The organism is Actinomyces procaprae (genome assembly GCF_004798665.1).
Taxonomy (GTDB): domain Bacteria; phylum Actinomycetota; class Actinomycetes; order Actinomycetales; family Actinomycetaceae; genus Actinomyces; species Actinomyces procaprae.
The window spans coordinates 1324358-1382028 of sequence record NZ_CP039292.1; the positions used below are offsets into that span (position 1 = coordinate 1324358).

The following is a 57671-nucleotide window of genomic DNA, read 5'->3' on the forward strand; positions in this document are numbered from 1 at the left end:
TGCCGCTTTCCGACCTGCCCGGCGTCATCGGCCCCATTGCACCCGGGCATGTCGACCGGCTCGACTCCTACGAGTGGCGCCCGTCCTCCGGCGTCGATGAGGCCACAAGCCCGACGACGACGCCCCGCGGCCTGCGCGTGCTGGTCGCCCACGGCCGCACCCACCTGTATGAGGGGCGCGGGCCCGGCGCCGTCGTTGCCCTGGCTCGCGCCGCCGCCGCCACGGGCGTGCGCGCCGCCGTCCTGGTCAATGCCAACGGCTGCCTGCGGGACTGGAGGATAGGGGAGGTCATGACGATCACCGACCACCTCAACCTCTCCGGGGCCTCGCCCTTCAACGGCACCGTGTTCGTCGACCAGCGAGACCTGTGGGATCCGCAGCTGACCGCCATTGTGCGCAGGCACACCCAGCGTGCCGGCGTCTACGCGATGGTGCGCGGATCGGAGTACCAGACGCCGGCAGAATCCCGGATGCTGGCCGCGCTGGGGGCCGACTGCGTGGGCATGTCCACCGTCCTGGAGGCGATCGCCCTGCACCAGCTGGGCGTGCGCGTGACCGGGATGAGCGTCGTGTCCGACCTGTCCTTCGCGGCTGCTCCTACCGACCCGGAGGAGGTCGTGCGCCTGGTGGCCTCCGCCCACCTTACGCTCGCCACGGGCATCGAGGCGTTACTGGCTGCCCTTTAGAGCCGTGGGCGGGGTGCGCCCCGGCCCCGGGCGGGGGAGTGTCGCCTCCGTCCGCGTCCGGGGCGCACCGCTGTGCAACTCGCAGCCTGCAAGTGCGGACATAGGACGCCCGTCCCCGCCCGCACGCGGCCGCATCCGGCTAGCCTTGGACCATGGCACCTGAGAATTCCACCGGCGCGACGACGCGCACCGAATCAGACTCCATGGGCACCGTCGAGGTCGCCTCGGACCGTTACTGGGGCGCCCAGACCGAACGCTCCCTGCACAACTTCAACATCGGCCGCGAGACCTTCGTGCTCACGCGCCCGCTCATCCGGGCCCTGGGCGTACTCAAGAAGTCCGCCGCCCTGGCCAACGCCGAACTGGGCGAGCTTCCCGCCGACATTGCCGAGCTGATCGCCAAGGCCGGTGACGAGGTCATCTCCGGCGAGCTCGACTCCCACTTCCCGCTCGTGGTCTTCCAGACCGGTTCGGGCACCCAGTCCAACATGAACGCCAACGAGGTCATCTCCAACCGCGCCATTGAGCTGGCCGGCGGCCAGATGGGCTCCAAGACCCCCGTGCACCCCAATGACCACGTCAACCGCGGCCAGTCCTCCAACGACACCTTCCCCACGGCCATGCACATCGCCGTGGTCTCCGAGCTGGCGGCCATGTACCCGCGTGTGCAGCAGCTGCGCGACACCCTGGACGCCAAGGCCAAGGAGTTCGACGACGTCGTCATGGTTGGCCGCACCCACCTGCAGGACGCCACCCCGATCCGCCTGGGCCAGGTCATCTCCGGCTGGGTCGCCCAGATCGACTTCGCCCTGGACGGCATCCGCTACGCCGACTCCCGTGCCCGCGAGCTCGCCATTGGCGGAACCGCCGTCGGCACGGGCCTGAACGCACACCCGAAGTTCGGCGAGCTGACCGCGCAGAAGATCAGCGAGGAGACCGGCATCGACTTCAAGCAGGCCGACAACCTCTTCGCCGCCCTCGGCGCCCACGACGCCCTGGTGCTGGTCTCCGGTGCCCTGCGCGTACTGGCCGATGCGCTGATGAAGATCGCCAACGATGTGCGCTGGTACGCCTCCGGCCCCCGCAACGGCATCGGCGAGCTGATCATCCCCGAGAATGAGCCCGGCTCCTCCATCATGCCCGGCAAGGTCAACCCCACGCAGTGTGAGGCCATGACCATGGTCGCCACCAAGGTATTCGGCAACGACGCCACCGTGGGCTTCGCCGGCAGCCAGGGCAACTTCCAGCTGAACGTGTTCAAGCCGGTCATGGCATGGTGCGTGCTTGAGTCCATCCAGCTGCTGGGCGACACCTGCGTCTCCTTCGATGAGAACTGCGCCTACGGCATTGAGCCGAACCGGGAGAAGATTCAGGCCAACCTGGACTCCAACCTCATGCAGGTCACCGCGCTCAACCGCCACATCGGCTATGACAAGGCGTCCAAGATCGCCAAGAACGCGCACAAGAAGGGCCTGTCCCTGCGGGAGTCCGCCCTCGAGCTGGGCTTCGTCACCGAGGCGGAGTTCGACGCCTGGGTGGTCCCGGCCGACATGACCCACCCGTCTGCCGCGGACGAGTGATCCGGGCGGCTCTGCGCACAGCACGGAGTCGGTTGTTTAGGTAGACATCGTCCCCGGCGGTCCCGCGTGGTCCGCCGGGGACGAATCGTCTGGCAAACCAGTGACGGCTACTACAAGGCGGCTTCGCTCGATCCCGAGGGCAAGCGGGTGGAGATTGTGGTCGGTAGTTGGGCCCGGTTGTGTGAGTGCTTGGGTGGCGGGGCGCGCTTGGGTGTCTGTGTGTGGCCGTTGAGCCTGCCGGTTGGACCGCTGTGCCCCCGTTGGACCCCTGTGCCCCCGTTGGACCGCCGTAGCCGCCGTTTACAACGGTCCAACGGGGCGTGAGCGGTCCATCGGGGCGTGAGCGGTCCATCGGGGCGTGAGCGGTCCAACCAGGGGCGGGAGCGGTCCAACCAGGGGCGGGAGCGGTCCAACCAGGGGCGGGAGCGTGCACCCGAAGGCGCGAATGTGGTCCCGAAGTTGCGAGCGTGCTCCCGGGGGTGGCTCCGCGTCCTCCACGGGCACACGCAGCCCACTCAAACTACGGGCCCCGTAGCCACCAGCAGCGACCAACTCACCAGCCGCTATCAGACCACCACCGACATCGCCGGCACCGCCCCACCAGCACAAACGACTTGCGCGGCACGACCTAGGCGACGAGCTGCGCGGCGGCGGGAGGCCTGAGGCCCGCGTCTGAAGTCTGCAATCGCGGATCCCGGCGCATTCGCGCCTCAGCGGCCGGCCGTGGCAGGCTTCGGCCATGAAGCGATCGAGCGTTGTCGGCGTTGTCGTGGAGGCGGTTCTCGTCATTCTGGGCCTGGTGGCCGTATTCGGAGGAGAGAGTGAGCTGGCCGCGTACTGCTCGGCCGGTTGGGTCTTGGTTGCGCTGGTTTACGTTGTGATCGTGGCCTGGGCCGCTTGGCGACGTCGGGTGCTGGCGGACGACGATGAAATCCAGGAGCCTGCGCTCAGCCTTCCCCGCTGGCTGATTGCTCTTCTGGGAACATCCCCGGTAATAGCGGCGCTCGTGGGTCTGGTCAATGTGCTGACCGGAATCAACATTCCACAAGAACTGATCGACCAATTGGCCGTCATCAACGGTGCGGCGCAGGTGAGTGCCCTGGCTCGGGTTCTCCAAGTCGTCGCCACGGTGATTACGATACTCACCGCCATGCTCGGTTGGGCGCTTCTCCACCTGGGATATGCCCGGCATTACGAACGTCTGGACCACCTGTACGGGCCGGCCCTGCAGTTCCCTGGCACAGCGGACCCGGATCTCACCGATTACGTGTACTTCTCCCTGACTGTGGGAACCACCTTCGCCACCTCGGACGTCGCCGTGACGTCTCGCCGCCTGCGCTGGACAGTGGCGGTTCAGTCCGTCTTCGCCTTCTTCTACAACGCGATCGTGCTGGTGATCGCGTTTAAGTTCATCACGGGCTGACCGGGATTCGCGGAGCGGCTACATCGAATCGCCGCCAGGCCCGTGCCGCGGCATCACCAACCACCCCTTAAGCTTCGGCCCGTGAATGTACTCCACATTATTGGCCTGGTGGCCGCCGTCCTCGCCTCAGCCCTGCACGTGCTCATCTTCTGGATGGAGTCGATCGCCTGGGAGGGGCCGCTGGCCCGCAAGACCTTCGGCGGAACCCCCGAGGAAGCCAGGCCGCATGCCTTCTACGCCTACAATCAGGGCTTCTACAACCTGTTCCTCGCGGTGGAGGCCCTGGGCGGCGCCGCCCTCATGGCTCTGAGTTCCGGCGCGTGGCACACCGCGGGCAGCGCCCTGGCCCTGTACGGCACCGGTTCCATGCTTGCCGCCGCCCTGGTGCTTGCGCTGAAGTCCCCCGCACACCGCCCGGCTGCGGTCAAGCAGGGGGCGTTCCCACTGATCGCCATCGTGTTCCTGGTCGCGGGGCTATTGCGCTGAGTCTGGCTGCCTGAACGGTCGGCTGGGCCCGACGACGGCTTGCGTCCCGCGGCCGTCGGCTACGCGATGGCGGCCGACATCATCGCCGAAGCGGTCATCACCGAGCCCGCCACCTGACCGGAGTCCACGCCGCTCACGCCCAGGGCAGGCCGACCAGCTTGCCGGTGCGCGCGCCGGCGGCCATGTCCCGCTGCGCCTGAACGATCTCCTCAAGTGGGTAGGTGTGCATTGGTAGGAGGTCCAGGGCGCCGGTCTCGATTCGGTCCAGCACCCGCTGCAACTCCGCTTCCGGCAGGTCGGAGGCCTGACCGGAGTAGGTGGTCAACCGCACTCCGTTCGGGATCCAGTCCAGCGGATAGAAGTCCTTGATGGTCCAAGAGTCCGAGAGCATGCCGGTGAAGCACACCGTACCGTGCACCGCGGCGGCCTGCAGCGAGTCGCGCAGCGTGGGCACGCCCACCAGTTCCAGTACCGCGTCCACCCCCGCGGGCTCGTGCCGACGCACCTGCTGTGCCACCGCGCCGTCGTCGCGCAGCGCCGTCACGCCCCGGGTGGTGAGCAACTCCAGCCCCGCCTCCCGCCGGGAGGTGGCGTAGACCCGGCAGCCCATATCGAGCGCGAGGGCCGCCGTGGCCAGGCCCAGCGCCGAGGTGCCGCCGCGCACCAGCAGGCTCTGACCGGGTTGCAGACTCAGCCCGGTGGTCAGGGAGCCGTAGGCGGTCTGCAGTGTCTCGGGGACTGAGCCGATCACCTCCCACGACAGGCCCGAGTGGAAGGTGATGACCTGCTCGCGCGGCACCACCACGTACTGGGCGTAACCGCCGTCGAAGGCCCGGCCCATGTCGCCCATCATGGTGACCGCCTGGATCCCCGGAGCCAGGCGCCCCTGTGGATCAAGGTCCACGACGCCGGAGGCCTCGATCCCCAGCACGCGCGGATAGCTCATGCCGCCGGCCTGTCCGGTCACCGAGTGATACTCGCTGCGGTTCAACCCGAAGGCCATGACCTTCAGGCGCACCCAGCCGGGCCGCGGCTGCGGGACGGGCACGTCCATCACGTGCAGGTTCTCAATCCCCGGGGAGGTCAGCACGGCGGCGCGCATGCTCGCGGGCGTGGTGGTGACAGACGGTACGGCGGCGGTCATCGGGTAGTGCTCCTTTGTTCAGGGAAGTGGTTCGGGGTGCCGGGGCCGGCGCTCCGGCACCTGTGAGCCCGCGGTGGTGCGGTCCTCCTCGGCGGCGCCTGCCAACACCTGTTCCAACCAGTCGGTCTCCGCGCGTCGGGATGCGGCCGCAATACCGATCATGCCGCGCCGGTACGGATCGGGCTCGGTGCTGGAACGGCGCGGCGCGCCGTCGTCGTAGAAGAATGCGGGTGCCGGCTCGCGTAAGGCCTTCAGGCGGCGGCGCAGCACCGCGGTGCGTTCGGCGCTGTCAGGCAGGCGGGACAGGAATGCAAGCAGCACGAGGAACCGGGGCATGGAGGACACATCCGCATCGCTCGGGTGCCGCAGGAGCTCATGCAGGCGCTCGTGGCCGGCGGGGGTGAGCTCGAGGCGCCTGCGGGGCCGCCCCCGCGCCCCGGGCTCGTCGGTGCGGACGAGCAGCCCGGCCTGCTCCAGGCGCGCCAGGGCGGGGTAAAGGGACCCTTCTGAGAGGTGGCTGCCGGGCCCGTCCAACTCGTTGATCCGCCGGCGCAACTCGTAGCCGTGCAGCGGCCCCTCTGAGAGGAACCCCAGGATCTTCAACTCAAGCACACCCCGACACTACATCGAATCGACATATCTGCAAAGCGTTGTTACGGTAGGACGGCGCCGCCGCTCGGCGGAGGAGAGGAGACCGCCCTATGGGAATGCGAACCGGGACGCGGAAGGCCGGGCGCAACGCGTCGGTTGCGAGCGCTCCCGCAGCGGCAGTGCCGTCCGCCGGCGCAATCGAGTTCTCCGCAGTCACCAAGCGCTATCCGGCACCACAGGGCGCTGCCGGCCCGGCGTCGCGAGCCGCCGTCGACGACTTCTCCGCCACCCTCCCGGCCGGCTCCATCACCGTGCTGCTCGGTTCCTCCGGCTGTGGCAAGACCACCCTGCTGCGCATGGTCAACCGCATGGTTGAGCCGACTTCCGGCCGCATCCTCCTGAACGGCGAGGATGTTCAACACGGCGACCCTGTAGCCCTGCGCCGCTCCATCGGCTATGTCATGCAGAATGCGGGCCTGCTTCCACACCGGCGCGTGCTGGACAACATCACCCTGGTGCCGCGATTGAACGGCATCGGCCGGTCCGCGGCACGGGCGCGCGCTCGCGAGCTGATGGACATGCTGGGCCTGGCGGAGGACCTGGCCGACCGCTATCCGGGGCAGCTCTCCGGTGGCCAGGCCCAGCGCGTCGGCGTGGCCCGTGCACTTGCCGCCGACCCGGGCGTCCTGCTCATGGATGAGCCCTTCGGCGCCGTCGACCCGCTGGTGCGCCGTGATCTACAGCGCGAGTTGCTTCGCATCCAGGGTGAGCTGGCCAAGACGATCATCTTCGTGACCCACGACGTGGACGAGGCCCTGATGCTCGGTGACGAGATCATCCTCCTGCGCGAGGGCGCCCGCATCGCCCAGCGCGGCAGTGGAGCGCAGCTGCTCGCGGATCCGGCCGACGAGTTCGTGGCCCGCTTCCTCGGGCTCGACGACGCCGACCGCGCCCTGCGCCTGGCCGACGTCGCCGGCAGCCGGGTGGTCGTGGACCGCGCCGGTCGCGCTGTCGGCAGACTGGACGGTGGGGCGGAGGCGCGCCTATGAACTGGGTGCTGGCGAACCTCCCGGCGATCGGCTCCTACCTGGCTGCCCACGTGCTCCAGGCGGTGCCGGCCATCATAGCCACGCTGCTGCTGGCCATTCCCATCGCCCGGTTCGCGCAGCGCCTGGGGCCGTTGCGAGGCGTCCTCGTCTCGGGCGCCTCGCTGCTGTACGCCATCCCCTCGCTGGCGCTGTTCGTGATCCTGCCGGTCCTGCTCGGCACCGGTATCCGCGACACCATCAACGTCGTCGTGGCGTTGACGCTCTACGGCCTGGCACTGCTGGTGCCCGCCACGGTTGATGCGCTCGACGCCGTCGACCAGCGGGTGCTCGACGCCGCCACCGCCATGGGCATAGGGGCATTGCGGCGCTTCTTCACCGTGGAACTGCCCCTGGCCGGTCCGGCGATCGTGGCCGGCCTGCGCGTCGTAACCGTCTCCACCGTCTCGCTGACCACGGTCGGGGCGGTCCTGGGCGTGCGCAGCCTGGGGTGGCTGTTCACCGACGGTTTTCAGCGCGGCATCACTGCGGAGATCCTCGCCGGAATCCTGGCCACTGCTCTGCTTGCGGTTCTGCTCGACGGCCTGGTGGTGCTGGGTGGGCGCGCCCTGCTGCCGTGGGCGCGCCGCACCCGTGCGCCGGAGGCGACGCAGGAGCGGACGTCATGAACTACATCGGAGAAGCGATCGCCTACATTTTCGCCGCCGCCAACTGGTCGGGATCGCTCGGCATCGGGCGGCTGCTGTTGCAGCACATCGGGTACTCGCTGCTCGGGGTGGCCGTTGCCGCCGCCATCGGGGTGCCGTTGGGCTGGTGGATCGGACACACCGGGCGGGGTCGGGGTGCTGCCATCGCTCTGGCCGGCGCCGTGCGGGCCCTGCCCACTCTCGGCCTGATCACCCTGTTCGGGCTCATCCTCGGCGTGGGCCTGTCCGCCCCGATGCTCGCCTTCATCGTACTGGCCCTGCCCAGCGTACTGGCCGGTGCCTACACCGGCATTGAGGCCGCGGATCCCGTCGCCGTCGACGGCGCCCGTGCCAGTGGCATGAGCGAGTTCCAGCTACTCACCCGGGTGGAGATTCCGCTGGGCGCTCCGCTGCTGGTGGGCGGCCTGCGGTCGGCCGCCCTGCAGGTGATCGCGACCGCGACCCTGGCCGCCTACACCGGCGCCGGCGGGCTTGGGCGGCTGATGTTCCTCGGTCTCAAGACCCAGGACTACGGCATGATGCTGGCCTCCTCACTCATGGTCATCGCCCTGGCTCTGGCGTCCGAACTCTTCTTCATCCTCCTCCAGCGCGCCGTCACCCCGGTCGGCACGCGCAACCGAAAGGAATCCCCATGAATCCCAATGCTGACAAGCGCGCCGTGCTCACTCGCCGCGGTGTCCTGGCCGGCGGCGCTCTGCTCGCCGTGGCCTCCACGCTCGCCGCCTGCTCCAACTCCGACCCGCTGTCCTCGGGCACGGCCTCCGGCACGATCGTAGTGGGCAGCCAGCAGTACTACTCCAATGAGATCATTGCCGAGCTTTACGCCCAGGCGCTCGAGCAGGCCGGTTTCACCATCGACCGCCAGTATCAGATCGGGCAGCGCGAGGTCTACATCCCCGAGCTCGAATCGGGGGCGATCAGCGTGCTGCCAGAGTACGGCGGCAATCTGCTGCAGTACTACGACTCCGATACCGACGCCACGGACTCTGAGTCCATCCACGCCGCCCTGTCGGACGTGCTCCCGGACTCGTTGATGGTGCTCGACTATGCCGAGGCCACCGACCAGGACTCCTACACGGTAACCCGCGACCTCGCCGAGGAGTACGGCCTGGTCTCCATCGGCGACCTCGCCAAGCTCGACGGCACCGTGCTGGTGGCGGCGAACTCCGAGTTCAAGACTCGCCCTTACGGCCCGACGGGCATCAAGGAGGTCTACGGGGTGAAGGCCGACGTCTACCCCGTGGAGGACTCCGGCGGGTCGCTTACCGTCAGCGCGCTCGTGGACGGAACGGTGCAGGCGGCCGACATCTACACCTCCTCGCCCGCCATCGACGCCAACGACCTGGTGGTTCTGGAGGACCCGGAGGCGCTGATCCTGCCGCAGAATGTGATCCCGCTGGTCACGGCCGACCTGGATGAGGGCGCCATCACCGCGATCAACGCCGTCTCGGCGCTGCTGACCACCGAGGCGCTGCGCGTGCTCAACGCCCGTTCGGTGGACGAGCAGCTCGACTCCGCCACGATCGCCACCGACTGGCTCACCGAGCAGGGCATCCTGCCGGCCTGATCCGCACTGCGCGAGATCGGTAGATCTTACGTACCGAGGTCGGTAGATCTTACGTACCGAGGTCGGTAGTTGTTACCGCCGGTCACCCGGCGGCCTCGGATACTGGTCCGGTGGAGGCGCGTTCGATCAGCCGGGGAATCAGCACCTGCTCGCTGGGCAGGTAACGTTCCGCGGCACGCCCGATCGCCCGCTCCAGGGCGAGCTTCGCCATGAGGCCGGGATTCTGGTCAATGGTCGTCAGCGGCACCAGCCCGGACTCATAGCGTCTGGCGTTGTCGAAGCCGACGACGCTGATCCTGCCCGGAACGCCTACTCCGGCAGAGACGAGGCCCTGAATCACTCCGGAGGCAACCCGGTCGTTGAAGGCGGATACGGCCGTGGGCGGCTCCGGCGCTGCGAGCAGTTGTGCAGCTGCCCGAATCCCGTCCTCCTGCTCAAGCCCGCCGGGCAGGATCGTCGCCTCGGTGGACAACCCGTGCGCTGCCATGGCCTCCAGGTAACCTGCGCGCCGTTCCGGGCTCGACGGCGCCTTGCCACCGTCGACGTGCACGATACGGCGATGCCCGAGACCGACGAGGTGAGCGACTGCCGCCGCCACCCCGCCCCGGTCGTCGATTCGGATCACGTCTACTCCGGGGCATGACAATGGTCGCGCGACCGCCACTACGGGGACCTCGTCGGCGAGCATTCGCAGGCGGGCCGTCCCAAGTGACGGCCCGATCATGATCAGTGCCTCGCAGCGGTCGCGCAGTAGGGTCTCAGCGGCCCGACGATCGTCGACCGCGCCTACGACGGCGGAGAGTACGAGCTCGTGGTTCCCGCTCTCAGCGGCCGTGTACAACCCGTCGATGATCTCGGCGTGGAAGGGCTGGTGGCCGTCGAAAGTGACGCCGATCTGCCCTGATCGGGTTGATCTCAGGGCGCGGGCGCGTTGGTCGGGCCGGTAGCCCAGGCGTGCGGCCACCGCCTTGACCCGGCGCCTCGTCTCCTGTGATGCGCCGACGGCGTCGCGCATCACGATGGAGACGCACGAGACCGAGCAATTGGCCTCGCGCGCGACATCTGCGAGCGTGACCTGCTTGCGTGCCCGTTGCGCCATGTTCCCTCCGTGCGGGGGGGCATACGTGATTGCTCCCTGTGTGAGCTGGTTAGCCTGGAACATCTGTAATTATAGCCACTTGCGTCGAGAGATGCTCTGAACAAAACGTTGAAATATCAGTGATTACGTGATGTGTGGTTGCAGTTCAAGTGGCAGCAGCCGTGTCTGAGAGCTAGAACGTGCTAGCTTCTTTGTCATCACAAACACCGCGATGTTGCGGTTCTTGTGAGCAAGCGCCGCACCGCCCTGAGCACGCGCGGCACACGACGAAGGAGTCCACTCATGCCCAACAGTCCCACCCCGCCGGTTCGCATCGCCCTCATCGGGGCCGGTCGCATCGGCACGCACCACGCCACGGCCCTCGCCCACGACGTCCACACTGCGGAACTGGTCGCCGTCGTCGATCCGCGACTCGAGGCCGCGCAGGGCCTGGCCGCCTCACTGGGTGCCCGCGCCGAGGCCGAGGCCTCCGGAGTGCTGGCCGATCCCCAGGTAGACGCAGTGGTCGTCACCACCCCCGCCGCGCTGCACCGCGACCTGATCGTAGAAGCCGCCCGTGCGGGCAAGCACATATTCACCGAGAAGCCGATCACCACGGAGCTCGACGAGGCCGCCGAGTGCGTGGAGGCGGCCGAGCGCGCCGGCGTCGTCCTGCAAGTCGGCTTCAACCGCCGCTTCGCCCCCGGCTTCGTCGCCGCCCGGCGCGCGGTCGACGACGGCCGCGTCGGCACCCCGCAGCTGCTCCGGTCACTCACGCGCGACCCTGGCCCCTACGGCGGGGACCCCACGAGAACGCCGTTGTGGACGATCTTCCTGGAGACCCTCATCCACGACTTCGACACCTTGCGCTGGCTGAATCCTGGTGCCGAGGTGGACAGCGTAACGGCGCACGCCGACGCCCTGATCCGGCCGGATGCCCGCGCTGACGGCTTTCTCGACACCGCGCTGGTCACCCTGCGTTTCAACAACGGTGCCTTCGCCACCGCCGAGGCGAGCTTCTCCGCCAGCTACGGGTATGACGTGCGCGGAGAGGTCTTCGGCGATGGCGGCATGGTCACCGCCGGCAGCGGACGCACCACCGACATGGACTACTACGGCCCCGCCGGCGTCTCCTACGACACCTCACGGGCGGACACCGACCTACTGCACTCCGCCTACGTGGGGGAGTTCAAGGCCTTCGTGGAGGCCATCCGCGGCGGCGAGCCCGCCATTCCCACCGGCGACGACGGCGTCAAGGCCCTCCAGATCGCCCGCGCCGCCATTGTTTCAATCCAGCAGTCCCGCACCGTCAGCATTGAGGAGCTAACCCGATGACCGCCACTACCGTAGCCGCAGGCAACGCCTTCACCCTCGCCGCCTGCGCGGAGATGATCTTCACCGACCGGCCATTCCTTGAGCGCGTTGACGCCATCGCCGCGCGCGGCCTGAAGGTGGAGATGTGGGACTGGGGCGGCAAGGACCTCGATGCACTCGCGGCGCGCCGCGCCGACGGCGTCGAGATCGTCTCCATGACCGGGTATGTGGAGGGAGACCTGACCACCGACGACGGCGTGGCCCGGTTGCTGGCCACCGCCGAGCAGTCCCTGGCCGCCGCGGAGAGGATCGACTGCCCACGACTGAACGTGCACGGCACCGGCCTGGGGGAGGGCGGCATCCCCGTGGTCGCCAATGAGCACCCGAGTCCCGGGGACTGGCTGCGCGCCGCCGACACGCTGCGCCGCCTGGCCGCACTGGGGGAGCGTGAGGGGCGGGTGTTCACGCTGGAGAACCTGAACCTGCCCGTGGACCACCCCGGCTGCCCCTTCGCCCTGGCCAGGGACACGCGCACGCTCGTGGCGGCCGTCGACTCCCCGCACCTGCGCATGAACCTAGACCTCTACCACGCGCAGATCGGCGAGGGGAACCTCATCGAGCTCTGCCGCGCCTCGCAGCCGTGGATCGGTGAGATCCAGGTGGCGGACGTGCCCGGCCGCGCCCAGCCCGGCACTGGCGAGGTCAATTACCGTGCCGTCGCCCTAGCTCTGATGGACATGGGTTACCGGGGTACGGTGGCGATGGAGGCCTTTGCCTCGGGCGCCAGTGATGACGCCCTGGATGAGTTCATCAGCACCTTTACCGTGGAGATGGCGCAATGAGCCCCGCGCCGTCCCCGGTATCCCAGCCGACCGACCGGCGCAGGGTAGATCGGCGTCTGTTCACCATCCGGTCCATTGCCACCCTGGGTGGCCTATTGTTCGTCTATGACACAGGTGTCATCTCCGGCGCCCTGCCCTTCCTTAAGGGCCCGGTGTCCGAGGGCGGCCTGGACCTGAGTGCCTTCGACGAGTCGGTGGTGACCACCTCCCTGACCGTGGGGGCCGCCGTCGGGGCACTGGTAGGAGGCCGGCTGTCGGATCGCTACGGTCGCAAGAAGAACATCATGACGGTTGCCGTCATCTTCCTGATCGGCGCGCTCGGATGCGCACTGGCGCCGTCGTATCCGGCACTCGTGGCATTCCGCTTCATCCTCGGTCTGGCCGTCGGCGGTGCCTCCGCGACCGTTCCCGTCTACCTGTCGGAGATTTCACCCGTCGAGATCCGCGGCACCATGGTCTCCCGCAATGAGCTCATGATCGTCACCGGCCAGCTGCTGGCCTACACCTGCAACGCCATCATCGCCACCGCTTGGCCCGGGGCTCACGCCTGGCGGTGGATGCTGGTGCTCGCCACCCTGCCCGCGATCGGGTTGTGGATCGGAATCCACCTGCTACCCGAGTCCCCGCGCTGGCTGGCCCGCAAGGGACGCGTCAGTCAGATGTGGGAGGTGCTCAACCAGGTCCGCATGGCCGATGAGGTCGCGGGCGAGGGCGAGGACATCGTGCGCCGTGTCGAGGAGGAGGCCCGCATGGGCAAGGGCTCCTGGGCGGACCTGCGCACCCCGTGGATCCGTAAGATCACTCTTATCGGCATCGGCCTGGCCTTCCTGTCCCAACTCACCGGCGTCAACGGAATCATGTACTACGCCCCCACCATCCTGATCTCCACCGGGTTGGCTGCGCAGGCCTCGATCGTGGCGACCATCGCCAACGGTGTGGTGTCGGTGATATCGGTGTACATCGGCATCGCCTTCTTCCTCAAGCGGTTGCCACGACGTCGCATGATCCTGACCGGGCAGAGCGGTTGCGTGGCCTCGCTGATTGCGCTGGGGCTGGTGTTCCTGATGCCGGAGTCGACGGCGCGCAGCTACCTGGTGCTGGTTTTCATGCTGTCGTTCCTGTTCTTCATGCAGTGCTTCATCGGGGTGACCTTCTGGCTCATGCTCTCCGAGATCTTCCCGATGCGGGTGCGCGGCCTGGCCAACGGGGTGGCTGTGTTCTCCAACTGGGTGGGCAATGTGATCGTCGCCTTCGCCTTCCCAAACCTGATTGAACTGATCCAGGGCAATGCGTTCTTCGTCTTCGCCCTGATCAACCTGGGATCCCTGGCCTTCTATGCCAAGTTCCTACCCGAGACCAAGGGGCACTCCCTGGAGGATCTGGAGCGCATCTTCCAGGAGCGCTACTCCTGAGCAGCGGGCCGGCCCCTGCGAGTCCAGTGGCCGGAACAGGGGTGCATGCCGCCTTCAAGCGGCATGCACCCCCATCCGTGTCACTCGCGCCACCACTGGTCCACGCGCCATGCGGCATCACCGCAGACGGGACGCCAGGTGCCGGGGGAGTCGGAGGCGTCGGGATCGTGCCGCCACTCGCCGCCGAGCACCGGTGCCCTGATCACCGCCTCCGCTGTGAGCCCGAGTGCGTCGGCTCGCGCGGCGGCGTGGACATCAATGGTTGAGATGACCAGACGATCAACCGAGCGTGCCTCGAGGGCCTGGGCGTACACGTTGCCGCCGCCGATCACCCACACGCGTGGCAGCACGCGGTAACCGCCCTCACGCGGGTCCGGCGCGAGATCCGCAGCGGCCGCGTGCGCCGCAGCCATTGCGGTCCCCAGATCACGTGCCACTACCGCTCCCGGGGCGGACCACTGCGAGCGCCGCGTCAGCACCACGCTTGCGCGCCCGTCCAGCGCACGCCCGATGGATTCCCAAGTGGTACGGCCCATGACGACGACGCCTCCCAGGGTGGCTGCCCGGAAGTGGCGGAAGTCCGCCGGCACGCGCCACAGCATGCCGCCGTCGGCACCGATGACGCCGTCGCGGTCCTGCGCCCAGATCGCACCCACGTGCCGGGGCCCGGGGGGCTGAGTCGCGCGGTCGACGGCACTCATACCGCCACCGGCGCCTTGATCGTCGGATGGTGCTGGTAGCCGGCGGACGCGTCGATGTCATCCATCGTGTAGGCGTCAATCGAATCGGCCCGCTCCAGACGCAAGCGGGGGAACGGGTATGCCTGCGGGACTCGGGAGAGCTGCTCGCGTACCTGGGTGACGTGGTTGTCGTAGATATGGCAGTCGCCCCCGGACCAGATCAGCTCGCCGACCTCCAGGTCCGCCTGCTGCGCCAGCATGTGGGTCAGCAGCGCGTAGGAGGCGATATTGAAGGGCACCCCCAGGAACAGGTCCGCCGATCGCTGGTAGACCTGCAACGACAGCCTTCCGTCCGCCACGAAGCACTGGAACAGGACGTGGCACGGAGCCAGGGCCATTCGGTCCAGGTCGGAGACGTTCCAGGCGGACACCAGCATGCGCCGGGAGTCGGGATCGCGACGCAGCGTGTCTATGAGTCCGGTGATCTGGTCGATCGCCCCGCCGTCGCGCGCCGGCCAACTACGCCACTGGGCGCCGTAAACCGGTCCGAGTCCGCCGTCGGCGTCGGCCCACTCGTCCCATATGCTGATGCCGCGCTCCTGCAGCCAGCGGGCATTCATATCGCCGCGCAGGAACCACAGCAGCTCACCCTTCACCGCCTTCATCGCCACGAACTTGGTGGTGATGCGCGGAAAGCCGGCCGCAAGGTCGTAGCGCAGCTGCCTGGCGAACACCGCGCGCGTGCCGGTGCCGGTGCGGTCCCCCTTGTGGACGCCGTCGAGCAGGACCTCCGCGAGCAGCTCCTCATAGGAGACGTCGGTGTCGGTCGGCGGCGTCAGCCCCAGCCGGGCAAGGTGCGGGTATTGGACGGCCTCGTCGATGGCGTTGCTCATGGGTGCGTCTGCGTCCTATCAAGGGCTGCGGGTGTAATGCCACCACCTTAGCGTCTTGACCGGCGCCTCCCGTCAAGCGGGCGACGCCGGTCAAGATCGTATGCGGTTGGCCTGGACAGGAGCCGATCGCGTCACTCCGCGTCCGGGTCGTCCAGCAGGTGGAGACGCACGCCTGCCCCGTGCTCAATGGTGTGACCGACCGTGCAGCCGCGCTCGATGGCCCGTTCGACCCGCTCATTCAGAGTCTGCCGCTGCTCGGGGCTCAGGGAGGCGAAGTCGGCGATGATCTGTACGTCGAAGTCGCTGTAGCGCTCGTCCTCCTCGTGCTTGAGCGTGGCGACTACGACGTTGGCGTCGAAGTCCTCGCCGAGCGCCTTGGCCAGCCGATGGTCCGCCGACAGCGTGTTGCAGGTTCCCAGGGCGATCTTGATGAGCTCGCCCGGGGAGAATTCGCCCTCGCCCATGCCTACGCGCACCTCGGCGCCGCGTGAGTTGTGACCCAGGTACTGGCGGGTACCAGTGCGCTCCGCCCACACCGAGTTGGTTTCAGTGGGGGTGATGACGTCCTCGCGATCGTTCATGGCGCGATCGTGGCATGTCGACGACGGCGTTTCCAACGGCATGCGCGCTGGGCGGAATGGGAATAGCCGTCGGCGCCCCGGCCGCCGGCAGCCGGTCAGGCGGCGGTCAGCCAGGCGGTTCCCCGACGGCGCTCGTCGGCCACGATCCGATCGGTGCGTGCCAGCGCCTTCTCCTCCACGCTGCGTCCCACCAGCGGAACTGAGACCGACAGGTCCAGGTCAATGGTGATCTGGGTGGACTCGCCCTCACCGGGCTGCATGGACATGGCGGCGCCCGCCTTGACGGGGGCGCCCTTGACGGCAATGTCCAGGGTGCCGGTGCGGGATCCGTCGGCAGAGGGCTCGCCCCAGGACTCCGTGAGTCCGAATGATACGGCCGAGCGGACGAAGCGCGCGGCGGCGGAGGGCAGGCGCGAGGGCGGCACCGAGCCGGAGACGGTGGCCACAAAACCGTGCCCCCGGGCCGTGACGTCGGTACTCATGCCTTCGAGGTTGAACCGCTCGAAGCGGCCGCGCTGGTAGGCCGGGTCGGCAAGCATGGCGGCGACACGTGCCGGAGCTGCGGGGTAGGTGATCGTTATACGCTTCTTCATGGACGCGATCCTGCCATGTTTCACCCACGTCTCGCTTGATCCGAGTCTTGCTTCACCCGAATCTCACCTCATCGCTTCATAGGTCCGCCGCGCCTACATGGCGGGGCGCGCCCGCCTCGTCGTCGCCCGGTGGCGTACCCCGGTAGCATCGGGGCGTGTCGAGTCTTCTGCCCTCCTCCGTCCGCGGTGTCGTAAGTCTGCCTCCCGCCGACCTCGACTGGTTGCATCAGCTCATGGCGGACTGGCAGGTGATTGCCGACTTGTCCGTGTCCGACCTGGTTCTGTGGGTGCATACCGATTCCGGCCGCTTCGTCGCGGCCGCGCACTCACGTCCATCCACGGGTGCCACAGTCCACCTTGAGGACGTCCTCGGCCGACGCATGCCGGCGGCGCGTGAGGCGATGGCGCTCGAGGCGCTGGTCAGCGGGCAGATCGTGGTGGCGGCTGCCCCCGAGTGGACGGGCTCCTCGGCGGTGCGCGAGGAGTACGTACCGGTTATCCACAATTCCCGCGCGATCGCCGTCGTCACCCGTGAGACCGCTGTCGGCGTACTGCGCGGCGGACGCATCGTCGACAAGCCGCTGGAGGGGCTGGCAGATGCCCTGTGCCTGATGATCGCCCAGGGCGCCTTTCCGATTAATGGCGCTGCCACAGGCATGCGGCACGGCACGCCCCGGGTGGGCGACGGCGTCGTCAGCCTGGACGACGACGGCGTCGTCACCTATGCCTCGCCCAACGCCCAGTCGTGCTTCCACCGGCTCGGAGTGGCGGGTGATATCGAGGGTTGCCAGTTGGCCGAGGCGGTCACCGGCATCATTCCCGAACGCACCCCCGTGGACGAGACCATGGCCGTGGTGCTTATGGGACGCCAGGCCTGGCTGACCGAGGTGGAGGTCGGCGGCGTCTTCCTCTCGCTGCGCTCGATTCCCCTGCGTCGTGACGGTGCGCGTGCCGGGGCCCTGCTGCTGGTGCGCGATGTCTCCGAGATCCGGCGCCGGGAGCAGGTCCTGATGAACAAGGACGCGACCATTCGTGAAATACACCACCGCGTCAAGAACAACCTTCAGACTGTCTCCGCCCTGCTGCGTATGCAGGCTCGCCGCGCCACCAACGAGGAGACGCGTATCGCCCTGACCGAGGCCGAGCGCAGGGTGGGCACGATCGCCACCGTGCACGCGGCACTGAGCCAGAATGTGGATGAGAAGGTCGACTTCGACGAGGTCTTCTCCTCCGTGCTGCGCTCCGCCGCCGCCGTCGCCACTCCCACCGGCAAGGTGTCTACGCGCCTGGAGGGTGAGTTCGGGGTCGTCGATGCGGATTCGGCGCAGGCCCTGGCGACCGTCCTGGCGGAGCTGGTGACCAATGCGGTCGAGCACGGCTTGGAGGATCGCGACGGCACCGTGACGGTGCGTGCCGAGCGTGACGGCAATCGGCTTACCGTCCATGTGATCGACGACGGCGTGGGGCTGGTGCCGGGAACGGAGATGACCGGCCTCGGGACGCGCATCGTGAGCACGCTCGTGCGCGGGGAGCTGCGCGGTTCGATCGACTGGCAGCCCGCGCCGTGCGGGCACGGCACGGATGTGATCGTGCACGCCCAGCTGGGCGGCTCCTGACTACCGGCTCGTCGCGCTGGCGAGTGTGGTGGTCGGCGTCTTGCGGGGCCCGGTGGGTGTGCCGGTTCGCCGTGCCGGACTCGGATGTCGGCATTCCTGGTGCCTGGAAGCGGGATCGTCTGCTGCGCCGCTTCATCGTCTGCAACGCCACTTCGGGGTTAACAACGCCAGTTAACCGTCTGCTGAGGGGCTCTGGGGTATACAGCAGAGCGTTAAGTAGCGTTGTTAACGTCGAACCGGCGTAGCAGACGCCTGAGCCCACACATCCTCAAGCCGCACGAGCCCGTGAGCCGAGCACACATGCACGGTCCAACCCTGACGCCGCCCTGAGGACGTCCCCGCCGGTCCGGCGACATCCTCACAGTCCTCACGATGACCCCGCCCGGACACCCGAATACAGCCCTGGACGGGCGAAAAAGACCGCCCAAACCCGAACGCGACCCCCGGTGCGCCGGCTCGCGCCGAACAGGGCTCCGAACATGACCACCACATAACAACCCGGCCCGAACCGCCACACCCACAAACATGAAGAACCGCATGAGCCGCTTCAGCTAGGGGAGCGAGCAAGAGAGCGCGGCACAGCAGGCGGCCGCACAGGCGAGTGGGCGGCGAGCCGGACCGGTCGGTCCCGGGGCTCACCGCCCACCTGTGAAGGCGTTGTCGGCCTGCCTGCGCCGCTTCCCGGTCTGTGCGAAGCCGCCTGCGTGTGCCGCAGGGCCTCGTCGGAGTTGGGGAGGGTCTGTTGCTCCGCTGGCGGGGTCAGGAGGAACGGCGTGCGCGCGCGGCGCGGCGCTTGAGGGACCGCCGCTCGTCCTCGCTCATGCCGCCCCAGACTCCAGCGTCCTGTCCGTTTTCAAGCGCCCACTTGAGGCAGGTGTCCACCACCTCGCAACGGGCGCAGACTTCCTTGGCCTCGGCGATCTGAGCGATCGCGGGGCCGGTGTTGCCGACGGGGAAGAAGAGTTCCGGGTCAACCGTGAGACAAGCTGCCTGGCTCCGCCAGTCCATAGGGGCTCCCTTCGGGGACATGAGTGCTGCTGCGGTGCGCGTTACGTGCCGTCCCGAAATCGCCGAGGCGGGCGTTGGACCACCGCGTCCTGGGCCAACTTTCACACGCCGACCGGGCCGGGGCAAGACCTCGCAGGTGAGAGCTGCGCCGACGGCCTGTCGTGATGGTCACAATCAACTGCGCTGTTTCTGCAACGGATACAGGAGCGAAACCTCTGCTCGACATTGGGCGGCGATCAGCTTGCGGAACCGACCTGTATGCCTGTGTCCGGGCCGACTAAGGCGGCATGCGGGACGGGCCCGCCGTCTACGTCGGCAACCACCTGCAGCGGGGTCACGGAGCCGCGCCACACGAGCACGCCGCGTCCCGGCACGGTCGCTCCCCGGGGGTCGATGCTGCCGCGCAGCTGCTGGCCCGCGGCCTGCGCGGCAGGCCCCAGCCCCGGCCACAGCACCACTACCGCGCCCCGCTCGCGCAGCACGGCGAGCGGCCCCCGATAGCTGCCCGCGGCGCGGTCGGTGGTCGCCGAGGCGATTACGCGCCTGCCCTGAGCCACCGCCGCCTCCACCCGCGCCTGTACGGTCGGCTCGCTCAGATCCAGGTCGTCGATTATCAGTGGGGTGTCCTGGTCGGCCTGCGCCTGCGCGCAACGGGCCAGGGCCGCCACCGCATTGCTGCGCCCGGATCCCGGCGGGCCGACCACGAGCACGCTTCCTGCCGGCGTCGGCACCGGCGCGGCCCTGTCCCCGCCCACCGCCCACACCCCGGGGGCGCGGGGGGCCAGACGGGGTATCTCCTCCAGGCGACGCGGACCGGGACCAGGCGCGCGGTCCTCATCGGCATCGGGCAGGACCACCTGGCAGGGCGTCGCCTGCCCACCATCGAGCAGTACGCCCCGTCCCGGGCCCGTGCCCGTGACGACGCCGCGCGGCAGCCCCGCCAGGGAGGCCTGAGCCGGCTGCACGGCGCCGAGCACCAGCCGACGTCGCAGCGGGACGTTCCACCGTGCATTGGCGGCCGTCAGCGGTGCGGCCACCAGCACCCCGGTGCCGGTGGGCGCCGCCGCGCGCACGAGGGACTCAAGCAGGGCCCGTCCCTCACCCGGGCCGAGCGCCTCGTCGACGGCGGCCAGCATGACATCCACGTCGTCGATGACAAGCAGGTCGCCGCGCAGAGCGCCGGCAGCCGCCAGTGACCACAGCCGGGTCAGCCGACGTGGATCATCACCTCCCACCACTGTGCCCACCCCGGCCAACCCGGCCAGTCGCTCCGCGGGGGTGCGCGGCTGAGCGCATACGTGCACGCAGACTCCGCGGGACAGCGCGCCGACCGCCGCCGAGTACACGACTGTCGACCGTCCACAGCCCGGCGCCCCCATGACCAGTAGCGGATCTGCCGGGGACCATTCCCAGGTTCCCAGGCTCTGCTGCTCAGGCAGGTCGGTCAGCAGCAGGGTGAACCAGTTCCCGTCCGGTACCGGCCTCGACTCCGCCACGACCCGGTCCGGGGCGGCCGCCGCACAGTCCCGGGAGGCCGCCAGGGCCTGTGCCTGCGCCCGCCGCACCCGTGCCGGCAGCGGCGGCGCCCAGGGGCGCCAGGGCGCGGTGGTGCCTGCGGCGGCGGCCAGCTCGCCGACCAGTGCCTCCAGGTGCCGTTCCTCCCCGCACCACGGGGCCTGCAATACCTGCGGTCGCGTGTCCTGCCCGGCAGACACGAACACCCGGCCCGGATGTGCCGCCAGGCGCGCCGCCTCGTCGTGTCCCAGAACATCCCGGGAGTCGGCCGGATCCAGCACGCGCAGACAGACCCGCAGATTCGTGTTGGCGCGGATCGTGGGCGAGACTGCGCCACCGGGGCGCTGGGTGGCCAGGATGAGATGGATACCGAGGCTGCGGCCCTGAGCCGCCACCCGCACGAGTGCGTCAAGGACCTCCGGGTGCTCGGCCGCCAGCGTCGCGAACTCATCGACCACCAGCACCATCCGCGCGGGCGCGGAAGCCGGGTCCAGGAAGGAGATGTCCTTCGCGTGGTACTGGGCGAGCAGACGCTCACGGCGGCGCACCTCAGCCTCCAGGGACGCCAGTGCGCGGTGCGTGCCCGCGGGGTCCAGGTCGGTCAGGACGCCCGCCGTGTGCGGCAGCTCCGCCAGCGGCCCGAAGGCGGCGCCGCCCTTATAGTCCACCAGTACCAGGGTCAGCGCCGTCGGCGGCAGGGATGCCGCCAGCTGCAGCAGCCAGGAGATGAGCAGTTCCGACTTGCCCGAGCCGGTGGTGCCTGCCAGCAGTGCGTGCGGCCCGTCGCGCACCAGGTCCACCGACACCGGTCCGTGCGCGCCGACTCCCAGCACCGCGGGCAGGCTGACCGGTGACGCCTTCTGCCAGTGGCTGCGCACCAGAGACCGGTCTAGGTGCGGGCACACCTCCTCCACCCGCACCGTGTCGGGTAGCGCGTCGGCGGAGCCGGAGCCTGCGGCGTCCGGAAGGGGCAGTCCCGCGGCCACCACCAGCGCCTGCCACCAGCGCCGACTCAGGCCCGGCGCGCGGCCGCGCACGGGCAGCACACTGACGGCACGGGCAGCACCACCGCGGGCCCCGGACTGTGCCGCGCTCACCGCAACCTCCTGGCGTCTTCCCTCCGGGCCCCAGGAGACGTGCACGGCGTCGTCGTCGACCCGTACCTCGCCGAACCCGCGCGCGAGCACCTGCGCCCCCCACCAGCGCACCGCGCACAGTGCCCGCGGGCCAGTCAGGGCGATGCAGTCGCCCGCGGCCACACGCAGCAGCGTCCGCCTGCGGCGGGCACCGGTCCAGGCCCGGATGTCCTCCGTATCCCGGGACTGTGCTCCGGCGGCGGACCGCCCGCTCCCGCCCGGGTGTCGCACCGCCACCGCCAGCAGCATGCTCGCCGGGTCGGGGGTGCGGGAACGGCGTCCCCGCCAGCCCGCAGTACCCGAGCCGCCCCCGCCCCGGCGCCCGTTGAGCATGGGCAGTAGCCGCAGCACCATCATCATTCCCATGGGGGCGACCGCCAGTGCCCCAAGCGCCCCGCGGTTGCCGGTACGCACTGTGATCACGGCCAGTCCCGCCAGCAGCGCGACGGCCAGCAGTGAGCCGAGCAGCAGCCACCGGTTCTGGGCGGCCGTGGGCGGCTGCGGCGAATGCAGATCGGCGGGGCGAGGGCGCAACTCCATCACCGTGTCTCCCAGCCGCAGTCGCGTCCCGGCCCGGCAGCGCCGTGGACGCTTCCCCAGGGAGCGCCAGCACCAGCGCCTTCGCACCCGAACACCGTTGGCGGATCCGGCATCCGACACGAGTACGCCGCGGTGCGTCGACCTCACTCGCAGGTGCGACCTGGAGACGGCCTGATCGGTCAGCACTCCATCACGGCCCACGGTGCCCCGTTCCGGCAGTGGAATCACGAGACCCGCGTCGTCCCCGGAGAGGATGGCCAGGTGCCAGGAGGAGGCCAGCGCCGCGCGGGCGGCGGTCACTGCAAGGGCGGCCTCCCCGGTCGCGCCTGAGGCGGCACGGCCGCCCGACCGGGACAGCCGCACCGGGGTGGGTGGTACGGGAGAACTGGTGCGCATGTGCTGAGCGTGCCTGCCGGCCCCGCCCCCGCGCGCAGGCCCTGGGGACGGGCCGGCTCCAGGCTGTCGCGAACTCTGCCTGTGGATTCCGGCCTCCGCTGGTTGCGTCCTCGGCTCGCACCGCGCCCATGCTCCGCCCGCGGCCTCCGGCAGGCGGGAGGGGCATGGGGGAGGATGTCCCCATGAGCGAAGCCCGCCCCGCAACCACAGCCGCGTCCGCCGCCGATCTTGCAGACGTACCCGCTGCCGTGCGCTCCCGTTGGACCGAACTCGTTCGGGACATAGAACGCGCCCGCGACGCCTACTACAACGCCGTGGACGCCCAGAGCCCCTGGTCCGACGCCGAGTACGACGCGCTGTACCGCGAGTTGGAGTCCCTTGAGGAAGCCCATCCCGCACTGCGGCTGCCGTCCTCGCCCACCCGCTCCGTGGGCGGCCGCCCGACCACGGACTTCGCCGCGGCACCCCATCACGAGCGCATGTACTCCCTGCAAGACGTGTTCGACCTTGAGGAAGTGGAGCAGTGGGCCCAGCGCATGACGGCGGAGACCGGCCTGGCCGATGCCGAGCTGCCGATGACCGCCGAGGTCAAGATTGACGGCCTGGCGGTCGCCCTGACGTACGAGAATGGCGTCCTGACCCGCGCCGCCACCCGGGGCGACGGCGTCGTGGGGGAGGACGTCACCGGTAACGTCCGCACCATCGCCTCCGTGCCGCTGGTACTGGCTGGCGATTCCCATCCGGCACTGGTGGAGGTGCGCGGCGAGGTGTACTTCCCGGTGCAGGCCTTCAACGAGTTCAACGAGCGCCGTCGCACCGAGAACCTCCGCCGCGAGGCGGAAGGACGCCCACACCTGCAGGTATTCGCCAATCCCCGCAACGCCGCCGCCGGCTCCCTGCGCCAGAAGAACCCGGCGGTCACCGCCGCCCGTCCACTGGCCATGATCGCCCACGGCGTCGGCGCCATTACCCCGGCCCCCGGCCAGCAGCTGCCGACCGCCCAGCACGCCTGGTATGAGCTGCTGGCCGCCTGGGGACTGCCGGTGTCCCCCTATAACGAGGTCGTCCGCGGCCGTGCCCAGCGTGAGGCCTACATCGCCCGCTATGCCGACCACCGCCACGACCTGCTGCATGAGATCGACGGCATCGTGTTCAAGGTCGACTCCCGCCCGCTGCAGGATGAGCTGGGATACACCTCCCGGGTGCCGCGCTGGGCCACGGCCTACAAGTACCCGCCCGAGGAGGTGCACACCCGCCTGCTCGACATCGACGTCCAGGTCGGCCGCACGGGTCGCGTGACCCCCTTCGGGATCATGGAGCCCGTGCTCGTCGCGGGTTCGCGCGTCTCCCGGGCCACTCTTCACAACGCCACCGAGGTTGCGCGCAAGGCGGTCAAGATCGGCGACATGGTAGTGCTGCGCAAGGCCGGCGACGTCATCCCCGAGATCGTCGGCCCGGTTCTCGAACGGCGTGACGGCTCCGAGCGCGACTTCGTCATGCCACGCCACTGCCCGTCCTGCGGCACGGAACTGGCACCCGCCAAGGAGGGCGACGTCGACCTGCGCTGCCCCAATACCCGCTCCTGCCCCGCACAGCTGACCGAGCGCGTTGCCCACATCGGCTCCCGCGGCGCCCTGGACGTCGAGGGACTGGGCGACGAGGCGGCGTCAGCACTGACACAGCCCGACGCCGGACGCGTCGAGGCGCTGGCCGCACTCGCCGCCGGGCACCTGCTTGAGACCGAACGCGGACGCCTGCGGCTGCCCGCCGCCGAACTGGAGGCGCTGCACCCCTCCGAACGGGTCGGGGCCGCCGAGGACCTGCTCGCCGAGGCCGGGGTGGGCGAGCAGCGGCCGGTGCTGACGGGCGAGGCCGGCCTGTTCGACCTGACGGCCGATGACCTGCGTGAGGTGTCCGTCTACCGGCCCGTCATGCGCCGCGGCCAGCCCACCGGTGACTGGCGGCTGCTGCGCTTCTTCTGGTCCAAGCAGACCTACACCAAGGACGGCGCGGTCAAGAAGCCGACTGCCCCCGGCAAGAACGCCACGGCCATGCTCACACAGCTGGAGCAGGCCAGGAGCAGGCCCCTGTGGCGAGTGCTGGTGGCCCTGTCCGTGCGGCACGTGGGACCCACGGCCGCCCGGGCGCTGGCGACCCGCTTCGGCTCCATGAACGCGCTGCGGACAGCTTCAGCGGAGGACCTGGCGCAGGTGGACGGCGTCGGCCCCACCATCGCAGCCGCGTGGAAGGACTGGCTGGAGACCGACTGGCACCAGCGGATACTTGAGCGCTGGGAGGCCGCCGGAGTACGCATGGAGGACGACTCCGACCAGGAGGAGGCCACGCCACAGACGCTGGCCGGCCTCACCGTGGTTGTCACCGGCACTTTGCAGAACTTCACCAGGGACGGTGCCAAGGAGGCGATTGTCGCCCGGGGCGGCAAGGCCGCAGGGAGCGTTTCAAAGCGGACCAGCTACGTCGTCGTCGGCGAGAACGCCGGGTCCAAGGAGACCAGGGCGCGGGAGCTGGGGCTGCCCGTGCTGGACGAGTCCGGCTTCGAGGCCTTGCTGGCCGGCGGCCCCGCGGCGCTCGCGGCGGGCTCCTGAAGCGGGACGGCCCGCCCCCGGGCTGAGCCGGTGGGCGGGCCGTATGCCGACGGCGGTGAGTGGTCCGGGCGACCTGCGTCAGTAGTGGCTGACCACCGTGGTGCCGATCTCGGACCAGTCGTAGAACCACTTGGCCTCGTCCACCGGCATGTTCAGGCAGCCGTGCGACCCGGAGAATCCCCAGCTGGAGCGCCAGGGGGCGCCGTGCAGGGCATAGCCCTGGTAGAAGTAGGAGATCCAGGGGACGTTCTCGGTCTCGTATTCCGTGCCGTCGGCGTTCTGCCCGCGCATGGTCTGGGTCTCGTACTTCAGGTACACGTGGTAGGTGCCGGTGACGGTGGGAGTGGCGGCGGCGCCGTCGACCACGTACACCGGGCCGCGGACCACGGTTGCCCCCTCATAGGCGGTCACGGTCTTGGTCGACAGGTTGATGTCTACCCACTTCTCCCCGTCGGCGGCCTGGTACACGAGGTTCTCGGCGCCGTTGGCGATCTGGCGCTCCTCCCACTGCTCCTCACTCGTCGTCATCTCGAAACTGCCGGCGTATGCCCGGCTGCTGGAGAGCGACTCGGCGATCCCATTGGTGATCGCCTCGGCATTGTTGACCGTCTGGCCGGCGACCGCTTCAACACTGGTGGCGACGACGTCGCCGGCGGAGTTGACGTTCCGCTGCCCGACCACCGGCGTGACATTGGCGTCGGTCGCCTGCGCGTCAACCCACTGCGCCACCTTTGTGCTGTCGATCGACAGTGTCGGTGCGGCGTCGAGGCTCTCCGTTACGGAGATCCAGGAGGCCTTGGTCGCGGCGTCGGCCGTATAGGAGCCCGTCCCGTCCGCAGTGGTGATCGTGACGTCTTGCGTGATCCACTCGTTGGCGGTGTCCGCCACTTCCTGGGCGTCGTCGTCAGACACGGCGGGGAGGGTGTTCTCGTAGGTGACGTCCACGGATGCGGAGTCGAGAGACGCGGCCGCCGCGGCGGCCGCCTGGGCCAGGGCGCTCGTATCAATGCTCAGGCCCTCGCTGGAGGCGGTGACCTCGAAGGCGGTGGCTTCGGCGTCAAGGGCGATGGATGCGTTGCGGGCCTTGGACTGGTCGTCGGGGACGAGACCGTCTGCGTAGTCCTGAAGCACCGCGTCATCGACGGTGGTGACCACTGCGATGTCGGCGCTTCCCAGCAGGGCCTTGAAGCGGTCGATGACTCCGGCGCTGCGGGCCATGGCCGCGGTGGCGGTGGCCTCGGCGTCGACTGTGGTGCCCAAGTCGCTCAGCGTGGCGGTGGCCTCGGCGTCGCCCGTGATACTCACCGTGGCGGCGTCGGCCCTGGTCTTGATCGTCTTGGTGATCTCAGCGCGACTCATCCCGGACACGTCGGTCCCGGCCACCGTGGTTCCCGGCACTGCGACGTCGGCGTAGTGGTCGGCATAGGCGTAGCCGCCCGCACCCAGAAGCAGTGCCACTGCGGCCACGCCCGACAGGGCCCAGCGGCGGCGTCGCCGGGAGCGCCGGTCGGCGGTGGCGGGCGTCGCCGCGGCGGCCTCCGGCGCGGAGTCCGCGGTGCGGGGCGTCGGGGCGGACTCGGGGGCCTCCGGTGAGTCGGCGGTGGCGGGCGTCGCCGCCTCGGGGGCGTCCGGCACCGGCGCCAGGGGGGCGGTCTGCTCGGGCTGGTCTGCTGGAGGCGCCTGCACGGCGGCAGCTGCCGGAGTGCTCGCGCTGGGCGCGGAGCCCGCGGTTGCCATGATCGAGGTGCGGACGACTGCGGAGGACTCGCCGTAAGGGGTCCTCAGGACTGTCTCAGGAGCAGCATCGGTGTCAGCGGGTCCGCCGGCCGGTGTCGACGACTCGTCTGTCTCCTCCGGGACCCGCCCGGTGGGGAGCTTGTCGCTGTGCATAGGATCCTTATTCGTCGGTGACCCGGCGCACTGACGGGCCGCCCTGTTCTGCGTCTCCGCACCAACTGCGGAACCTTCGTGTTAATGACACCGGGCCGCGGCTGGAATGTCAATGTTGTCCGCCACCGTGTGCCTGTGACTTCTTGCATGGATGTTGGAAACACGCTCCTCACGGCCGGTTCGGCCGCTCACGCGGACTCCCTTGTGATGTCCTTGCGATCGGGGTGCGGTGAATGCGCGGCGGGCGTGCGGCGCCGCCCGGTCGGCACGCGGTGCCTGCGAGTGGATACACTCGGGCCCATGTCTGCCATTTCCAAGGATGAGGTCATCCGCGTCGCGGAGCTCGCGCGCGTGGCCCTGAGCAAGGAGGAGGTCGCGCGCCTGGCCGGCGAGCTGGACGCCGTCGCCTCCGCCTTCGCCCGGGTCACCAGCGTGGTCACCCCCGATCTGCCCGCCACTTCGCACCCAGTCCCGCTCACCAACGTGATGCGGGAGGACGTCCCCGGCCCGACCCTCGACGTCGAGGAGCTACTCGCCGGCGCTCCAGCCGCAGAGGACTCCGCGTTCCTCGTGCCCCGCATTCTTGGAGAGGACTCCGCATCGTGAACAGCTCAACCCGTCCGACGAGCCCTCTGCCGCCTGCCAGCGGTGCCGCAGCGGGCGCCCCCGACGAGCTGGTGCGGGCGACGGCGGCGCAGCAGGCCGCCGCGCTGGCTGCGGGGGAGCTCTCCTCCCGCGAGCTGACCCGTGCCCACCTGGACCGGATCGCCGCGGTTGACGGCGCGATCGGGGCCTTCCTCGATGTGGACGCCGACAAGGCCCTGGCCGATGCCGACGCCGCCGATGCCGCCCGCCGGGAGGCCGCCGCCGACGGTGCGTCCGTGCCCGAGCTGACCGGTGTGCCGACGGCGGTGAAGGACCTGATCGTCACGCGCGGGCAGGTCACCACCGCCGCCTCCAGGATCCTGGAGGGCTGGGTGCCGCCCTACGACGCGACCCTGGTGAAGAATCTGCGCGCCGCACACCTGCCGATCCTGGGCAAGACCAACCTGGATGAATTCGCCATGGGCGGCTCCACCGAGCACTCCGCCTTCGGCCGTACCGCCAATCCCTGGGACCTCGGCCGCATCCCCGGCGGCTCCTCCGGCGGTTCCGCCGCGGCGGTGGGTGCATTCGAGGCGCCCACCGCGGTCGGCACCGACACCGGTGGGTCAATTCGCCAGCCCGCCGCCGTCACCGGCACCGTGGGAGTCAAGCCGACCTATGGCACGGTTTCGCGCTTCGGTGTGATCGCCATGGCCTCCTCGCTGGATACTCCCGGTCCCATGGCCCGCACGGTGCTCGACGCCGCCCTCCTGCACGACGTAATCGCCTCCTACGACCCGCTCGACTCCACCTCCCTGCCGGACGCCCCGCGCGGCATGGCCGACGTGGTGCGTGCCGCGCAGGCCGGTGCGGACCTGACCGGGTTGCGTGTCGGTGTGATCGCCGAGCTCGACGGCGGGGAGGGCTACCACGCCGGCGTCGTCGACTCCTTCCACACCGCCCTGGAACTGCTTGAGGAGGCCGGCGCTGCGGTTGAGACCGTCTCCCTGCCGCACCTGGAGTACGCGCTCGACGCCTACTACCTGATCATGCCCGCAGAGGCGTCGTCGAACCTTGCCCGCTACGACGGCATGCGCTACGGCCTGCGGGTTGAGCCGGCCGAAGGACCGGTCACGGCAGAGACCGTCATGGCGGCCACACGCGGTGCCGGCTTCGGCGACGAGGTAAAGCGTCGCATCATTCTGGGCACGCATGTGCTGTCCGCCGGGTATTACGACGCCTACTACGGCTCGGCGCAGAAGGTGCGCACCCTGGTGCAGCGGGACTTCGCCGCGGCCTGGCAGCGGGCGGACGTGCTGGTGTCCCCGACGGCGCCGGTCACTGCCTACCGCTTCGGGGAGAAGGACGATCCGCTGGCCATGTACAAGCTGGACGTCACGACTATTCCTGCCAACCTCGCCGGGGTGCCGGCCATGAGCCTGCCCTCGGGCCTGAGCGACGACGGCCTGCCCGTCGGCTTCCAGGTCCTGGCGCCGCAGCGCGCCGATGACCGGCTGTATCGGGTCGGTGCGGTCCTGGAGGCGATGTTGGAGAAGAAGTGGGGCGGCCACCTGCTTGCGCAGGCCCCCGAACTGGAGGTGAAGTGACATGAGCGATGAGCTGATGGACTACGACGAGGCAGTGCGCCGCTACGACCCGGTTATCGGTTTGGAGGTGCACGTGGAGCTGGGCACCGCCACCAAGATGTTCGACGCCGCACCCAATGTCTTCGGCGCACAGCCCAACACCATGGTGACGCCGACCAGCGCGGGTCTGCCCGGATCCCTGCCGGTGGTCAACGGCAAGGGCGTGGAGTACGCCATCCGGATCGGCCTGGCCCTGGGCTGCGAGATTGCCGAGACCTGCCGGTTCGCCCGGAAGAACTACTTCTACCCGGACCTGTGCAAGGACTTCCAGACCTCCCAGTCCGACGAGCCGATCGCTTACGACGGCGCGCTCCCGGTGGAGCTGGAGGACGGCACGGTCTTCACGGTGCCGATCGAGCGCGCCCACATGGAGGAGGACGCCGGCAAGAACATCCACGTCGGCGGCGCGGACGGCCGCATTGAGGGCGCCGACCACTCACTGGTCGACTACAACCGCGCCGGCGTGCCACTGGTGGAGATCGTCACCCGCCCGATCGAGGGGGCCGGCGCGAGGGCGCCGGAGGTGGCCGCGACCTATGTGCGGACTCTGCGTGACATCTTCCGGGCGCTGGGTGTTTCCGAGGCCCGCATGGAGCGGGGCAACGTCCGCGCCGACGTCAATGTCTCCCTGCGCGAGAGCCCCGACTCTCCCTGGGGCACGCGTACCGAGACCAAGAATGTCAACACCTTCCGCGGGATCGACGCCGTCGTGCGCTATGAGATCAGGCGGCAGGCGGCGATCCTCGCCGCCGGCGGCGAGGTGCAGCAGGAGACCCGGCACGGTCAGGCCGACGGGACCACTCGTGCGGGCCGCATCAAGTCCGATGCGGACGACTACCGCTACTTCCCCGAGCCCGATCTGGTCCCGCTCGCCCCGAGCCGGGAGTGGGTTGAGGAGATCCGGGCGGGCCTGCCGGAGATGCCCGCTGCGAAGCGGCGTCGTCTGAAGGCGGAGTGGGGCCTGGCCGACGACGAGATGCGCGACGTCGTCAATGCGGGTGCGCTTGAGCTCATTGAGGCGACGGTGCTGGCCGGCACCACGGGCCAGGCCGCCCGGAAATGGTGGATGGGGGAGTTGTCCCGTTCGGCCAAGGAGCAGGAGCTCGCCCTGGAGGACCTGTCGATCACCCCGGCGCAAGTGGCCGGGCTGCAGAACCTGGTCGACTCGGGTCGCCTCACGGACAAGCTGGCCCGGCAGGTGCTGGAGGGCGTGCTGGCGGGCGAGGGCGATCCCGAGCAGGTGGTCGAGGCCCGTGGCTTGGAGGTCGTCTCCGATGAGGGCGCGCTGCTGGCGGCGGTTGACGACGCCCTGGCTGCGAACCCCGACGTCGCCGAGAAGATCCGGGGCGGCAAGGTCAAGGCCGCGGGAGCCATCGTCGGTGCGGTTATGAAGGCCACCAAGGGCCAGGCGGATGCGCGCCGTGTGCGTGAGCTGGTCATGGAGCGGGTCGGCGGTTAGTGCCGCGCTTCCCTGTCGGGAAGCAGCCGCGGACCGCCTGGGTGCGGTCTTGCGGGAGCATTGAGGGATCCGGCTGTCTCCTGGTTCACAACCATGAGACAGCCGGATCCTTCTTCTGCCGTATGGGGATAGGCTCTAAGCAGCAGATTCTGCTTCTGTGGACCGGCGACTGCCGCTGGTCCGTCCTAGAGCCCACAACGGAGGAACAAGCCCCATGGCACAGCCGAGTCCCAGCTATACCGTTGCGCTTCACCTTGAGGTCCCCGCCTCGCAGAAGGCCGTCACGACTCTCGTCGATACGGCCTCTGCCACCGGAGCAATCGTCAACGGCGTCGATGTTGCCGACACCGACGGCGACACCCTGATCGTCGATCTGACTGCCGATACGCGGGACTCCAAGCATCGGGGCGAACTGGTCGAGGCGCTCAAGAAGCTCGACGGCGTGATCGTCCACAACGTCGGAGACTCCACCTTCCTCGCGCACGTCGGCGGAAAGGTGGAGGTCGCCCCACGCACCCCCATCCACAACCGCCGCGACCTCGCCCGGGTGTACACCCCCGGAGTGGCGCGCGTCTGCAAGGCGATTTACGACCACCCGGAGCGTGCGCGTCAGCTGACCATCAAGAAGAACACAGTCGCGGTCGTCACCGACGGCACTGCCGTCCTGGGGCTGGGCGACATCGGCCCGGAGGCGGCCATGCCCGTCATGGAGGGCAAGGCCGTGCTGTTCAAGCAGTTCGGCGACGTCGACGCCTGGCCGGTGGCGCTGGACACGAAGGATCCTGAGGAGATCATCCAGATCGTCAAAGCCATCGCCCCCGCGTACGGCGGCATCAACCTTGAGGACATCGCCGCTCCCAAGTGCTTCGACATCGAGGCGCGGCTGCGTGAGGAGCTTGACATCCCGGTGTTCCACGACGACCAGCACGGCACGGCCATCGTCACGCTGGCGGCGCTGATCAACGCGCTCAAGGTGGTTGGGAAGCGGATCGAGGACGTACGCATCGTGCTGTCTGGCGTAGGTGCGGCGGGATCCGCCATCGCGCGGCTGCTCATGGCGCACGGTGCCACCGACATCGTCGGCTACGGCCGCTCCGGCGCGCTCAGCGGCGAGAACACCGAGGGTATGAACGAGCACCGTAAGTGGCTGGCGGAGAACACCAACCCGCGGCATGTGTCGGGATCGCTCAAGGAGGGCCTTGAGGGCGCCGACGTCTTCATCGGCGTGTCCAGTGGGAACCTGCTGGAGCCGAAGGACCTGGCGGTGATGAATGAGAACGCGATCGTGTTCGCGATGGCGAACCCGACGCCCGAGGTGGACCCGGTGGGTGCCGCCGACTATGCCGCGGTGGTCGCGACCGGACGCAGCGACTTCCCCAACCAGATCAATAACGTGCTGGCGTTCCCCGGTCTGTTCCGTGGTCTGCTCGACACCGGCATCACTGAGATCTCGGTGGAGCTGCTGCGCGCCGCAGCCACTGGCATCGCCGGCGTGATCGCGGACGAGGAGCTCAGTCCCGTGTACATCATTCCGGGTGCCTTCGACAAGCGGGTGGCTGCTGCGGTGGCGAAGGCGGTGCGTAAGTTCGCGACGGTTTAAGCGTTGGCGCGGTCGGCGCTCGTCGGCCGCTGCCGGCTTCAGGGGCTGTCGGCGCGCACTCATCGGTGTGCGCCGACAGCCCCTGGCATATACCGGGAGGTGCAAGCGCCCGCGCCCACCGGGGTCCCGGTGCCGACGCCGGTTACAGCGGGTGTTCCGCCAGCGAGCTGAGTCGGGCGAGGTCGGGCCGCAGCCGTGCTCGGCGCGGGTCTCCTGGCGAGCGCGGCATCCGCGGGACCGAGGTAGTGGCCCGCTTCATAGTGAATCAGTTTGACGCCTCCGGTGGGAGTGGGGATAAAGTACAGCCCGCTGCGTCGGACACGGATCCCACGAGGGGGACGGTTCGCGTGGCCCGCCTCTGAAGAGGAAACCAGCTGTGATCGGGAGCATGTCTTCCGAGCTTGACAGTCTTCGGGACTCCTCATAAGATAGCGGATGCTGCTCGCCGGAGTGAGCGGTGGCCACGGGTCGCCGGGAGCTTCGACTGGGTGTGTTGTTTGGGATCTCGATAGTGTGTCGTGTTTGTTTGTTTGGTTGGTGTTTTTTGTTGGTTTCTTTGTTTGGTTTTTGTTTTGTTTGGAGAGTTTGATCCTGGCTCAGGACGAACGCTGGCGGCGTGCTTAACACATGCAAGTCGAACGGGCTGGCCTGCTTTTTTGGTGGGTTGGTTAGTGGCGAACGGGTGAGTAACACGTGAGTGACCTGCCCTCTTCTCCTGGATAACTGCTTGAAAGGGCGGCTAATACGGGGTGGTCTGGCCTGCCTGCATGGGTGGGTTGGTATAGGTTCAGCTTTTTGTTGTTCCGGTGGGGGATGGGCTCGCGGCCTATCAGCTTGTTGGTGGGGTGATGGCTTACCAAGGCTTTGACGGGTAGCCGGCCTGAGAGGGTGGACGGCCACACTGGGACTGAGATACGGCCCAGACTCCTGCGGGAGGCAGCAGTGGGGAATATTGCACAATGGGCGGAAGCCTGATGCAGCGACGTCGCGTGAGGGATGGAGGCCTTCGGGTTGTGAACCTCTTTTTCCGGTGGTGAAGGCCTGCCTCGTTTGTGGGTGGGTTGACGGTAGCCGGGTTAGGAAGCGCCGGCTAACTACGTGCCAGCAGCCGCGGTAATACGTAGGGCGCGAGCGTTGTCCGGAATTACTGGGCGTAAAGGGCTTGTAGGCGGCTGGTCGCGTCTGCCGTGAAATTCCCTGGCTTAACTGGGGGCTTGCGGTGGGTACGGGCTGGCTTGAGCGCGGTAGGGGAGACTGGAACTCCTGGTGTAGCGGTGGAATGCGCAGATATCAGGAGGAACACCGGTGGCGAAGGCGGGTCTCTGGGCCGTTGCTGACGCTGAGGAGCGAAAGCGTGGGGAGCGAACAGGATTAGATACCCTGGTAGTCCACGCCGTAAACGTTGGGCACTGGGTGTGGGGGCCCTTTCCGGGGCTTCCGCGCCGTAGCTAACGCGTTAAGTGCCCCGCCTGGGGAGTACGGCCGCAAGGCTAAAACTCAAAGGAATTGACGGGGGCCCGCACAAGCGGCGGAGCATGCGGATTAATTCGATGCAACGCGAAGAACCTTACCAAGGCTTGACATGGGTCGGCTGCTGCCGGAGACGGTGGTTCCCGTGCTGCTTTTTGTGGTGCGGGCCGGCCTGCAGGTGGTGCATGGTTGTCGTCAGCTCGTGTCGTGAGATGTTGGGTTAAGTCCCGCAACGAGCGCAACCCCTGTCCCGTGTTGCCAGCGCGTTGTGGCGGGGACTCGCGGGAGACTGCCGGGGTGAACTCGGAGGAGGGTGGGGATGACGTCAAATCATCATGCCCCTTATGTCTTGGGCTTCACGCATGCTACAATGGCCGGTACAGTGGGTTGCGATGCCGTGAGGCGGGGCGAATCCCTTAAAGCCGGTCTCAGTTCGGATCGGTGCCTGCAACTCGGCACCGTGAAGTTGGAGTCGCTAGTAATCGCGGATCAGCAACGCCGCGGTGAATACGTTCTCGGGCCTTGTACACACCGCCCGTCACGTCATGAAAGCCGGTGACGCCCGAAGCCCGTGGCCCTATGGGGAGCGGTCGAAGGCGGGGCTGGTGATTGGGACGAAGTCGTAACAAGGTAGCCGTACCGGAAGGTGCGGCTGGATCACCTCCTTTCTAGGGAGACTGTTTGGCGCTGGCCGGGCAGGCAGGCACTCCGTGTGGTTTTTCTCGGGCCTGTTGTGGGCCTGGCCGTGCGGGGCCCCGTGGTTCTCCTCCTGCTGTGTTGGTGGGTGGGGGTGGGGTGGCATGCTGTCGGGTTCCGGGGCTGCGCGCCCTGGGTGGGTCCTGCTGGCGCGGCTGGTTGCCTGGTGGTGGCTGGTTGTGGTGGTGTGGGCTGGTTGGTTGTGAACTGTATAGCGGACGCGAGTGTTTTTGTTTCTTGTTTGTCGCGTGTTTGTGGTTGCTGTTCTGCGTTTTTTTGCTTGTGTTCTTGTTTGTGTTGTTTTTTTGGGCGCTCGGTGGATGCCTTGGCACCAGGGGCCGATGAAGGACGTGGCGGCCTGCGATATGCCTCGGGGAGCCGGCTTGCGGGCTGTGATCCGAGGGTTTCCGAATGGGGGTACCCGGCGCGGGTTGTGCCGCGCCACCTGTCCCTGAATTCATAGGGGGTGGGGGGTTACGCGGGGAAGTGAAACATCTCAGTACCCGTAGGAGAGGATATTCCGTGAGTAGTGGCGAGCGAAAGCGGAGGAGGCTAAACCGTGGTCGTGTGATTACCCGGCAGGGGTTGCGGCTGCGGGGTTGTGGGGCGCGTCTGGGGCCTGCTGCCGTGGGCCCGCGCTGTTGCTGGTGGCTAGCCGGATCCTCTGGGAAGGGGGGCCGTAGAGGGTGATAGCCCCGTAGGCTGAAGCTGCTGGTGTGGTGTGGGGCGTGTTTTTCCCCTTTTTGTAGCGTGGGGTTCGTGGAGTCCTGCGTGAGTCTGCCAGGACCACCTGGCTGCCTAAATACTTCCTGGTGACCGATAGCGGATTAGTACCGTGAGGGAATGGTGAAAAGTACCCCGGGAGGGGAGTGAAAGAGTACCTGAAACCGGGCGCCTGCAAGCCGTCAGGGCCTGGGTGGGCTCCTGCCTTTGGGTGGGGGTGTGCCTGGGTGGTGGCGTGCCTTTTGAAGAATGAGCCTGCGAGTCAGGGCGTGTCGCGAGGTTAACCTGTTGTGGGGTAGTCGTAGCGAGAGCGAGTCCGAAGTGGGCGTTTTAGTGGCACGTTCTGGACCCGAAGCGGGGTGATCTACCCATGGCCAGGTTGAGGCACGTGTAAGAGCGTGTGGAGGACCGAACCCACCTCGGTTGAAAACGGGGGGGATGAGCTGTGGGTAGGGGTGAAAGGCCAATCAAACTCCGTGATAGCTGGTTCTCCCCGAAATGCATTTGGGTGCAGCGTCGCGTGTTGCCGGGCGGAGGTAGAGCACTGGTTGGCTGAGGGGCCTTACTGGGTTACTGATGCCAGTCAAACTCCGAATGCCGTCGTGGTTGTAGCGCGGCAGTGAGACTGCGGGGGATAAGCTTCGTGGTCGAGAGGGAAACAGCCCGGACCGCCGGCTAAGGCCCCTAAGAGTACGCTAAGTGGGAAAGGATGTGCGGTCGCGGTGACAGCCAGGAGGTTGGCTCAGAAGCAGCCATCCTTGAAAGAGTGCGTAATAGCTCACTGGTCGAGTGGTCGTGCGCCGACAATGTAGCGGGGCTCAAGCGTACCGCCGAAGCCGCGGATCCCGTGCCCTTGTGTGGTGCGGGGTGGTAGGGGAGCGTCCTGCGCTGGGTGAAGCCCGGGGGTGACCGTGGGTGGACGGCGTGGGAGTGAGAATGCAGGCATGAGTAGCGAGACCGGGGTGGGATTCCCCGGCGCCGTATGACCAAGGGTTCCAGGGGCAGGTTCGTCCTCCCTGGGTGAGTCGGGGCCTAAGGCGAGGCCGACAGGCGTAGTCGATGGATGACGGGTTGATATTCCCGTACCGGTGGTGCACCGTCCATGCTGACGTGCGGGTGCTAACCCACGCCGGCGCCCTCTTGCTTGGGTGCTGTGCCGGTCTTCGGGCCGGGCGGTGCCTGTGGGGGTGTTGGTCTGGGGGTCCTCCGTGCTGGTAGGCAAGCGTGTTAACAGGGGTGACGCACAGAGGTAGCCCGGCGGGGCTTATGGCTTGTCCCGTCCAAGCGTGTGGCCCGGCGCCCAGGTAAATCCGGGTGCCATGCCCCCCGTGTTGGGGGGTGGGGTGAGGCGTGATGGTGACCCCGCCCGTTGGGGTGGGGGATAGCAGGGTGATCCTGGGGTGCCTAGAAAAGCCTCGGCGCGAGGTGCGCTACCGCCCGTACCCAATAACCGACACAGGTGGTCGGGCAGAGTATGCCCAGGCGGGCGAGTGAATCATGGTTAAGGAACTCGGCAAAATGCCCCCGTAACTTCGGGAGAAGGGGGGCCCGAGCCCTGAGGCCCCGTGCGGGCTGGGGGTGAGGGTCGCAGTGACCAGGGAGGAGCGACTGTTTACTAAAAACACAGGTCCGTGCGAAGCCGTAAGGCGATGTATACGGACTGACGCCTGCCCGGTGCTGGAAGGTTAAGAGGATCCGTCAGCCCCACGTGCTGTGGGGTGAAGCGGTGAGCCTAAGCCCCAGTAAACGGCGGTGGTAACTATAACCATCCTAAGGTAGCGAAATTCCTTGTCGGGTAAGTTCCGACCTGCACGAATGGCGTAACGACTCCTCTACTGTCTCAACCATGAGCTCGGCGAAATTGCATTACGAGTAAAGATGCTCGTTACGCGCAGAAGGACGGAAAGACCCCGGGACCTTTACTATAGCTTGGTATTGACGTCCGCCATGGCTTGTGCAGGATAGGTGGGAGACTGTGAGGCCGGCACGCTAGTGCTGGTGGAGTCGTCGTTGGGATACCACTCTGGCTGTGGCGTGCGTCTGAACCTCGGCCCGTGATCCGGGTCAGGGACAGTGCCTGGTGGGTAGTTTAACTGGGGCGGTTGCCTCCTAAAGAGTAACGGAGGCGCTCAAAGGTTCTCTCAGCCTGGTCGGCAACCAGGTGTTGAGTGCAAGCGCACAAGAGGGCCTGACTGCGAGACTGACGGGTCGAGCAGGCACGAAAGTGGGAGCTAGTGATCCGGCGATCCCGTGTGGGTGGGTCGTCGCTCAACGGATAAAAGGTACCCCGGGGATAACAGGCTGATCCTGCCCAAGAGTCCATATCGACGGCATGGTTTGGCACCTCGATGTCGGCTCGTCGCATCCTGGGGCTGAGCAGTCCCAAGGGTTGGGCTGTTCGCCCATTAAAGCGGTACGCGAGCTGGGTTTAGAACGTCGTGAGACAGTTCGGTCCCTATCCTCTGCGCGCGCAGGAGACTTGAGGAGGCCTGTCCCTAGTACGAGAGGACCGGGACGGACGAACCTCTGGTGCGCCAGTTGTCCCGCCAGGGGCACGGCTGGTTGGCTACGTTCGGGCCGGGTAACCGCTGAAAGCATCTAAGCGGGAAACCGACTCCAAGATAAGGTCTCCGCACGCTCCCCGGCTATTGGGGGGCGTGGAAGGCTCCCAGTAGACTACTGGGTTGATAGGCCAGATGTGGAAGCAGGCAGCCCCGGGAGGGGTCAACCTGCTGCTTGAGCTGACTGGTACTAACAACAGCCGAACACAACACGAACCCACCCCCGCACGGCCAGGCCGTAAGTGGGGGCGGGCACAAGCCAAAAAAAAGGGGGCAGGGCAGCAGCCGCCCGCAAGGGGCGGGCGGCAGCGAGCACGCCGGCATCCAGGCAACAACACACACGCACACTCCTTTGTTGTTGGGGGGGGCGCCGTTCGGGCGTGACAACCCCCAACGGTGGGTGCGGGCGTCCGCTGTACGGTCCACGACCAACCACAACCCGCCCGCAGAACCGCCCCCCCCAGGGCCCGGCCGGGCGCGACCCGCCCCCCCCGCAGGCCACCAGCCGGCCCGCCACCAACCAGTGGTGGTTGTGGCGGGGTGGGGGTTATAACAGCACAGTGCTTCAGCAGGCACAGGCAGCCACTGCCGTGCGACCACGCCACCCCAAGCGGCACACACGCCCCGGGGGGGCGCGCAACCCCCCGGGACGAACAGTGGGGGTGTGGTCGTGGGTGGGTGGGTCGTGCCGGTGGTCATAGCGGGGGAGACAACGCCCGGCACCCATTCCGAACCCGGAAGCTAAGCCCCCCAGCGCCAATGGTACTGCCCCCGACAGGCGGGCGGGAGAGTAGGACACCGCCGGCACACCCACCCACCCACAACCACACCCAAAACAAAACAATCAGGCATGCTGTCCCAACAGCTACCGGTCTAGAACCGCGCGACACCAGAGGAAGAAGGCAGGACCAATGGCGTACGACAAGCGCGAAGGACGTCCCGGCTCCGGAGACGGTCACAACCGGCGCGGGGACCGGCACGGTTTCCGCCGTCGCGAAGATGAGCACTCTGGGCGCCACGGCGGCCCCGGAAGGGAGCACAAGGCAGCTGGGCGACGCGATCGGCGCGATGGCGCCGGGGGCGGACGTGCTGGAGGTCCCCGTAGGCATGGCTCCGACTCCAGGCCTCCGCAGCGCTCAAGAGTGCCTGAGCCCCCCGTTCCTGCCGATGTAGTCCCGCAGAACCTGGAGGCGTCGGCACGGCGCGAGCTTCGCGCCCTGGGGAGGGCGAACGCCGAGAACGTCGCCCGCCATCTGGTGATGGTGCAGCGCCTGCTCGACAGTGACCCCGAGCTTGCCTTTCAGCATGCTCGCTACGCAGCGTCCCACGCAGGTCGTGTCGCAGTGGTACGCGAGTCGGCCGGCATTGCCGCCTACCTCTCCGGGCACTACAACGAGGCGCTGCGGGAGATCCGTGCGGCCCGGCGACTGTCCGGTCTGGATCTTCACCGCGCCATCGAGGCCGACTGCGAACGCGCTCTGGGCCGCTACCAGCAGGCTCTGAGGGTCGCTCAGCAGGCCGATCCCAAGCAGCTCGATGACCTCGAGGAGGCGGAGATCGCCATGGTTGTCTCGGGCATCCGCCACGACATGGGACAAAGCGAAATGGGCCTGGTAGTTATCGAAGAGGCCATCATGATGTTCCGCGGCGACCGTGAGACCCTGAGACGTCTCCACTCGGTGCGCGCCGATCGGCTTGAGGAACTCGGCCGGGTCGAAGAGGCGCAGAAGATCCGCGCGCGTATCGGCATGGTGAGCGATGATGACCCCGGCGACGAGGTCGAGGTCTACGACATTGAGGACGACTACGAGGAGGAGTCAGGCAAGGCGTCCACGACACCGGCCGGACTCGATGCGGACGACGACGTAACGGAGGAGACCGGGGGAGCGGAGACTGCCGCCGGCGCCGAGAACGAGCAGGCCGCCTCGTCGGCCTCAGCGGACAGCGCCGGGAGTGCCGATGACTGAGCCGATCGCCATTGGAGATGACTCGGTGCGCCAAGCCGGGGACGACGGATTCAGGCTGTTGCGTGGCAGCGACCAGCCGCTCGCCTGCGTCTACGACGTCGCCCTGCTTGACCTCGACGGTGTCTGCTTCGCCGGCGACGCCCGCGTTCCTTACGCCGCAGCCGGCGCGAATGGCGCGCGCGAACACGGCATGCACCTGGTGTTCGTCACAAACAACGCCTCCCGCGCCCCGCAGGCGGTAGTGGACAAGCTCGCCGCCAACGACATCTCCGCCTCCGTCGGAGAGGTCTTCTCCGCCGCCATGGACGCGGCCGCCCTGCTTCACGAGCACCTGGCCGACGGCGCACCGGTACTGGTGATTGGGGGTGACGGCCTGCGCCAGGCCCTGACGGATGAGGGATTCAAGCTGGTCGCCTCGGCGGACGATGCCCCGGCCGCCGTCGTACAGGGCTGGGATCCGGCGGTGGACTGGGCGATGATGTCCGAAGGCCTCTACGCGATCACCAACGGCGCGCTGCATGTGGCAACCAACCTGGATGCGACTCTGCCCACCGAGCGCGGCTTCGCGCTGGGTAATGGGAGCCTGGTCGCCGCGGTCGCGAACGCCTCCGGGCGTCAACCGCTCGCCGGAGGCAAGCCCTTCCCCGGCATCTACCAGCGTGCACTGCGCCGCGCCGGGGGAACCAGGCCCCTCGCTATCGGTGACAGGCTGAACACCGACCACGTCGGTGCCCGCGCCGCGGACATTCCCGGCCTGCACGTGCTCACCGGCGTCAGCACGGCCCGTGACGTACTACTGGCGGCCCCCGAGGAGCGCCCGAGCTTCTTGCACACCGACCTGCGCGGCCTGCTACAGCCTCACCCCGAACCGCGCCGTACCGTCACTGACGGCGAAGTGTGGTGGCAAGTGGGTGAGGAATGCTGGCGCGTCACCGACGCCGGTGCGCAGGGCCGGGGTACCGGTTTCCTGAACCCGGACTCCGCTGTTGTCGGACTGGACGCCTACCGGGCCCTCGCCTGCGCCTACTGGGACTATGCCGACGCCCGCGGCGGCCGAACAGAAGACCTGAACGCGCCCGCGCTTGACGTCAACCCGGAGGAATGACGACGCCTGACACGAGCAGCCCGATGACCAGCAACCCACGCCCGGTTCCGCGTCCGGAGCCGCCACGGCACTCGCCCGCGGCGGGTTCCGGCCCGGCCCTGGCTTCCCGGCTCGAGGCGGCCGCGGCCCTGCCTCTGGAGGAACGCGCCGCAGAGCTGGCCGCCATCCATGAGACGCTGGCCGCTCAGCTGCGGCAGACCCAGAACTGACATCGGATTCGGGACCCCACCTGATGGCACGACTCATCCGCATCGACTCGGAATTGGTCCGGCGCGGCCTGGCGCACTCACGCGCCCACGCCGCACGCCTGGTCAACGACGGCCACGTCACAGTCGACGGCGCCACAGTGACCAAGCCCGCGCGGCAGGTCAACCCCGCACAGGCGATCGAGATCGTCTCCCCGGACGCGGACGACTACGTCTCCCGTGGCGCGCACAAGCTCGCGGGCGCACTCGACACCCTCGCTGAGCGGGGCCTGGCGCCGCGTGTGGACGGACGCCGGTGCCTGGACGCCGGCGCATCCACCGGTGGTTTCACGGATGTCCTGCTGCGCCGCGGCGCAGCACATGTGCTCGCCGTCGACGTCGGCTACGGTCAGCTCGCCTGGTCCCTGCGAACCGACCCCCGTGTCACCGCGCTCGAACGCACGAATGTGCGCACGCTTGATCCGGCTGCGGTCGCGCCCGCGCCCGAGCTCGTCGTCGGCGACCTGTCCTTCATCTCCCTGACCACGGTGCTGCCGGCGCTAGTCGGTGCGGCCGCGGCCGACGCCGACCTGCTACTGATGGTCAAGCCCCAGTTCGAGGTCGGAAGGCAGCGACTCGGGCATGGAGGCGTGGTACGCGATCCCGAGCTGCATGCCGAGTCGGTTCTGACCGTGTGCGAATGCGCTCATGGACTCGGACTCGGTGTGGACGCGGTCACCGCGTCGCCGCTGCCCGGTCCGGCTGGGAATGTCGAGTACTTTGTGAACATGCATGCCGGACGAGTCGGCTCGCCGACGGACCTTGTCGGCGCGGCGCTTGAGCGCGAGGCGCGTCGAGCCGTCGCGGCGGGACCCGCAGGGCAGAATCAGCGCAGACGTCGTAAGGAAGGAGGCGGACATGGCGACTGGAACCATCTCCGAGACCACTCCTGACGCTACAGTGGCGCAGGCCGGGATGAGTGGGCGCGCCCAGCCGCGGCTTCGACGCGTCATGGTCCTCCAGCGCGATCTCAACGACAAGCCGGTGCCGCCCCACCGCAAGGCCGCGCCCACCGCCACTGCCGTGGCCCGGGCGGAGGCGGCCCTGCGCTCCCACGGCGTCGAGCCCGTAGAGCCCGGCTACGACGGCGACGTCGACCTGGTGCTGGTCATGGGCGGAGACGGCACCATCCTTCGGGCCAGCGAGGTCGCCCGCGACCGGGACGTGCCGCTGCTCGGTATCAATACCGGGCACGTCGGCTTCCTCGCCGAGGCCGACCCCGACGCCGTCGAGCAGGTCGTGGCGGATGTCGTCTCCGGCAGGTACGTGGTCGAGACCCGCATGACCATTGATGTTGAGGTGCACGCCCCCGACGGCTCAGTAACCCGTGACTGGGCCCTGAACGAAGCCGCCCTGGAGAAGCGGGACCGTGCGCGCATGGTTGAGGTCGCCGTCGGCGTAGACGGTCAGGCCGTATCCTCCTTCGGATGTGATGGGCTGGTAATGGCCACGCCAACCGGCTCGACCGCTTACGCCTACTCCGGTGGCGGCCCGGTCATCTGGCCCGAGGTTGAGGCCCTGCTACTGGTGCCGCTGTCCGCACACGCCCTGTTCACCCGCCCACTGGTGGTCGGGCCCGACTCCCGCCTCGAGGTGGTCATTTACCACGCCGGCTTCGGCGGCGCGGAAGTATGGTGCGACGGGCGTCGCTGCCTCGATGCGCCGACCGGATCACGCATCTGCGTCACCCGCGCGGAGCGTCCTGTGAGGCTGGCACGGCTTAATACCGCGCCCTTCGCCACGCGCCTGGTGCGCAAGTTCGATCTTCCCGTCCAGGGCTGGCGCACCGCCGAGGCCTCTGCCGCACTGACCCTGCAGGATGGCGACACGCGGTGATTGAGTCCTTGCATATTGAGGACCTCGGAGTCATCGAGGCCGCCGACCTCCGTCTCAGCCCCGGGCTGACCGCCCTGACCGGGGAGACGGGCGCCGGGAAGACCATGGTGCTCACCTCCCTGGGACTGTTGCTGGGACAGCGTGCCGAGACGACCGTTGTCCGTAGCGGCGCCGAACGGGCACTGGTCGAGGGGGCGTTCGTTCTGGCGCCGACCTCTCGTGCGGCGGCCCGTGCCGCCGAGGCCGGCGCCGAGCTCGACGACGACCTACTGCTCGCCTCGCGCACCGTTCCAGCTGCGGGCCGGTCCCGAGCCCATCTGGGCGGCCGGGCGGTGCCCTCCGCCGTCTTGGCGGACGTCGGTGCCCGCCTCGTGTCCGTGCACGGGCAGGCCGATCAGCTGCGGCTGCGCTCCGCCTCCGCGCAGCGCGCCGCCCTCGATGGGCTTGGCGGGCCGAGTCACGCCGCCCTGTGTCGCCGCTACGCAGAGGCCTACCAGGCCAGGAATGCGGCGGCCGCGGCCCTGGAGCAGTGGCGCTCCGGTGCCGAGGCGCGTCGCGCAGAGGCCGAGGCGCTGCGCCGCTGGCTGGAGCGGCTGGAGGAGCTCGCCCCCGAACCCGGTGAGGACGTCGCCCTGACCGCTGAGGCGGAGCGGCTGGACCACGCCGAGGACCTGCGTCGCGCGGCCACGACCGCACGCACCGCGCTGGCAGGAGACGAGGACGCGGGTACGGCCGACGTCCCGGATGTGACGGCGCTGATTGCGGCCGCCGACAGGGCACTCGCGCACGTCGCCGGCGTCGATCCCGCGCTCACCGCCCTGGCCGAACGCATGCACCGGCTCGGTATAGTCAGCGCGGATCTGGCGGGGGAGCTGAGCGACTACCTCGCCTCACTCGACGCCGACCCCGCCCGCCTCGCCTGGGTTCAGGACCGCCGCGGAGAGCTCGCTCGAGCCTGCCGTGAGATCGGCGGTCCCGAGACCCTGCTTGAAGACGTCGATGCGCTGATCGCCTGGGGTGAGGCCGCAGCCGCCCGCCTGGACGAGCTTGAGGGGCCCCACGGAACCGCCGCCGAGCTGACCGAGGCGCTGTCCGCCGCAGAGGAGGAGCTCACAGGTCTGGCGGAAGAGCTGTCCACGGCCCGCCGCCACCTGGCGGAGCGCATGCAGGATGCGGTCAACGCCGAGCTGGCTGGACTGGAGATGAAGGATGCTCGGCTCGTGGTCGAGCTGCAGGCACGTGACGAGCCCGGGCCCACCGGTGCCGAGAACGTCTCCCTCCTGCTCATCTCCCACCCGGGCGCGCCCGCGCTGCCCCTGGGCAAGGGCGCCTCCGGAGGCGAGTTGTCCCGCATCATGCTGGCCCTGGAAGTGGTTCTTGCAGATGCGGCGTCAGCCGGTGGGGGCCGCAGCGAGGCGGAGGGGCCCGCCCAGCACCGGCGCACCTTCATCTTCGATGAGATCGACGCGGGCGTGGGAGGGCGCGCAGCCAGAGAGATCGGACGGCGGCTGGCGCGGCTGGCACGCACCCACCAGGTGGTGGTCGTCACGCACCTCGCCCAGGTCGCTGCCTGGGCGGACACTCAGCTCGTGGTGCTGAAGGAACGGGTCTCCAACAGCGCCCAGCAGCCACGAACTCGGCAGGCTGACGGGGCGTACCGGCCTACGGTGCGGACCCGCGTCGTCGCCGTATCCGGGCGTGCCCGGGTTCAGGAGCTGGCTCGCATGCTCTCAGGGCATGACGATTCAGAAGCCGCCCTTCGGCATGCCGCTGAGCTGATTGACGAGGCCCACGTGGCACAATCCCATTCGTGAGGTTCCCGTTTTCGCTCCGCAAGCAGGCCCAGCCGGCGTCGGACCGCCCCAGCGGCATGGTCCGGGTGGACGCGCGCACCAAGAAACTCACCAAACGGCTGCAACCCGGTGAAATCGCCGTCATCGACCATGTCGACCTTGATCGGGTGGCGGCGGAGGCACTGGTTGAGTGCAAACCGGTTGCCGTGCTGAACGCGGCCCCATCGGTATCCGGCCGCTACCCGAACCTAGGCCCGGGCATTCTCATCGACGCCGGTATCCCACTGATTGACGACCTCGGCCCGGACATCATGCGACTGCATGACGGGCAACGGGTAACCATCGACCTCGACCCCGAGTCCGAGTACGCCGGGAGTGTCCGCGTGGAGGACCGCGGCGGGCATTGGCACGGTCACGCCGTTGAGAAGACTGCGAGTGAGAGGACCCAGTCCGGCGGCAGCCGAGACGACGGGGATGCACAGGTCCTCGCGGAGGGCAGCATTCAGACCAGGGAGAGCATCGACACCCTCATGGAGGCCGCCAAGGAGGGACTTTCCGTTCAGCTCGAGGCCTTCGCCGCCAACACCATGGAATACATGCGCGGCGAGCGCGACCTGCTCCTGAACGGGGTCGGCATGCCCGATATCCGCACCGCGATCAACGGCAAGCACGTGCTCGTCGTGGTGCGCGGATACTCCTACAAGGAGGACCTCAAGGCCCTCAAGCCCTACATCCGCGAGTACAAGCCCGTCATCATCGGCGTCGACGGCGGTGCCGATGCGGTCCTGGATGCGGGGCTCAAGCCCGACATGATCGTCGGGGACATGGACTCCGTCTCCGACAAGGCACTGGCCTGCGGCGCCGAGATCATCGTGCACGCCTACCGTGACGGACGCGCCCCGGGTCTCAAGCGCGTCGAGGACCTCGGCGTGGAGCACACCGTGTTCGCCGCCACCGGCACCAGCGAGGACATCGCCATGCTGATCGCCGACGAGGCCGGCGCCGAGCTCATCGTCGCCCTGGGCACGCACGCCACGCTGCTGGAGTTCCTCGACAAGGGGCGTGCGGGAATGTCATCCACCTTCCTGACCCGGTTGAAGGTCGGCGGGCGCCTCATCGACGCCAAGGGCGTGTCTCGCCTGTACCGTGCGCGTATATCCGGATGGCAGCTGGGGCTGCTGGCCCTGGCGGGACTGGTCGCGCTGCTGGTGGCCCTCGCCGCCACTCCCGGGGGGCAGACCTTCCTCGGGCTCTCCGGTGCCGTGTGGGACGACCTGATCAACTTCCTCCGGTCCCTGGTGGGACTCACCCCGAATACACCGTCCGTCTGAGCAAGTACAGGATCCTTCATGATCGACTTCCGTTACCACCTGGTCTCGCTCATCTCCGTCTTCCTCGCCCTCGCCGTGGGCGTTGTCCTGGGGGCCGGGCCGCTGCAGAACTCCCTCGGCACCGCCTTGAACGACCAGGTCACCTCCCTGCGGGCCGACCGCAATGACCTCCAGACCCGCCTGGAGCAGACCGAGGCCGCCGTGAACGACCGTGACGCGTACATCACGGCCGCCGCCGAGTCGCTGCTGCCCGGAGCCCTGAAGGACCAGCGGGTCGCCGTGGCGGTGCTGCCCGATGCCGAGAGCGGCGACATCGACGCCGTCGTAACCGAGATCGAGACTGCCGGCGCGACCGTCACTGGTCGTGTCAACCTGACCAGCGCATGGGCCGAGACCTCACGCGAGTCCTTCCGGTCGACCTACTCCGGCCAGTTCACCCCGTACCTGGATACCGCCGCAACCGACGGAAACGGCATCCTCGGGCAGGGCCTGGCAGTCGCACTGACCACCGAGGGGGACAGCGCCACCGCGCTCATGGAGCTGCTCACCGCATCCGAGACGCCCCTGGTGACCGTGGACGCGCAGCCCTCCGGGACGGCCACCATGATCGTCGTCGTCGGCCCGCGTACGGTCGCAACGGCAGGGGGGAGCGAGCCGACCGCCGCAGCCACCCCCGAGCAGGACCTGACGGCGTGGACCTCCGCGCTGACCGGGCTGGCTTCCGCGGCCACGACCGTCGTCGTCGGCTCCGCCGATGCACAGGCGGACGTCGTCGCGGCACTGCGCACTGCCGAGGCGCCGGTGACCACAGTGGACTCCGTGGGCCAGGCCACCGCTGCGGTGTCAGCTCCACTTGCGCTGGCCGCCACCGCCTCGGGAACCTTGGGCAACTACGGGTTCGATGCCGGCGCCGATGCCGTCATGCCGCCCGTCTCCCACTAACGCCGACTACGCTTGCAGCCATGACGTCCAAGGTGCCGCCCAGCCGCGCCGCCGTGCGCAACGCGGTCGGCTCTGCGATTGCCACGGCGATGGCGTCAATTGCACTTCGTGGCGCACAGTCCCAGTCCGGGCGGCTCCGGCGCACGAACTTCCACGGCCGCACCGTCAGCCTGCGCGGGGGCATTGGCGTAGCGGTCGGCGCGGTTACGGCAGGGGCATGCGCGGGACGCTGCCCGCATGACACGCGGGGGCCTGAGAATCCCGTCTCCGCAATCGCGGCGGTCACGGCGGCCACTGCGGGGGGCGTGGCCGGCCTGGTTGATGATCTTGACGCCGGTGCTCACGACGGCGACGCCCCCGCCAAGGGCCTGAAGGGACACCTGACGGCGCTGCGCCATGGGCGCGTCACCACCGGGGCGCTCAAGATAGCCGTCATCGGCGGCGGAGCGGTGATCGCAGGCGGGCTGCTCGCCGGAGGCCGCCGGCACGACCACACGGCCAAGACACTGGCTGACGCCGCCAACGGCGCCGTCGTCATCGCCTCCTGGGCCAACCTCCACAACCTGCTGGACCTGCGGCCCGGACGAGCTCTGAAGGCGGCTGTCATCACATGCGGGCCGATGCTCGCCGATCGGCGCCCAGAGGCGGCGTCCAGCCGTGTCCTCGCCGCCGGCGCCCTCGGCACGGCCGCCGCGGCTCTGCCGGAGGACCTGGCGGAGGACACCATGCTCGGTGATACGGGCGCCAACGCGCTGGGTGCCCTGGTGGGGACCGCCCTGGCAGCGCACCCCAGCCGCGCCCTGCGCGTAGCGGCCGCGATCATCGGGACGGGACTGGTACTGGCCAGTGAGAGGATCTCCTTCACACGCGTCATTGAGAACAATCGCGTCCTGTCCGCCGTTGACCGACTCGGGCGCCGCCCCCAGTGACCCGTAGGGCACCCGTGACCGCCGTGTCCACACGCTCCGCAACCCCACGATCCGACATCCCCGGAGGCGGCGGGCGCGCACTCCTGGGCGCCGCCGGGGGAGTGGCGGGGCTCACGCTGGTATCGCGGGCGCTCGGCTTCCTGCGCTGGATCGTTCAGGCCACCACCGTTGGTGCCGGCACGGTGGCCGGCGCCTATGCCACCGCGAACCAGATCCCCAACGTCCTGTACGAGGTTGTGGTGGGCGGCGCCCTGGCCGCCACGGTGGTGCCGCTGCTGGCCGCCCCGGTCAGCGCCGGCCGCGCCGGTGAGGTCTCGCGCACCACCTCCGCACTGCTGGGGGTGGTGCTTGCGGTCCTGACACCGCTCGCGCTCATCCTGGCTGTATGCGCTGGGCCCATCGCCGGCTGGCTCCCAGCGTCTCAGGGCGTCGACGCCGGGCTGCAGCGCGACCTGGTGGCGGCCTTCCTGCGCATGTTCGCCGTGCAGATCCCCCTGTACGGTATCGGCGTGGTGCTCACCGGCGTGCTCCAGGCCCACGGCCGCTTCACCTGGCCGGCGCTGACGCCGGTGCTGTCCAGCCTCGTAGTCATGGCCACCTACGCCGTGTACGGGACACTCGCCGAGGGCGCGGAGGCCGCCTCTCCACTGGCGCTGCAGGTCCTAGGCTGGGGTACGACGCTGGGGGTCGCGGCCCTGTCACTACCGTTGCTGTGGCCAGTGCACCGCCTGGGGGTACGGCTGCGGCCCACCGTGCGAGTGGGGCGCGGCATCGGGGCGAAGGCGCTGCGCCTGGGCGGTGCCGGGGTGTGGACGCTGATCACCCAGCAGGCCAGCGTGCTGGCGGTGCTGGCACTGGCACGTGCCGGGGGAAGCACCGGCACCGTAGCCGTCTACCAGTACACGCAGGCCGTGTACCTGCTGCCCTACGCAGTGCTCGTGGTGCCGGTCTCCACGGTCATCTACCCCAGGCTCGCCGCCGCCTTCACGCACGACGGCGAGGCCGAAGGCGCCGACCTGATCACTGCCCGCTCCACGGCGCTGGTGACGGGCGTGGCCGTTGCCGGGGCGGGGATGCTTCTGGCTGCGGCAGCCGGCGCGGAGCGCTTCTTCGCCCTGCTGGCCGACGTCGAAGGCATGGGTGCCGCTCTGACCCTGCTGGCCCCGGGGCTGGTGGGCTACGCCCTCATCTACCAGGTCACTCGGGCGCTGTACGCCGCTGACCGGGCTCGGGGCGCGGCCTTGGCTGCCGGCGGCGGCTGGCTGACGGTCGCCCTGGCTTGCTGGGGGGCGGTGAGCCTGCTGTCACCTCACGGCGGCGATGGGGTGGCCACCCTCAAGGGGCTGGCTCTAGGCTCGACCGCAGGTATGTGCGTGGCCGGCGTCGGCCTGCTGGCGGCGCTGTCCTCCCGCATGGGAGCACGAGTGCTGGCACCGACGGCACGCGTGCTGGCGGCGACCGCGCCCATCGCCACAGTGTGCGGGATGGCATGCAACTGGCTCAGCCGTCAGCCGGAAGGCGTCGTCGGCGAGGTGATCGTGGCAGTCGTCGGGGCGCTGGCCACCGCCGTCGCCACCGGAGCCGCCATGCTTGTGGCGGACCGGGAGATGTGCACGGCACTGCGGCGTCGTCCTGCCCGTCCCAGGGCGCGTGTCAGCAGCACCGCGGGGGAGCAAGAGTCACAGGAGATGAGATGAACCGGTCGCATGTCGAAGGCGCGGAGCAACCAGGGGCGCGTCCGGATCGCCTCCGCATACTGGAGGTTTCGGGCAGCGCAGCCGGCGGCATGCGCGCTCACTTGGCGGACTGCGCCCGGATCCTCGCCGCAGCAGGGCACGACGTGATCGTGGAGGCGCCGGCGGATGTGCTCGCCGAAGCCGATTTCGGAACGGCGCGCACAGAACCGCTCACAATCGGGGCTCGCCCCACGCCAGGCGACGGCGCCGTGGTTGCCAGGTTACGGCGGCTCGGAAGGCACGCCGATGTCATCCATGCGCACGGGCTGCGCGCCGGGGCTCTGGCAGCTCTGGCGCGGGGTGGGCCCCACCTGGGTCGTGCCCGCCTGGTGGTGACAATCCACAACCGGCCGGTCGGAGGACGGCTGACCACCGTCGTCGGGGAGCGGTTGATGCGACTCGTGGCGCAGCGTGCAGATCATGTGCTCGCGGTCAGCCCGGACCTGGTCGAGGGCTTGCGTGCGCGCGGCGCCGCACAAGTCGATCTTGCCGTCATTCCGGCTCCGAAGCGCGGACGGCAGCGCGTTGCGCCGCCCGCATCCTCAATTGAGTCGGCCTGGCGGGGAGCCTCGGGCCGCATTCTCACCGTCGCCCGGCTGGCCCCGCAGAAGGGCCTGGACCTGCTTCTGGATGCTGCAGCGCTGCTGGCCGCGCAGGAGGCGGACGGCCCCGGAAAGACCTCGAGCCTGGCCTGGGCGGTTGCCGGGGAGGGGCCCGGCCGGCAGGCCGCGCAGGCGCGGATCGTCGCCGAGTCACTGCCGGTCAACCTGCTGGGACGCCGTGAGGACGTGCCCGCGCTTTTGGAGGCGGCCGACGTCGTCGTGCAGACCAGTCTGTGGGAGGGGCAGCCGATCGCGCTTCAGGAGGCCTTGCAGGCCGGTGCCGCCGTGGTCGCGACCGACGTGGGAGGAACGGCCGCCACCGCCCGTGGGGGCGCCATCCTGGTGCAGCCGCAGCCGCAGCTCCTCGCAGACACTATTGCCGGGCTGCTGAGAGACAACGGGGCCCGCGACCGGGTGAGGAAGCGGGCGCGGCATGCCGCCGAAAGGCTGCCGGATGCAACCGATCTGGCCGCCCAGCTTGACGCCGTCGTTGCCCACCGCTGAAATGACCCGAACCTAAGGAGCGAACAATGAATCAGCCGAGCAGACTCAGGGGATGTCCACGATCTGACGCGCCGAGTCGTCAGCCATGAGCGTGCCTGGTCGGGGCCGATCTTCACGGTCGACGACGATGCCGTGGTACTCGCTGACGGGCTCGCCCCAGTGCGGCGCCAGACGGTAGCCCACCACGATGCCGTGAACATCGTGGCGCTGCGGGAGGGCAGTGACTCCTCACAGGCGGATGCCGCGGCGGAGATCCTCATGGTGCGCCAGTACCGCCATCCCGTGCGGGCCATGCTGTGGGAGATCCCGGCCGGTCTGCTGGACGTACCGGGGGAGCAGCCGCTGGTGGCCGCACAGCGCGAGCTGGCCGAGGAAACCGACTACATGGCGGCGCGCTGGGACTTGCTGGTCGACTCCTACGCCTCACCGGGCTTCACCACCGAGGGGGCGCGCAGCTTCCTAGCCCGTGAGCTGACCCTGCTGCCGGAGGAGGCACGGACCGTCCGCGAGGCCGAGGAGGCGGAGTTCGTGCCCACCTGGGTGCGCTTTGACGACGCCGTGGATGCGGTCATGCGCGGCCTGCTGCACAACCCCTCAACCGTGATCGGCATTCTCGCCGCCGCACGCGCGCGCGATCGCGGCTACACCTGTCTGCGCCCCGCCGACGCCGAGTGGCTGCGCAGCCCGGAGAGCCTGTGAAGCCCTCATGGCTCCTTGGTTGGCCTGGTGTTGAGGGTTTGGATTTCGGCTACGGGGATGTTGGTGGTTGTGGTGGTGGTGTGGGTGTTCATGGTGCCGGTGGCGCCGTCGGTGGCGGTGTAGGTGATGGTGTAGGAGACCTTGACGTCTACCGGGGTGGTGTTGTCCTTGAAGTGTGCGCTGGAGCGGTCGAAGACGATGATGCAGTCGGTGCCCTTGGTGTCGTTGTCCTGGGTCCAGGGGATGCCGAAGCTGGTGCAGGAGGCGGTGCCGTCCTTGGGCTGGAGCGTCAGCCGGGACGCCGTGGCGGTGATGGTGGCGGTCACCGGGCCGGCGGTTGCGGTCACGCGTACTTCCTTGGGGGTGTCGCCGGTGGCCCAGATCCAGGTGTCCATGCCAACGACCGTGGCTTGCATGTCTCCTACCGTGGGGTTGTAGCCGATTGTGGCCGTAGGAATCGTCACCGCGTCCCACGCCGCCCGCGCCAGGGTGGCGCCGTCGATCACCGGGTCCGGGGGCGTGCCGCCAGCGGGCACCCACACCGGGCCGTTCTCGGCGAAGTACTTGTCGGAGATCGCGAAGTACTCCTCGATGTCGTTGTATTCGAGGTACTCTGATGAGCAGGCCGGGCCGTACCAGTGGCCCTCAGTGTCGTCAGCGTGGGATTCGTAATCCGGGTAGCGTTCCTTGTGCTGCTCTACGGTTTTACCGCCGGCGTCGAAGTGCCTGATATCCCAAGCCGCCTGCCCGGAGTCAAACCACTCCGCCAGCTCCTTTCCGCTTGATCCCTGCTCGTACCAGCACACCGGGTGTACCGAGCTTGCCACCGTTTGCGAGGAGACCGTTGTCCCGCCTGCCCCAGAGCCATCCGACGCAGCCGACACATACTCCGCCGACACCGCAATCTGCACCGAACCATCCCCACCCGACGAAACCGAACCAGAAGACGAACTCGCATCGTTTCGTCCACCAACTCCTGCGGCGTGCGCAGGCGCGTTGACGCCTAATAGGAGGGGCGCTAGAAATGAGATAACTATTATTGCGACGAGGCTGTCTTTCTTGTGCTTAGTCTCCATGGTTTAGGCCTCGCACTTGTTGGTGGAGAGTGTTTTTTCTGTGGCCGTGCGCCACGTTTCTCCGTCGAAGATCAGCGTAACTATTCTCTCGTAGCGTCCCTGGAGTGTCTCAGGGTCGGTGTTTTCTTGGCCTGAGGTGTCAAAAGAGTTCAGGTCCGCTTGATCGCTGCAGACTCTGACTTCGGCCTTTGCGTTGGCAGGGTCTGGAGATGTGATGAGTGCCGAAATGACCGCTACGCGCAAACCGCCACTGACGGTCTCGCCTGCGATAGGGTCGTAATGATCTTTGAAACTCTGATACGCCTCTGCGGTCATGAGCGGTTGGGCGTTTTCTACGCCGGTGCCGGTGAACCAGATGTTCCAGGTGACCTGGTCGTAGTTGATGAAGGCCTTGAGGACCTCGGTCTGCTGGGCGTCCAGGTCCTCGGGGATGTAGGTGACTATGTAGCGGTCGGTGGACAGCGACTCCGCGGTTACCACGCCCGCCGCCTCCGCGGAGGCCGCGGCGGACGCGGACGCAGCCGCCGCTGCGGCCGACTCCGAGGCCTTGGCCGAGGCCATTGCCGCGGGATCAAAAGTGCCGATGCCCAGGGGGTTGTCGTCAGAGTCGGACGAGCACGCGGCCAGGGGCGCGCAGGCCAGTAGCAGCGTCAGCAGGCCGAGGATTGGCCGGTGTCGACAGGGGCGGGACAGGTGTGTTGATAGTTGCATGCTAGAGGGCTCTCCTTTGCAGCGCGGGGTGGGTGGTAGGGGTTGGTTAGTCGTCTGGGGCGGTGGCTGTGTCCTCGGTTTCGGGCGTGGGCGAGGGAACTACGACGCGTGTACTGGTGGTGGAGGCCAGTTCGGGGATCTGTGCCAGGGCGGGTTGGAGGACTGTGTGGAAGTTGCTGGCCTGCTTGTCCAGGTTCTCTGGTGGGCCCCAGTAGGTCAGGCGGGCCAGGAGCACCTGGGTGTCGTTGTACTTCCAGGCCACGTAGATCTCTACGCTGTCGGTCCAGGCCCAGCCCTCGCCCTCCAGGCCCTCGAAGGTCACCTCCCTGGCAGTGTCGGGGTACTCGGTGGGAATGTCATCAAACTCCACCAACCCATAGCCGGTATCCAAGCGTGTGTCGATGCCGTAGCTAATCTTGATCTGTCCGAACGGGTTGCTGTTGGACAGTGCGTCGCAGCGGTAGCTATATCCGGTCTCTCCGGTTTCAACGTTCGATGTGGGGCTGGTGATGTAGTCATACCAGTAGGTGTCGAATCCGAGGGTGTTCTGTAGGTCCTGGTTGGGGAAGACGCCACAGATCGTCTCATCCGCCAGCGGCGTGTCCGGCGGCGGCGTGGGCTCGTCCGTGCCGCTAATGACATCACAGGCGCCTAAAGAGACGACTAGGCACAGTGCCGCGATGACTCGACCGTGCCACCACCGGGATTGCCGCCTGGCGGTGTTCCCCGCCTGTCCTGCTCCTCTTGATTGTGATGTCGCCATCTTTCCCTCCCACTCCGTCACCGCTCTGTATCAAGAGGAGTCCGTAGTCGATGCCTGCGTCATTGCCGCGATCCGAGTCACAGGTACGTTTTCTGGGTCTTGTCCGGGGTTGTGAACGCACCTGGACGCCGGGTCCCGGGACGGCAGTCCGGCCATTCTTGCAGTATTTGGTTTCATGGTTGTTTGGTTGGTTTGGTGTTGAGGGTTTGGATTTCGGCTACGGGGATGTTGGTGGTTGTGGTGGTGGTGAGTGGGGTGAGGGTGCCGGTTTGTCCGGTGGTTGAGGTCCAGTTGGCGGTGTAGTGGATGCTGATGTCCATTGGGGTGGTGGAGTCTTCCTGGTTGGCGGAGCTGCGGGTGAACATGATCATGCAGTTGGTGCCCAGGTAGTCGTTCTGTTCGGTCCAGGGGGTGCCGAAGCCGGTGCAGTCGATCTCGCTGTCGGGGGCTGAGAGGTCGAGCTTGGTGGAGGCGGCGGTTACGGTCACGCTGGTGGATGCGGCGGTGGCCTGGATTTCTACTTTTGTGGGGGTGTTGTTGGTGGTCCAGATCCAGGTGGCGAAGCCGACTATGGTGGCTTGGCTATCGCCGATCTTGGGGTTGTAGTCGATGGCGGGTGCGGGGATGTCGACGCTTTCCCAGACGGTGGTGGCCAGGGTGGTGGGGTCGATGTGCGGTGCTGGTGGGTTGTCGTTGTAGGCGACCCAGATGACTGTGGGGTTGTTGTTTACGAACTCGTGTTGTGCGTCGACGAAGCTTTGGGTGTCGGGGAAGACTGAGGGGTCGCAGTAGGAGCGCCACCATTGGCCGTTGGTGTCGTCGGCGTGGTCTTCCCAGTCGGGGTATAGGGGTTTGAGTCCGGGGGCGGTTTTAGGGGTGTTGCGGTAGATTTCTGCCATCTCGGGGCCGGTGAAGGTAGGTTTGTAGCCACATGAGGGCGGGACTTGTACGGACTGGGTGGAGGAGGCGGTGGTCTGGCTGGTTGGTGTGCTGCCGGGGGAGGTGTAGGTGATGGTCACTGAGGCCTCGATCGAGCCCCCGCCATCACCGGACGACGAGACACCAGCAGACGAGGAACCAACCTGAGAGCCTTGGTTTGGAGCCTCCTGCTCTGCGTGGGGGTTGTCGGTGATTAGGAGGGCGGATGTCAGGGCAAGGAAGGTGGCGAGCAGGACATGGATCTTCCGGGTACGCATCCGGCATCACTCCACAGTGCAGTTTTCATTGGAAATCACGGTCTCTGCGGTGGTGAGCCAGCTGGAGTCAGGGCCGGGGACCATGATTACGTGATATTCGGCGTAGCTTGGGTAGTCGGGTCCGGTGATGTCGTTGCCGTCGGCGTCCGTGACGGTGACCTGGGTGCGGTCGCTGCACTTGCTCAGTTCTGCGTAGGTGCCGTCTTCTGCCACGGATACCTCGGTGATCGTTACTTGCAGGGGTGGGTTCGCGCGTCGGCCGTTCAGGGAGTGGGCGTCCTGCTCAATCGTGCCCAGCACGTCGCCTGTTGCGACGGCGGGGAGGTCGTCGAGGCCTTCGCCGGTTGACCAGATGCGCCAGGTGACCTGGTCGTAGGCGACGTAGTCGACCAGTGCCTTGGTCTGGGCGTCGGTGAGGTTCTCGGGGATGGAGACTACGTGGTAGCCCAGCTCCTGGTCGGACAGCGACTCAGGTGTGGGGGCCGCGGCCTGCGCCGAGGCCTCAGCCGAGGCTGCCGCGGATGCGGATGCCGCTGCTGAGGCTGATTCGGAGGCCTTGGCCGAGGCCATTGCCTCGGGGTCGAAGGTGCCGATGTCTAGGGGGTTGTTGTTGGAGTCGGAGGAGCATGCTGTTAGGGGTGTGCAGGCCAGGAGGAGGGTGAGGAGGCCTGCTGTCAGGCGGTGGTGGGGTCGGTCGGTGTGGGTTGGGGGCTGCATGGTGGGTGGTCTCCTTGTTGGTGTGGGTGTTGGCTGGTGTTAGTTGTTTGGGGTGTTTGTGGGGGTGGGTGAGGGTAGGGGTGTGGGGTAGGCGTAGTAGGGGCGGGCTTGTTCCATGGTTTTGTCTAGTCCGGGGATGGGCTGGTTCTGGCAGAGCCAGGGGAGTGCTGATTGGGTTAGGGCGATGAGGTTTTCTCGCATGTCCCCGGCCATGGCCGAGGCGTTGTCGATGCTCATGGCCAGGTAGTGGTCCCCGCAGGTGAACACGGTGCTGCCGTAGTCGTACTCGGCGCCGGGGCTGGAGGTGTGGGCCTCACCCTCCCCGTCGATGCCGTCGAAGGTGAACGTGGATTCCTCCCGCCCTGAAGCCAGAAAATACCATGGGTCGCGGTCGTCGTAGATGTACCAGAACTCCGAGTAGAAGACGCTGCTGTCCTGGCCGGGGACGTCCACACGGCACTCGGGGGCGGTGGTTCTGTTCTTGTCTGAGGCCCTGATGGTGATGTTGGGGCCGAACATGGCGTGCAGGGCTGTGTCGGGGATGCCGGGGCAGGTGTACTTTGCGTCCTTGTCGGTGGGGGCGGTGGTGGGTACTACTGCGGTTGCCGGGGCCGCGGAGGGTGAGGCCTGGGTGTTGCCGGGTGTGATGGTGCAGCCGGCCAGTGCCAGGCACGCGGCCGTCAGCGCTGTGAGCGTTGTCAGGGTGGTGCGGTCTGCTGGGAGACGGCGGTGCTGGCTGTTTGTGGGTATGCGCCTGTGGTGTTTGCGGTGGTTGTCGGCGCGTGTGGGGGGTTGTTTTGGTGGCATGGCTGGTCCTTCGTGGCTCGTTCTTGCCTGGTGATGGGTGGGGGCGTGTTAGTCCTCCTCATCGTCCTTTCCCCAGGTGTGGCTGGGGGCGGTGTTGCTGTCGGGGTTGGTGGTGCCCCAGCCTTCCTTGAACCCACCTTTTCTGGTTTCGGTGAGGTCGAGGTCGGGGTTAGTGGGGCTGTAGAGGTTGTTGCCGACCTCCTCCAGGCCGGCACCGGTGTTGGGGTCTGCCAGCTGCTCGGGGGTCATGTTCTGGGTGAGGTTGTTGCCGTCCTGGTCGATGACTCTGAGGGCGTCGACGCTTGTGCCGGCGTTTTCGAGGGTGGCTTTGAGGTCGTCTTGGGTGTATAGGCCGGAGTTGAGCAGGGCCAGGGTGAGCTGGCGGTTGTTGGCGTTGATTGCGGTGTTCTCGATCTCTTCGGCTTGGTTGCGGGCCTGGTCGGCGTTGTCGGTGCTGAAGGGCTCGCCCAGGTCGACGCCGAGGGACAGCACTGGCCCGGCCACGGGTATGAGTCCGGCCAGGAATGAGGTGACAGAGTTGGCGTCGTCGCTGGCGGAGTCGTCCTTCTCGGCCATGGCCACCAGCTGGTGGGCGGCGGCCCCGGCGAAGAAGGCGTTGGTCCGACTCTGAGATCTGACAGC

Annotated in this window: 46 protein-coding genes and 3 rRNA genes (2 of these 49 running past the window's edge); 32 read left to right on the forward strand and 17 right to left on the reverse strand. The window is 68.2% G+C overall.

The genetic code is table 11. From position 1 onward, the window contains the following. From E4J16_RS05195 to E4J16_RS05210, 4 genes are all read left to right on the forward strand, one after another. Positions 1-686 carry the 3' portion of a purine-nucleoside phosphorylase gene (locus E4J16_RS05195; RefSeq protein ID WP_136194498.1) on the forward strand. Its footprint begins 229 nt before the window's first position, so only the last 686 of its 915 coding nucleotides appear in the window; the start codon falls outside the window, past its left edge; its stop codon occupies positions 684-686. Between the two features lie 152 nt (positions 687-838). Next, positions 839-2266, forward strand: a complete 1428-nt coding sequence (gene fumC, locus E4J16_RS05200) for a class II fumarate hydratase (RefSeq protein WP_136313442.1) — start codon at positions 839-841, stop codon at positions 2264-2266. Between the two features lie 739 nt (positions 2267-3005). Beyond that, positions 3006-3689: a DUF1345 domain-containing protein gene (locus tag E4J16_RS05205; RefSeq protein WP_240038285.1), complete on the forward strand. Its 684-nt coding sequence runs from the start codon at positions 3006-3008 to the stop codon at positions 3687-3689. Between the two features lie 81 nt (positions 3690-3770). After that, positions 3771-4175, forward strand: a complete 405-nt coding sequence (locus E4J16_RS05210; protein WP_136313443.1) for a DUF1304 domain-containing protein — start codon at positions 3771-3773, stop codon at positions 4173-4175. A gap of 133 nt (positions 4176-4308) precedes the next feature. On the opposite strand, the gene E4J16_RS05215 is transcribed toward E4J16_RS05210, so the two are convergent. Both E4J16_RS05215 and E4J16_RS05220 read right to left on the reverse strand, forming a co-directional pair. Continuing rightward, on the reverse strand, positions 4309-5319 hold the full coding sequence (locus tag E4J16_RS05215) for a zinc-binding dehydrogenase (RefSeq protein ID WP_204519952.1): 1011 nt from the start codon (positions 5317-5319) through the stop codon (positions 4309-4311). Between the two features lie 18 nt (positions 5320-5337). Next, positions 5338-5931: a PadR family transcriptional regulator gene (locus E4J16_RS05220; RefSeq protein ID WP_136313444.1), complete on the reverse strand. Its 594-nt coding sequence runs from the start codon at positions 5929-5931 to the stop codon at positions 5338-5340. 89 nt (positions 5932-6020) lie between these two features. Here E4J16_RS05220 and E4J16_RS05225 point away from each other — a divergent pair, with 89 nt between their 5' ends. The 4 genes from E4J16_RS05225 to E4J16_RS05240 are packed head-to-tail and all read left to right on the forward strand — an operon-like array spanning position 6021 to position 9230. After that, positions 6021-6959 carry an ABC transporter ATP-binding protein gene (locus tag E4J16_RS05225; protein ID WP_240038288.1) on the forward strand — a complete coding sequence of 313 codons (939 nt, stop codon included), beginning with the start codon at positions 6021-6023 and terminating at the stop codon, positions 6957-6959. Then, positions 6956-7624, forward strand: coding sequence for an ABC transporter permease (locus E4J16_RS05230; RefSeq protein ID WP_136313445.1), 669 nt, complete (start codon positions 6956-6958; stop codon positions 7622-7624). The genes E4J16_RS05225 and E4J16_RS05230 overlap by 4 nt, the downstream gene beginning before the upstream one ends. After that, a complete protein-coding gene (locus tag E4J16_RS05235) occupies positions 7621-8298 on the forward strand; it encodes an ABC transporter permease (protein ID WP_136313446.1) in 678 nt (225 codons plus the stop codon). The genes E4J16_RS05230 and E4J16_RS05235 overlap by 4 nt, the downstream gene beginning before the upstream one ends. Beyond that, positions 8295-9230 carry a glycine betaine ABC transporter substrate-binding protein gene (locus E4J16_RS05240; RefSeq protein ID WP_136313447.1) on the forward strand — a complete coding sequence of 312 codons (936 nt, stop codon included), beginning with the start codon at positions 8295-8297 and terminating at the stop codon, positions 9228-9230. Before E4J16_RS05235 ends, E4J16_RS05240 begins: the two co-directional genes overlap by 4 nt. Before the next feature lie 82 nt (positions 9231-9312). On the opposite strand, the gene E4J16_RS05245 is transcribed toward E4J16_RS05240, so the two are convergent. Beyond that, positions 9313-10329, reverse strand: coding sequence for a LacI family DNA-binding transcriptional regulator (locus E4J16_RS05245; RefSeq protein WP_136313448.1), 1017 nt, complete (start codon positions 10327-10329; stop codon positions 9313-9315). Between the two features lie 282 nt (positions 10330-10611). On the opposite strand from E4J16_RS05245, the gene E4J16_RS05250 reads away from it, so the two are divergent. Genes E4J16_RS05250 through E4J16_RS05260 form a run of 3 tightly spaced genes read left to right on the forward strand, consistent with a single transcriptional unit; the run spans position 10612 to position 13876 of the window. Then, positions 10612-11643: a Gfo/Idh/MocA family oxidoreductase gene (locus E4J16_RS05250; protein WP_136194490.1), complete on the forward strand. Its 1032-nt coding sequence runs from the start codon at positions 10612-10614 to the stop codon at positions 11641-11643. Beyond that, positions 11640-12464: a TIM barrel protein gene (locus E4J16_RS05255; protein ID WP_136313449.1), complete on the forward strand. Its 825-nt coding sequence runs from the start codon at positions 11640-11642 to the stop codon at positions 12462-12464. The genes E4J16_RS05250 and E4J16_RS05255 overlap by 4 nt, the downstream gene beginning before the upstream one ends. Continuing rightward, on the forward strand, positions 12461-13876 hold the full coding sequence (locus E4J16_RS05260; RefSeq protein WP_136313450.1) for a sugar porter family MFS transporter: 1416 nt from the start codon (positions 12461-12463) through the stop codon (positions 13874-13876). Before E4J16_RS05255 ends, E4J16_RS05260 begins: the two co-directional genes overlap by 4 nt. A gap of 80 nt (positions 13877-13956) precedes the next feature. Here the strand turns inward: E4J16_RS05260 and E4J16_RS05265 are convergent, their stop codons facing one another. From E4J16_RS05265 to E4J16_RS05280, 4 genes are all read right to left on the reverse strand, one after another. After that, entirely contained in the window at positions 13957-14577 is a 621-nt protein-coding gene (locus tag E4J16_RS05265) for a dihydrofolate reductase (protein ID WP_136313451.1), read from the reverse strand. Further along, positions 14574-15449, reverse strand: a complete 876-nt coding sequence (locus E4J16_RS05270; protein ID WP_136194486.1) for a thymidylate synthase — start codon at positions 15447-15449, stop codon at positions 14574-14576. Before E4J16_RS05270 ends, E4J16_RS05265 begins: the two co-directional genes overlap by 4 nt. A 131-nt stretch (positions 15450-15580) precedes the next feature. After that, the gene (locus E4J16_RS05275) at positions 15581-16030 is read right to left on the reverse strand and encodes an OsmC family protein (RefSeq protein ID WP_136194485.1); all 450 of its coding nucleotides are present in this window, start codon (positions 16028-16030) and stop codon (positions 15581-15583) included. A gap of 95 nt (positions 16031-16125) precedes the next feature. After that, a complete protein-coding gene (locus E4J16_RS05280; RefSeq protein ID WP_136313452.1) occupies positions 16126-16623 on the reverse strand; it encodes a DUF2505 domain-containing protein in 498 nt (165 codons plus the stop codon). 155 nt (positions 16624-16778) lie between these two features. Here E4J16_RS05280 and E4J16_RS05285 point away from each other — a divergent pair, with 155 nt between their 5' ends. Beyond that, positions 16779-18239 carry a sensor histidine kinase gene (locus E4J16_RS05285; protein ID WP_136194483.1) on the forward strand — a complete coding sequence of 487 codons (1461 nt, stop codon included), beginning with the start codon at positions 16779-16781 and terminating at the stop codon, positions 18237-18239. Between the two features lie 759 nt (positions 18240-18998). On the opposite strand, the gene E4J16_RS05290 is transcribed toward E4J16_RS05285, so the two are convergent. Together E4J16_RS05290 and E4J16_RS05295 are read right to left on the reverse strand one after the other, a co-directional pair. Next, positions 18999-19247 carry a WhiB family transcriptional regulator gene (locus tag E4J16_RS05290; RefSeq protein ID WP_008729815.1) on the reverse strand — a complete coding sequence of 83 codons (249 nt, stop codon included), beginning with the start codon at positions 19245-19247 and terminating at the stop codon, positions 18999-19001. A gap of 236 nt (positions 19248-19483) precedes the next feature. Beyond that, positions 19484-22834, reverse strand: a complete 3351-nt coding sequence (locus E4J16_RS05295; protein WP_136313453.1) for an FtsK/SpoIIIE domain-containing protein — start codon at positions 22832-22834, stop codon at positions 19484-19486. A gap of 182 nt (positions 22835-23016) precedes the next feature. Between E4J16_RS05295 and ligA the strand changes: the two genes are divergently transcribed. Continuing rightward, the gene (gene ligA, locus E4J16_RS05300; protein ID WP_240038290.1) at positions 23017-25440 is read left to right on the forward strand and encodes an NAD-dependent DNA ligase LigA; all 2424 of its coding nucleotides are present in this window, start codon (positions 23017-23019) and stop codon (positions 25438-25440) included. Between the two features lie 78 nt (positions 25441-25518). Here the strand turns inward: ligA and E4J16_RS05305 are convergent, their stop codons facing one another. Further along, entirely contained in the window at positions 25519-27330 is a 1812-nt protein-coding gene (locus tag E4J16_RS05305) for a L,D-transpeptidase (protein WP_240038292.1), read from the reverse strand. Between the two features lie 300 nt (positions 27331-27630). Here E4J16_RS05305 and gatC point away from each other — a divergent pair, with 300 nt between their 5' ends. From gatC to E4J16_RS05400, 19 genes are all read left to right on the forward strand, one after another. Next, positions 27631-27936: an Asp-tRNA(Asn)/Glu-tRNA(Gln) amidotransferase subunit GatC gene (gene gatC, locus E4J16_RS05310; protein WP_136194480.1), complete on the forward strand. Its 306-nt coding sequence runs from the start codon at positions 27631-27633 to the stop codon at positions 27934-27936. Positions 27937-28004: 68 nt separating this feature from the next. Continuing rightward, positions 28005-29522: an Asp-tRNA(Asn)/Glu-tRNA(Gln) amidotransferase subunit GatA gene (gatA, locus tag E4J16_RS05315; protein WP_136194506.1), complete on the forward strand. Its 1518-nt coding sequence runs from the start codon at positions 28005-28007 to the stop codon at positions 29520-29522. Position 29523: 1 nt separating this feature from the next. Next, positions 29524-31020 carry an Asp-tRNA(Asn)/Glu-tRNA(Gln) amidotransferase subunit GatB gene (gene gatB / locus E4J16_RS05320; RefSeq protein ID WP_136194479.1) on the forward strand — a complete coding sequence of 499 codons (1497 nt, stop codon included), beginning with the start codon at positions 29524-29526 and terminating at the stop codon, positions 31018-31020. 214 nt (positions 31021-31234) lie between these two features. Then, positions 31235-32620, forward strand: a complete 1386-nt coding sequence (locus E4J16_RS05325) for an NAD-dependent malic enzyme (RefSeq protein WP_136194478.1) — start codon at positions 31235-31237, stop codon at positions 32618-32620. 573 nt (positions 32621-33193) lie between these two features. After that, a 16S ribosomal RNA gene (locus tag E4J16_RS05330) occupies positions 33194-34758 on the forward strand. Between the two features lie 321 nt (positions 34759-35079). Continuing rightward, positions 35080-38286 (forward strand): 23S ribosomal RNA (locus E4J16_RS05335). 471 nt (positions 38287-38757) lie between these two features. Next, positions 38758-38877 (forward strand): 5S ribosomal RNA (gene rrf / locus E4J16_RS05340). The 16S, 23S and 5S rRNA genes sit together here, the layout of an rRNA operon. Before the next feature lie 335 nt (positions 38878-39212). Then, entirely contained in the window at positions 39213-40037 is an 825-nt protein-coding gene (locus E4J16_RS05345) for a tetratricopeptide repeat protein (RefSeq protein WP_240038294.1), read from the forward strand. Then, entirely contained in the window at positions 40030-41142 is a 1113-nt protein-coding gene (locus tag E4J16_RS05350; protein WP_136313455.1) for an HAD-IIA family hydrolase, read from the forward strand. The genes E4J16_RS05345 and E4J16_RS05350 overlap by 8 nt, the downstream gene beginning before the upstream one ends. A gap of 23 nt (positions 41143-41165) precedes the next feature. Beyond that, positions 41166-41351 (forward strand): hypothetical protein, encoded by a 186-nt coding sequence (locus E4J16_RS05355; RefSeq protein WP_136194533.1) that lies wholly within the window; start codon positions 41166-41168, stop codon positions 41349-41351. 23 nt (positions 41352-41374) lie between these two features. Continuing rightward, positions 41375-42280 (forward strand): TlyA family RNA methyltransferase, encoded by a 906-nt coding sequence (locus E4J16_RS05360; protein WP_136194534.1) that lies wholly within the window; start codon positions 41375-41377, stop codon positions 42278-42280. Between the two features lie 58 nt (positions 42281-42338). Then, on the forward strand, positions 42339-43223 hold the full coding sequence (locus tag E4J16_RS05365; protein ID WP_136314600.1) for an NAD kinase: 885 nt from the start codon (positions 42339-42341) through the stop codon (positions 43221-43223). Beyond that, the gene (gene recN / locus E4J16_RS05370) at positions 43220-45037 is read left to right on the forward strand and encodes a DNA repair protein RecN (protein ID WP_136313456.1); all 1818 of its coding nucleotides are present in this window, start codon (positions 43220-43222) and stop codon (positions 45035-45037) included. Before E4J16_RS05365 ends, recN begins: the two co-directional genes overlap by 4 nt. After that, on the forward strand, positions 45034-46347 hold the full coding sequence (gene steA / locus E4J16_RS05375; RefSeq protein ID WP_136313457.1) for a putative cytokinetic ring protein SteA: 1314 nt from the start codon (positions 45034-45036) through the stop codon (positions 46345-46347). Before recN ends, steA begins: the two co-directional genes overlap by 4 nt. An 18-nt stretch (positions 46348-46365) precedes the next feature. After that, the gene (locus E4J16_RS05380; protein WP_136313458.1) at positions 46366-47289 is read left to right on the forward strand and encodes a copper transporter; all 924 of its coding nucleotides are present in this window, start codon (positions 46366-46368) and stop codon (positions 47287-47289) included. Positions 47290-47309: 20 nt separating this feature from the next. Next, a complete protein-coding gene (locus tag E4J16_RS05385; RefSeq protein WP_136313459.1) occupies positions 47310-48218 on the forward strand; it encodes a hypothetical protein in 909 nt (302 codons plus the stop codon). 23 nt (positions 48219-48241) lie between these two features. After that, on the forward strand, positions 48242-49915 hold the full coding sequence (gene murJ, locus E4J16_RS05390) for a murein biosynthesis integral membrane protein MurJ (protein WP_240038296.1): 1674 nt from the start codon (positions 48242-48244) through the stop codon (positions 49913-49915). Next, positions 49912-51060, forward strand: coding sequence for a glycosyltransferase family 4 protein (locus E4J16_RS05395; protein ID WP_136313460.1), 1149 nt, complete (start codon positions 49912-49914; stop codon positions 51058-51060). The genes murJ and E4J16_RS05395 overlap by 4 nt, the downstream gene beginning before the upstream one ends. 30 nt (positions 51061-51090) lie before the next feature. Continuing rightward, on the forward strand, positions 51091-51759 hold the full coding sequence (locus tag E4J16_RS05400; protein WP_136313461.1) for an NUDIX domain-containing protein: 669 nt from the start codon (positions 51091-51093) through the stop codon (positions 51757-51759). Positions 51760-51764: 5 nt separating this feature from the next. On the opposite strand, the gene E4J16_RS15655 is transcribed toward E4J16_RS05400, so the two are convergent. The 7 genes from E4J16_RS15655 to E4J16_RS05435 all read right to left on the reverse strand — a co-directional run. Beyond that, positions 51765-52586: a hypothetical protein gene (locus tag E4J16_RS15655; RefSeq protein WP_240038297.1), complete on the reverse strand. Its 822-nt coding sequence runs from the start codon at positions 52584-52586 to the stop codon at positions 51765-51767. Positions 52587-52838: 252 nt separating this feature from the next. Next, positions 52839-53546, reverse strand: coding sequence for a hypothetical protein (locus tag E4J16_RS05410; protein WP_136313462.1), 708 nt, complete (start codon positions 53544-53546; stop codon positions 52839-52841). Positions 53547-53592: 46 nt separating this feature from the next. Continuing rightward, positions 53593-54309 carry a hypothetical protein gene (locus E4J16_RS05415; RefSeq protein WP_136313463.1) on the reverse strand — a complete coding sequence of 239 codons (717 nt, stop codon included), beginning with the start codon at positions 54307-54309 and terminating at the stop codon, positions 53593-53595. A 173-nt stretch (positions 54310-54482) separates the two neighbouring features. Further along, entirely contained in the window at positions 54483-55505 is a 1023-nt protein-coding gene (locus E4J16_RS05420; RefSeq protein ID WP_136313464.1) for a hypothetical protein, read from the reverse strand. A 6-nt stretch (positions 55506-55511) separates the two neighbouring features. Beyond that, a complete protein-coding gene (locus E4J16_RS05425) occupies positions 55512-56222 on the reverse strand; it encodes a hypothetical protein (protein WP_136313465.1) in 711 nt (236 codons plus the stop codon). A 39-nt stretch (positions 56223-56261) separates the two neighbouring features. Beyond that, entirely contained in the window at positions 56262-57029 is a 768-nt protein-coding gene (locus E4J16_RS15660) for a hypothetical protein (RefSeq protein ID WP_240038299.1), read from the reverse strand. 48 nt (positions 57030-57077) lie between these two features. Then, positions 57078-57671, reverse strand: the final stretch of a protein-coding gene (locus E4J16_RS05435; RefSeq protein ID WP_136313466.1) for a DUF6571 family protein. Its footprint extends 1542 nt past the window's final position; 594 of the gene's 2136 nt are visible here — the last part of the coding sequence; its start codon lies off the right edge, out of view; it ends in the stop codon at positions 57078-57080.

Coding starts and splice junctions, on each gene's coding strand:
- E4J16_RS05415 (WP_136313463.1), bottom strand. CDS start 54,309: ATGGCGACATCACAATCAAGAGGAGCAGGACAGGCGGGGAACACCGCC.
- E4J16_RS05230 (WP_136313445.1), top strand. CDS start 6,956: ATGAACTGGGTGCTGGCGAACCTCCCGGCGATCGGCTCCTACCTGGCT.
- E4J16_RS05290 (WP_008729815.1), bottom strand. CDS start 19,247: ATGGACTGGCGGAGCCAGGCAGCTTGTCTCACGGTTGACCCGGAACTC.
- E4J16_RS05205 (WP_240038285.1), top strand. CDS start 3,006: ATGAAGCGATCGAGCGTTGTCGGCGTTGTCGTGGAGGCGGTTCTCGTC.
- E4J16_RS05420 (WP_136313464.1), bottom strand. CDS start 55,505: ATGCGTACCCGGAAGATCCATGTCCTGCTCGCCACCTTCCTTGCCCTG.
- E4J16_RS05260 (WP_136313450.1), top strand. CDS start 12,461: ATGAGCCCCGCGCCGTCCCCGGTATCCCAGCCGACCGACCGGCGCAGG.
- E4J16_RS05380 (WP_136313458.1), top strand. CDS start 46,366: ATGATCGACTTCCGTTACCACCTGGTCTCGCTCATCTCCGTCTTCCTC.
- E4J16_RS05325 (WP_136194478.1), top strand. CDS start 31,235: ATGGCACAGCCGAGTCCCAGCTATACCGTTGCGCTTCACCTTGAGGTC.
- E4J16_RS05280 (WP_136313452.1), bottom strand. CDS start 16,623: ATGAAGAAGCGTATAACGATCACCTACCCCGCAGCTCCGGCACGTGTC.
- E4J16_RS05250 (WP_136194490.1), top strand. CDS start 10,612: ATGCCCAACAGTCCCACCCCGCCGGTTCGCATCGCCCTCATCGGGGCC.
- gatB (WP_136194479.1), top strand. CDS start 29,524: ATGAGCGATGAGCTGATGGACTACGACGAGGCAGTGCGCCGCTACGAC.
- gatC (WP_136194480.1), top strand. CDS start 27,631: ATGTCTGCCATTTCCAAGGATGAGGTCATCCGCGTCGCGGAGCTCGCG.
- E4J16_RS05305 (WP_240038292.1), bottom strand. CDS start 27,330: ATGCACAGCGACAAGCTCCCCACCGGGCGGGTCCCGGAGGAGACAGAC.
- E4J16_RS05410 (WP_136313462.1), bottom strand. CDS start 53,546: ATGCAACTATCAACACACCTGTCCCGCCCCTGTCGACACCGGCCAATC.
- E4J16_RS05365 (WP_136314600.1), top strand. CDS start 42,339: ATGGTCCTCCAGCGCGATCTCAACGACAAGCCGGTGCCGCCCCACCGC.
- E4J16_RS15660 (WP_240038299.1), bottom strand. CDS start 57,029: ATGCCACCAAAACAACCCCCCACACGCGCCGACAACCACCGCAAACAC.
- E4J16_RS05355 (WP_136194533.1), top strand. CDS start 41,166: ATGACCAGCAACCCACGCCCGGTTCCGCGTCCGGAGCCGCCACGGCAC.
- ligA (WP_240038290.1), top strand. CDS start 23,017: ATGAGCGAAGCCCGCCCCGCAACCACAGCCGCGTCCGCCGCCGATCTT.
- E4J16_RS05360 (WP_136194534.1), top strand. CDS start 41,375: ATGGCACGACTCATCCGCATCGACTCGGAATTGGTCCGGCGCGGCCTG.
- E4J16_RS05265 (WP_136313451.1), bottom strand. CDS start 14,577: ATGAGTGCCGTCGACCGCGCGACTCAGCCCCCCGGGCCCCGGCACGTG.
- E4J16_RS05235 (WP_136313446.1), top strand. CDS start 7,621: ATGAACTACATCGGAGAAGCGATCGCCTACATTTTCGCCGCCGCCAAC.
- E4J16_RS05215 (WP_204519952.1), bottom strand. CDS start 5,319: ATGACCGCCGCCGTACCGTCTGTCACCACCACGCCCGCGAGCATGCGC.
- E4J16_RS05255 (WP_136313449.1), top strand. CDS start 11,640: ATGACCGCCACTACCGTAGCCGCAGGCAACGCCTTCACCCTCGCCGCC.
- E4J16_RS05295 (WP_136313453.1), bottom strand. CDS start 22,834: ATGCGCACCAGTTCTCCCGTACCACCCACCCCGGTGCGGCTGTCCCGG.
- E4J16_RS05270 (WP_136194486.1), bottom strand. CDS start 15,449: ATGAGCAACGCCATCGACGAGGCCGTCCAATACCCGCACCTTGCCCGG.
- E4J16_RS05425 (WP_136313465.1), bottom strand. CDS start 56,222: ATGCAGCCCCCAACCCACACCGACCGACCCCACCACCGCCTGACAGCA.
- E4J16_RS05385 (WP_136313459.1), top strand. CDS start 47,310: ATGACGTCCAAGGTGCCGCCCAGCCGCGCCGCCGTGCGCAACGCGGTC.
- E4J16_RS05225 (WP_240038288.1), top strand. CDS start 6,021: ATGGGAATGCGAACCGGGACGCGGAAGGCCGGGCGCAACGCGTCGGTT.
- E4J16_RS05395 (WP_136313460.1), top strand. CDS start 49,912: ATGAACCGGTCGCATGTCGAAGGCGCGGAGCAACCAGGGGCGCGTCCG.
- fumC (WP_136313442.1), top strand. CDS start 839: ATGGCACCTGAGAATTCCACCGGCGCGACGACGCGCACCGAATCAGAC.
- E4J16_RS05240 (WP_136313447.1), top strand. CDS start 8,295: ATGAATCCCAATGCTGACAAGCGCGCCGTGCTCACTCGCCGCGGTGTC.
- E4J16_RS05350 (WP_136313455.1), top strand. CDS start 40,030: ATGACTGAGCCGATCGCCATTGGAGATGACTCGGTGCGCCAAGCCGGG.
- E4J16_RS05275 (WP_136194485.1), bottom strand. CDS start 16,030: ATGAACGATCGCGAGGACGTCATCACCCCCACTGAAACCAACTCGGTG.
- E4J16_RS05245 (WP_136313448.1), bottom strand. CDS start 10,329: ATGGCGCAACGGGCACGCAAGCAGGTCACGCTCGCAGATGTCGCGCGC.